This window comes from Arthrobacter sp. ISL-30 (assembly GCF_018613855.1).
In the GTDB taxonomy this organism is placed as follows: Bacteria; Actinomycetota; Actinomycetes; order Actinomycetales; family Micrococcaceae; genus Arthrobacter.
Genome location: NZ_JAGGPK010000039.1, coordinates 1 through 55,917 on the forward strand (window position 1 = coordinate 1; position 55,917 = coordinate 55,917).

The following is a 55,917-nucleotide window of genomic DNA, read 5'->3' on the forward strand; positions in this document are numbered from 1 at the left end:
TTCACAGTCATCATGTGGCCAGACTGAGCCCACCAGTTTCTCCCGGTCTGATGCACCGCTCCGACACGCCGGGAGGCTTGGAGAACCGACATCCCGGCACACACCAAGTCCACAAACTCGGTGCGTGCGCTCAGTGGATAAGACTTGACCATAGAACACTCCATCAATTCAGAGCGTTGCTACGACCATATGACTCCACCGCGCTTTTAACGACAACAATTGCGAGTCAGTTGGGTGGGTCTGGCGGGGTTTGATGTTAACTTCGGCGATGCTTGGACTTCCCGTTGACGTCGCCTTTTGTGCATAGCTTGGCCGTCATCGCACCCGAACCATGATGGAGTCCCTCATGCCTCTGCCCACGCCTGCCCGCAAACCTGCCCGAATCCTCGGTGCCGCTGCTGCCCTTGCCCTGCTTTCCTGCTCAGCCTTGGCCGGCACCGCCTTTGCGTCGCCCTCCGCCGAGGACCACAGCAACTCCGGCCAGGAATCCTTCACCTTCGGCGTGATCGGCGATGTGCCCTACGGGGCGGACCAGGTTGAGGACTTTCCGGAAATGGTGAGCGAATTGAACCAGGTTGATGAGCTGCGCTTTATCACCCACGTGGGAGACATCAAGGCCGGCTCCGCCCAGTGCACCGACGAGTACTTCGCCGCAATCAAGGCCCAGTTTGATCGCTTCGAGGCTCCGCTGGTTTACACGCCCGGCGACAATGAATGGGTGGACTGCCACCGGGTCAACAACGGTTCCTATAATCCTTTGGAGCGCCTGGACGCACTCCGCGAGCTGTTCTTTTCCGAGCCCGGAAAGACCCTCGGCGGAAACATGCCCGTGAAGTCTGAAGTGACGGCGGGGCTGCCCGAGAACGTTACGTTCACCCAGCAGCGCGTTGCCTTCTCCGTGGTCAATGTCCAGGGATCGAACAATTCGCTGCTGCCTTGGTCCGGACTAGGCCTGACGGAGCCAACAGCTGAGCAATTCGCTGAAGTCCAGGCCAGGACGGCCGTCGACGTCGCGCAACTTGAGCGGACGTTCGCGGATGCCAGGAAGTCCAACGCAAGGGCCGTCGTCGTTATGACGCAGGCCGACATGTTCGATCCCTACATGCTTTCGCAGGGGGTCACGGAAAATCCTGAACTAGTAAGCGGATTCCGGCCCATCGTGGATGCCATCGCCGAAGGCTCCAGGCAGTTCGGCGGCCAGGTGTATCTGTTCAACGGCGACAGCCACATCTACAACGACGATTCGCCCTTGGCGGAGGGATCGCCGTGGCTGAATGTCTACGGCCAGGAAAGTCTGGACAACCTGCGCCGGGTGACCGTTGAAGGGGCGGCGACCTCGAACGAATGGCTGCGCGTCAGTGTGCAGCCGAACGCTGACAGCAGCGGTGGACTCCTTAGCTGGGAGCGCGTGCCATATAGCGCCAACTGATGACCGACCCTGTCAGTTCAGGCCGAGCTCATCCTTGCCGAAGGCGAACAGGTACGGAACACCCGCCTCTGCTTCGATCTTTTCCTTGGCACCGGTGTCCCGGTCCACGATCACTGCGACGGCAACAACATTTCCGCCGGCCTTGCGAACACCCTCGACGGCGGTCAGCGCCGAGCCGCCCGTGGTGGACGTGTCCTCAAGGACAACCACGTTGCGTCCTTCAACGGAAGGGCCTTCGACTTGGCGGCCCATCCCGTACGACTTCTGCGCCTTCCGGACGACGAACGCGTCAACCGCGCGTCCGGCGTCGGCGGCTGCGTGCATGACGGCCGTACCGACGGGGTCGGCACCCATAGTGAGGCCGCCAACGCACTCAACATCCACGCCGGCGTCGTCGATGAGCTGCAGCATGACCTGGCCCACCAGCTTGGAGGCCTCGTGGTGGAGAGTGACCCGGCGAAGGTCGATGTAGTAGTCGGCTTCGGCACCGCTGGAGAGGATCACCTTGCCGCGGACCACGGCCAGATCCTTGATCAGTTCAAGCAAGCGGGCACGGGCAGTGGAGGTATCAACGGTGGAAGTCATGGTTTCCATTTTAGGGGTGCTTCCGGGGGCTCCCTTTCGCCCCGGCTACTTCAGTAGGGCAACGTCAGAAACCAGTTCAATGTGCGAGAGCATAGCGGCGGCTGCAGCATCCGGGTCCTGGGCGCGAATGGCTTCGGCAATCTTCCGGTGCGAGGCGAGCGACTGCTCCGGCCTGCCTGGCTGCCCCAGCGATTCCATCCGTGTTTCCAGGACCATCTCGGCAATGAAGGCCATCAGCTGCCCGAGCACCGAGGAGTGGGCGGCGACCGTGACGGCCTGGTGGAACAACTCATCCCCCCGGGTCCCCCGGTCTCCCTTGGCGATTTCTTCCCCCATCACGTCCAAGGCGGCATCAATTGCTTCAAGGTCCTCGTCCGTGCGGCGGGCCGCGGCAAGGGAAGCCAGCTTCACCTCAAGGGTGCTTCGGGCCTCTACGATGTCCGGAAGCCGGCTCTGGTGCTCACGGAGCCCCTTGATGACTGACGCCACGCTGGGACGGCGTGCCAGTACTGCGCCTGTTCCGTGCTGAACGTCAATAACGCCCAGCACCTCTAGCGCGACAAGCGCCTGGGCCAGGGTGGCGCGGGAAACTCCCAGCCGCTCGGCCAGGTCACGTTCAGCGGGCAGCAGGTCCCCCGGACCCAGCTTCGCGGATTCGATGTACGCCAACAGTTGTTCGACCAGCTGTTCGTAAAGCCGCGGCCGTGAAACGCGTGCCAATCCTTGCGCTGTCTTCTCCATCTGAGCCCCTTCACTTCGTCTCGGTGACTCCAACAATACATCGAAGGCGTATTGACAAACACACCCACTGTCTAAGAGGCTAGTCCAGTGAGCCAGTTACTCACGTCACACTCTTTGACCTTGGAGGACCAACGATGTCCGCTCCTGTCTTATCAATCATCATCCTGGCGGCCATGTTCCTGCTCGCCACCGTCCTCCCCCTGAACATGGGGGCCCTTGCCTTCGTTGGCGCCTTCCTGTTGGGCAGCGTCGTCCTCGGGATGTCCACCAGCGACATCCTCGCCAATTTCCCCGGCGGACTGTTCCTGACCATCGTCGGCGTCACGTATCTTTTCGCCATCGCCCAAAATAACGGCACAATCGACCTTCTGGTCCGAGGGGCCGTCAAGTTAGTGGGCAGTCGCGTGGCCCTGATTCCTTGGGTCATGTTCGCCATTACGGCGGTCATCACCGCTGTCGGCGCCCTGTCTCCCGCCGCCGTCGCCATCATTGCACCCATCGCCTTGAGCTTTGCCGGCAAGTACAAAATCAGCCCTCTGCTCATGGGCATGATGGTCATTCACGGCGCCCAGGCTGGCGGGTTCTCACCCATTGCCGTGTATGGGGTGACAGTCAATGGCATCATCGCCAAGACGGACCTCGAATTCAGCCCGACGGCGCTCTTCCTCACCAGCCTGGCGTTCAACTTCCTGATCGCAGTGGTGCTCTTCGTAGTTCTGGGTGGGCGGACGCTCATCTCGTCCCGGGTTACATCGTTCGTAGAGCAGGCAGCGGAAGCGCGCATGGCCGTGAGCGTCGCCGCCCGTGGTGGTTCCGACGTCGCTTTCAAGGGCTCCGGATCCGGTACGTCCGGGCCGAAGGATCCTGCAGGCGACGGCGTCGCCGCCACCAACGGCGTGGCCGCTAAGAGCGCCGTCGCCAGCGAGACCGTCGCCAGCGAGACCGCCGCCGCCAAGAGCCGTGCGGAACAGCTGCCGCAACTGGTAACGGTCGCCGGGCTGATCGCCCTCGCTGTTATGGCGCTGGGGTTGAAGATGGACGTCGGCTTCGTCTCCATCACTATCGCCATCGTGCTGTCCCTTGTCTCGCCCAAGGCCCAAAAGGGCGCCATCAACAAGATCAGCTGGTCTACGGTCCTGCTGATCTGCGGGATGCTCACGTTCGTGGGTGTCCTTGAGGAAGCGGGGACTATCGAGTTCGTCTCCAATGGTGTGGCCAGCCTGGGGATGCCGCTCCTGGCAGCCCTTCTCATCTGCTACATCGGGGCCGTCGTTTCCGCTTTCGCCTCCTCCACGGCGATCCTTGCGGCTCTCATCCCGCTCGCGGTGCCGTTCCTCTCGTCAGGCGAAATCGGCGCAACGGGTGTGATCTGTGCTCTGGCCGTAGCTGCCACGATCGTCGACGTCTCGCCGTTCTCCACCAATGGCGCCCTGGTCCTTGCCAACGCACCTGAAGACGTGGACAAGGACAAGTTCTACAAAAAGATCCTTGCCTACAGCGGGATCGTCATCATCGCAGGCCCGCTGCTGGGCTGGCTGGTGATGGTGGTTCCCGGCTGGCTGTAGCCGCAGCTAGTCCCGCGGCCGCTGACAGAGATTATCGAGCAACTGAAGGAGCTCAACTTCCATGAGCGCAACAAGAAGTGAACGCGGCAAAGGCCCTCTTTCCGGCCACCTGGTGGTGGACCTGAGCCGGGCATTGGCCGGCCCCCATGCCGGAATGATGCTGGCCGACCTCGGCGCACGCGTGATCAAGGTCGAGAACCCCGGAACGGGTGACGATACCCGCGGCTGGGGACCACCGTTCGTCGGACCGGAGGACGACCCGCAGGCCACCTACTTCCTGTCCTGCAACCGCAACAAGGAGTCCATCGCCCTGGACCTCAAGAGCGACGACGGGAAAGCCGTACTCCGCGGGCTGCTGGAGCGGGCCGACGTCGTGGTTGAGAACTTCCGGCCCGGCGTCATGGACCGCCTCGGTTTCTCCCCCGCGGTGATGCACAAAACCAACCCGCGCCTGGTCATCCTTTCCATCACCGGCTTCGGACACGACGGGCCTGAATCCCATCGCAGCGGTTACGACCAGATCCTCCAAGGCGAGGCGGGACTCATGTCCCTGACCGGTTCCGGACCGGACGACCCGCAGCGGGTCGGCGTCCCCATCGCGGACCTGCTCTCCGGCATGAACGGTGCCTTCGGCGTACTGGCAGCATTGATCGAGCGGGCCCGGACAGGAAAGGGCCAGCTCGTCCGGACCTCACTGCTGGCTTCGCTGATCTCCGTCCACGCCTTCCAGGGGACGCGGACCACCGTGGCTGGCGAGGTTCCTAGGGCGCAGGGGAACCATCACCCCTCGATCGCCCCTTACGGTCTTTTCCGCTGTCGCGACGGCAGCGTCCAAATCAGTGTCGGCAGCGAAAAGCTCTGGGCCGCCTTCGCCGCCGCGTTCGGGCTCCACGCCGGGGCGCCCGAATTTGCGAACAACGCGGCCAGGGTGCGGAACCGGCAAAAGGTGATCGACGCCGTCGAGGGCGCCTTCTGGAAGTACCGCGCCGGTGAGCTTCTGGAGAAACTGAACGACGCCGGCATACCCGCCGGCAAGGTCCGCACCCTTGATGAGGTGTACTCGTGGGAGCAGGTCGCTTCGCAGGGGCTAAAGGTCGACGTCGACCATCCGCTGCTGGGGAACGTCACCTTGCCGGGGCCTCCCCTGAGGTTTTTCGCGGGCGACGACTCGGCGGAGACCACGCTCACTCAGCACCACGCGCCGCCGCTGCTCGACGCCGACGGGGAGGCCATACGGGATTGGCTGGAACTGAGTATGGCCGAGGCCGCAGAGGCAGTCGCAGAAAGGGCCAGCTAGCATGCCGACACAAGAAAAAACCAGGCACCTGACAGCCGTTGAACTTCTCACAACCGTGCTGGATCCAGGCACCTTCACACGCTGGGACGCTCCTCCCGAGCAGCCGCCGCATAGCATCGACTACGCCCGCGATCTTGCCGCGGCTCGCGAGAAAAGCGGCCAGGATGAATCGGTGATCACGGGATCAGGGCTCATTCGCGGCCACCGGGTAGCCCTGATTGTCAGCGAATTCGCCTTCCTGGCGGGATCAATCGGACACGCGGCCGCGCAGAGGATCGTCCAGGCGGTGGAACGCGCCACCGCCGAAGGACTCCCATTGCTGGCTGGAACAGCGTCCGGCGGCACCCGGATGCAGGAAGGAACGCCCGCTTTCCTCTCCATGGTCAAGATCACCGGAGCCGTGCGGGCACACCGCCAGGCCGGGCTTCCCTACCTGGTGTACCTTCGCCATCCAACGACCGGTGGAGTGATGGCATCCTGGGGCTCCTTGGGGCATATCAATGTGGCAGAGCCTGGAGCCCTCCTGGGATTCCTTGGGCCCCGGGTCTATGAGGCCCTTCATGGGGAACGCTTTCCGGAAGGTGTCCAGGTGGCTGAGAACCTGTTCACAAAGGGCCTTATCGATGCCGTAGTTGAGCCTGCCGAACTGCCCAACCTCATCGACCGGGCGCTGAGGATACTCATGCCACCGACGCCAGGGCCCATTTCTCCGCCGTCGACGCTCACAGTAGGCCCGTCGTCGGCCGATGCCTGGACTTCGATCCGCATCTCCCGCAACCCGAGGAGGCCTGATCTCCGGCAGCTACTCCGCTACGGCGCCGACGACGCGTTGCCACTTAATGGAACCGGCCAGGGCGAGAAGGACCCGGGACTCCTGCTTGCCCTTGCCCGATTCGGTGGACAGTCCTGCATTGTCCTGGGTCACGCGCGGCCCTTGCGCGGCAACGGGGCAGATGGGAGCAACGGTGCAGATGGAAGCGACGGGGCCGATGGAAGCGACGGGGCCGAAATGGGACCAGCTTCCTTGCGGGAAGCCCGGCGCGGCATGCGACTCGCCGAAGAGCTGCGCCTGCCCCTGCTCACGGTGATCGACACCGCCGGAGCCGAGCTTTCCAAGGAATCGGAGGAAGGTGGGCTTGCCGGAGAGATTGCCAGGTCCCTGTACGAGCTGATCGGCCTGCGATCTCCTTCAGTATCGGTACTTCTTGGACAGGGCGCTGGCGGTGGAGCACTCGCGCTTCTTCCCGCAGACCGGACCATTGCGGCGCAGCATGCCTGGCTATCCCCGCTTCCGCCCGAAGGGGCCAGCGCCATCGTCCATCGGACACCGGATTTCGCCGCCGCCATGGCCCAGGCCCAAGGGGTCAACGTCGCCGGCCTGCATGCCAGCGGCCTGGTGGACCACGTTGTGGACGAAAGAGGCACGGTGGATGGGATCGGGGATGCCGCGCTGGAGCAGCGTGAGTTCTGCCGACGCATGGCGGGGGCCATTGAGTACGAACTCAAGTCTTTGACGTCACGGCCCGTGGAACGGCTGCTGGCGGACCGCTTCCGCAAATACCGCTCGCTCGGCGCGTGATTCCAGCGCGCCTGATTCCAGCCATTCAAGGACGGAGTCCACAATCGCAGGGACTTCGAGCGCAATGTCGACGACGAGCCCACGCTCCCCCGCCCTGAGCGGTTCCAGGGTGGCAAGCTGCGAGTCCAGGAGCGCCGGAGGCATGAAGTGTCCTGGACGCGACTTCATGCGCTCGAAGAGCAGGTCGCGGCTGCCATCCAGGTGCACGAAGAGCACCGAAGGATCCTGTTCCCGAATGATTTGCCTATAGGAGTACTTCAAGGCGGAGCAGGCAATAACGAGGTCAGAGGCGGACGCCTCCATGAATCGTCGCCCGATTTCCTGCAGCCATGGGGTCCGATCTGCATCATTCAGGGGGATCCCGGAAGACATTTTGGCTATGTTCGAGGACGGGTGGAGCGAATCGCCATCAATGAAGGCTGCGCCAATACGTTCGGCCAGGGCCTGACCGACGGTGCTTTTGCCGCAGCCGGCCACTCCCATCACCACAACATGCTGGTGGGAGTTGCCCGCTGGCTGGAGATCACCAGTCATGGACGGTCCCGTCCACGAGGCGGTTGTAGGGCAGGTAGGCCTGCTGGTACGGGAAGGCGTTGGCCGCTTCCTCGTTGAATTCAACGCCGATGCCCGGCTTGTCGCCGGGGTGCAGGTAGCCGTCCACGAACGTCATGGACTGCTCGAAGACCTCGTTGGTCTTGTCCGAGTGCTGCATATACTCCTGGATGCCATAGTTGTGGATGGCCAGGCCAACATGCAGCTGGGCGGCGAAGCCCACCGGCGAGATGTCCGTGGGGCCGTGGAAGCCGGACTTGATCTGGTACTGGGCTGCAAAGTCCATGACCTTCTTCAGCGGCGAGATGCCACCGAAGTGGGTGGATGCTGCACGGACGTAATCGATCAGCTGTTCCTTGATGATGGTCTGGTAGTCCCACACGGTGTTGAAGATTTCGCCGATCGCCAGCGGAGTTGTGGTGTGCTGACGGACCAGGCGCAGGGCTTCCTGGTTCTCGGCCGGCGTGCAGTCCTCCAGCCAGAAAAGGTCGTACGGTTCCAGGGCCTTGCCAAGCTTGGCGGCCTGGATCGGGGTCATCCGATGATGGCCGTCATGGAGCAGCGGAAGTTCCGGCCCGAACTCGTTTCGCACCGCCTCGAACACCGAGGGAAGGTGGCGCAGGTAGGCCCGGGTGTCCCAGTCCTCCTCCACAGGGAACGCACCGCGCCCCGCGGGCTCGTAGTCATACCGCTCCCCCGAAGCCTGCGCCTGGGCAGCCACGCCATAGAGCGCCTTGATCCCGGGGACGGCCGTTTGGATCCGCACCGACTTGTAGCCAAGCTCCAGGTGCTCGCGGACCGAATCGAACAGCGCGGGAATGTCCGCCCCTGAGGCGTGCCCGTAGGCTCGCAACCCATTGCGGGACGCCCCGCCCAGCAGCTGGTAGACCGGCATGCCGGCCAGCTTGCCCTTGATGTCCCATAAAGCCATGTCGACGGCGGCAATGGCCGCCATGGTGACCGGCCCGCGCCGCCAGTATGAGGACCGGTAGAGGAACTGCCAAGTGTCCTCGATCCGCTGCGGATCCTTGCCGATCAGTAGCTGCGCCACATGTTCCTTCAGGTACGCGGCGACGGCGAGCTCCCGGCCGTTCAGCGTGGCGTCACCGATGCCGGTGATACCGTCCTCGGTAGTGATCCGCAGGGTCACGAAGTTCCGGGACGGGCTGGTCACGAAGACTTCCGCGGCGATGATTTTCATGTGGTCGGGATTCCTTTCGGAAAAATGTGCTGTCAGGTTTATGGGTTGGCGGGCGTGTAGGCCCCGGTAAAGGTCCCGCAGAGGCTGCGTACGAGCGCTGTGATGCCAGGGTCCCTGGCCAGTTCGGGGCTGACGAGGCTGAGCAGTGCAGTCAACCGGCGGTCTCCGTCCTGCGAATTAGCTGAGGCGATGTCGGCCGCCAGGGGATCGTGGATGTCTGAAGTGGCGCCCACGTAATCGATCCAGGCCGCAATCATGCGGGCTGCGCCCTCGCCCGTCCGGCCGACGGCGCGCTCCGCCCGGAGCACGGGGACAGCCCGCATCCGCAGCTTGGTGGTGCCGTCCATGGCGATCTGGGACAAATGGTGGGCGATCCTTGAGTTGCTGAAGCGCTCAAGTAGAGCAGCGCGATACTCGGAGATGCGCAGCCCAGGTCCGGTTAGGTGGGCGGACGCTTCGTCCCACAAAGCTTCAACCGCGCTCAGGCAACGCCCGTCGCCCAGCGCCTCGGCGACGGTGGTGTGCCCCACAAGCCCGCCGGCATAGGCCAGCATGGAGTGCGCCCCGTTGAGCAGCCACAGCTTCCGGTTTTCGTACGGCTCGATGTCATCCACAAAGAGGGCACCGGACTCCTCCCAACGCGGACGCCCGGCTGGGAAGCCCCCGCTAAGGATCCAGTTGTGGAATGGTTCTGCCACCACTGGCGTAGTGTCCCGGTGGCCGCAGGCTTCGGCGACGGCAGCAACGTCGGCCTCTGTGGTCCGCGGCGTGATCCGGTCCACGGAGGTGCCCACAAAGCTCACGTTCTCCTTGATCCAGGCAGCCAGTCCCGGATCCCAAGCCTCAGCCATGCCGCAGACCGCAGCACGGGCAACATTCCCGTTGTCGGCCAGGTTGTCGCAGCTGACGACGGCGATCGGCCCACCTCCCACAGTCCGCCGCGCGGCGAGGCCAAGGACCAGGCGACCAAGCGGCGTCGCCGGCGTGCCGCCGTCGGGCTCCCGGAGGGATTCAATGTCAGCGGCGACGGCGGACGAAGAATTGTCCAGCGTGCCGTCACGACCGAGCCCGTACCCTGCCTCTGTGATCGTGAGGGTGACGATGGCGGTAGCCGGTGCGGCGAGCAGCTCGGCGAGGCGTCCGACGTCGGCCCCGTCCGAGGCTTCCACGATGCTGCCGATGACTTCAAAGGAGTCGCCGTCGTCGGAGCGTTCTATCAGCGTATACAGCCCGTCCTGCGCTGCGAGGGCAAGGGCGGCATCGGGCCTCCGGCCCGTGAAGGCGGCGATCCCCCACTCCGCGGCGTCCGAGGCATGCTGCGTGTACCAGGCCTGGTGGGAGCGGTGGAAGGCACCAAGACCCACATGCACAATGCGCACTGGCGCCTTTGGGAGCGCATTCGGTCCGCGGCTGAGCGCGGGGAGCTGGGCAGCGGTCACAGTTTGAACACCCGCCTCGGCGCGGCATCGACGACGTCGACGATCAGTTCGTGCGCCCGGTCTTCGCTGATGCGGTGCTCCGCGACCAGCCGGGCCAGGAAGGATGCTTCGATCCGTCGGGATGTGTCGTGCCGGGCCGGAATGGAACAGAATGCGCGGGTGTCGTCGATGAATCCCGAGGAGCGCGAAAAACCGGCTGTCTCGGTAACCGCTGACCTGAAGCGCAGCATGGCATCTGGAGCATCGAGGAACCACCAGGGCGCGCCGATGTAGACGGACGGATAGAAGCCCGCCAAGGGTGCGAGCTCCCGCGAAAACACGGTCTCATCGAGCGTGAACAGGACCAGATGGAAGTCCTTGGCGGTACCGAAGTCCTGCAGCAGCGGTCGGACGGCCTCGGTGTAGTTCACGGCGAAGGGGATGTCATGTCCGGTATCCGCACCGTAGGCCTCGAACGTGGGGCCATGATGGTTGCGGTAGGAGCCGGGATGAAGCGTCATCACGAGTCCGTCCTCCACCGACATCCTGGCCATCTGATAGATCATGTGGGCCTCAAAGACGTCCCTGTCCTCCGCGGAGGCCTTACCTGCACGCGCTCTCTCAAAGAGACGCCCGGCCTCGGCGGCGTCCAGTTTGAGCGTGGCTGGAGTTCGCACGCCGTGGTCCGCGGAAACGGCTCCGTGCTCCACGAAGTAGCGGCGCCGGCCCTCCAGCGCGGCGAGGTAGCCTGCATAGCCCGAAGCGCCGTCACCGGCTGAGGCAATCAGCCGCTCAACGTTTGCCTGCCACTGGGGGTGGGCAATGTTCAAGTACTGATCCGGGCGGAACGTGGGCAGGACACGGCCGGCAAAAGCAGGGTCGTCGGCCAGGGCTTCGTGGCTTTCGAGCGCGTCCAGGGGATCGTCCGTGGTGGCCAGGACCTCGATGTTGAATTCCTTGAACAGCTGCCGTGGCAGGAACCCGGGCTCCTCCAGCTTGGCGGAGATGGCGTCGTAGATCCGGTCCGCGTTCTCCGCGCTTGGCTCTTCGCGCAGGCCGAAGACATGCTCGAACTCCTGGCGGAGCCAATACCCGGAAGCCGTTCCCTCAAAGAGCGGCCAGGCCGTACAGAAGTTTCGCCAGATGGCGCGGGAGTCGGCATCAGCGCCGCCCAGCCCCGAAGCGCCGCCCAACCCCAGCTGATCGAGCGGGACACCGCCGGCGTGGATCACCCGCGTCACGTAGTGGTCCGGCGTGACCAGCAGGGCCGCGGGGTCGGGGAACGGGTGGTTCTGTTCGAGCACGGCCGCGTCAACATGGCCGTGCGGGGAAATGATCGGGAGGCCCTCCACTCGCGAATGGAGGGAGCGCGCTATCCGGCGTACTCCGGGATCCGCGGGGAAAAGCCGATCGGGGTGGGCTGCTATGGGCTGTGGCGTCAGCGGCTGTGGCATCAGCGCACCCCGGCGCCGGTAGCCAGGCCCGCCAGCGCCGCGGTGCGGCGGAGGTATTCAAGGTTTCCGGCAGTGCGTTCCTTGAGGGGCAGCTCAGTGGAGAAATCCTCCACAGTGACCCAACCGTCGTAGCCGAAGTCCGAGAGGGCCTGGAAGTAGTACAGTACGCTTCCTTGCCCGGACTGAAGGGGCGCCCACTCGTTGCGGTACACCGCTGCGCCCGAGGCGTCCGGCTCGTCCTCGCGAACCCACACAGCGTTCTTCACGTGGACATGCGCCAGATACTCGCCCAGCATTTCGAAGGCAGGCAGATAGTCCTCCTGGCCTTCGATCAACAGGTTGCCGAGGTCATGGATGACACCAACGTGTCGCGGATCCAGGCCTTCAAGAAGGCGCAGCGCGGATGACGCGGAAGCCGTAATGGTGCGGTGGTGAAGTTCCACCAAGGCCTTGACCCCGTGGTGGGCGGCTCGCTCGGCCACCCATTCGAAATCGCGCCGGGCGCTGTCGAACAGGACCGGAAAGGGGATCCCACTTGGTCCTTCCGAACCCCAGCCTGCTGTGCCGAGCGGCGGCGTCGTCACACGCACTTGGCCCGCGCCCAGCGCAGCCGTCGCCGCAAGCATGCGTTCGACGTCGTCGTGGTTGTCACACCGGGCGTAGCCCCCGAGGCCGGAGAATTCCAGGCCGGATTCCAGGGTGATCCGAGCAATCCTATCCAGGTTCCCTTCGAGGCCAGTCATGGGTACGGTCGCCTTGTTTCCCGCCCAGAAGCCGGATTCGGGTGCATCGGGCTGGTCTGTAACGCGCCATTCGATGCCGTCCCACCCTTGTCCAGCAAGGACGGTGACGGCCTCCTCAGGGGTCCAGTCTGGAGTGGAGGCGGTGAACACTGAGAACTTCATCGGTTTCAGACGCTTTCTGTAGCTGTGTTGCCGGTTCGGACTTCGAGGTCGTTGTACTTACCTGCCAGAACATCCTCGAACAGAACGGGCTGGTTCAGGGTGGCCGACACGTAGACGGCCCGGACAGTGGCAAGGGCGTTGACGGCGTCACTCACGGTTACCCCGGGGGCTCGGCCGTCCGCGATCGCGCTCAGGATGTCGCGGTATTGCCGCACGTGGCCCGCTGGGTAGACGGTAGGGTCCTTGGCCTCGTAGTCCTCGGCCGGATATTTGGCCTGTTCCTGCTCGGCCTGGTTTCCGCCGCCCTGCAGCCCCATGTCCGAGGTCTCACTGGAGGCGTCGGAGCTGTGGAAGTAGTCCAGGCGGTCGTTGTCGATCACGGCCGATCCTTCCGACCCCATCAGCTGCAGCCGAACGGTCAGCCCAGGGTAGGCGGCGGTGGTGGCATGCAGCACGGCGAGTCCGCCGTTTTCGAAGGTCACGGTGGCAACGGCGGTGTCCTCCACCTCGATCCGTTCATGCGCCAGGCGGCCGGTACGAGCATTGATCTCCACCGGTCGCCCCATGTACCACAGCAGCAGGTCCACGGTGTGGACGCCCTGGTTCATGAGGGCACCGCCTCCGTCCATTGACCAGGTGCCGCGCCAGTCGCCTGAGTCGTAGTAGCGCTGGCTGCGCCACCACGCCACCGATGCGATGGCGGAGGTGAGCCGACCGAATCGGCCGTTTGCGACGGCGTTGGCCACGGCGACGCTGGCCTGATCGAAGCGATGCTGGCTGATCACGGAGGCAACGACGCCGTTCCGGGCGGCAGCCTCGGCTGCTGCCTCGATTTCCTGGGCACGGCTCAGGTCCACATCCAGCGGCTTTTCGATCACGGCGTGCTTGCCCGCCGCGAGGACCTCGAGTCCCTGCTGGATGTGCAGTCCGCTGGGGGTGGCGAGAGCCACCAGGTCGATGTCCTCGGCGGCGAATGCCTCGGCGATGGTTGTGTGGATGGCTGGCCGCGGGCGTCCGCTGTCCTCGATGAATGCCGCCAGTGTTTCGGCGGCGTCCGGAATGGCGTCTATGAGCGCCACGATGGCCACATCCGGAAATTCCTGAAGCGCAACGGCGTGAGTGCGTCCAATCACGCCGCACCCGGTGATAGCGACTCTGATGGTGTCTTTGAGGTTCTCGTTCATGCTGTCTGGACTCCTGCTTCTGCCGTAACTTTTGCGAATGCCCTGGCCGCGATGCCGAAAGCGGTGGGGCCGGAGAATCCTCCGAGTCCGTGTGCACCCGCCAGATGCGGCTCGAGGGAGGCGAATCCGCTGTAGCCGTCGGCCTTGAGCGCCTCAACGGTGCGCAGCAGGTCGCCGTCGCCCTCCCCCGCCGGAACCACGTGCCCGTTAGAGAAGAGGGCATCCTTCACCTGCAGGTATTCCAGGTGCGGCCGAAGCTTTTCGTAGCCCTCGTCGAACGGCTTCACGCCTACCTGGACGAAGTTGGCCGCATCCCACGCGACCTTCAAGGCCGGGGAGTCCACTGTTTCAATGATGTCCAGCACGCGATCGGGAACGTCACCGAAGATGTCTTTTTCGTTCTCGTGCAACAGGACCACTCCGGCTTCCTCGGCGACGGCGGCCAGCGCGCGCATCCGCTCCATGACGTCGTCACGGATGCTCTCCACCGGAACTGATTCGCCGTAGTAGAAGGAGAAGATGCGGATGTATTTTGCGCCAAGCACCTTGGCAGCGTTTACAGCGCGGCGCAGCCGTTCCACCTCGTGGTCCACTGGAAGGCTGACATCGACTTTTCCGATGGGCGAAGCGATGGCCGAGACCTTCATGTCCTTCTCCGCCAGCAGTTCTTTCAACCTTGCCAGCTGCTCATCGGAGAGATCCACGATGTTGGTGCCCCACGCGCTGCGGACTTCGATGTGGTTGGCTCCGAGGGCCTGGAGCACTGCGATCTGTACCGCGGGGTCGTCGTCGATCTCATCCCCGAATCCCGACAGCAGCCAGGTGGTCTGGTTGTCCGAAACCATGTCTATTTAACTCCTCCGGCGGTCAGGCCGCCCACTAGATATCGCTGGAAAATCAGGTACAGGATGACCACGGGCGCAGCGCACACAAGGGACGCCGCCATCATCTGGCCATAGAGCGGGATGGCGCCGCCCTCTTGGGACGCACCGAAGACTTGGAGCGCGACGGCGGCCGTCTGGCTTTCCGGTCGCGTCATCACCGAGGCGAACAGGACGTCGTTCCAGCCCAGCAGGAACGCGAAGATTCCGGAAACCACGATGCCGGGCCAGCTGAGCGGCAGGATGATGCGCACCAGCACGCCTACGTTGCTGGCGCCGTCGATCCTGGCGGCTTCCTCAAGTTCACGCGGCAGCCCACGCAGGTAAGTGACCATCACCCACGTGGAAAAGGGCATTGCGAAGGTCAGGTACGTGACGAAGAGGCCCCATTGGGTACCGATCACCTGAATCCCGAGGTAGCTCGCGGCCGAGGAGAACAGGACGAAGACCGGCAGGACCATGAGTGTTCCGGGCACCGACTGCAGGGCCAGCAAGCCGCGCAGGATGGTCAGGCGCCCGCGGAATTGGTAGCGGACCAGTACATACGCGGTTGCCACCGACATTGCTGCCGAGACAACTGCCGTTGCGCCGGCAACGAGCACGCTGTTTGCCAGGCCGGTAGCCAGGCCAACGCTGGACCAGATCTTGGTGTAGTTCTCGAGGGAGAAGCTGGAAGGCAGGAACTCCCCGTTTGCGACGCCAATGTCCGAATTAACCGAGGCCAGGAAGATATAAGCCACGGGAATCAGGACCACCGCACAGAGGAAGACCAGGATGATGGCCAGCAATGGTCCGGGCAGCAGCCTGGTCACTTCGTGCTGGCGCCTGGAGCCGGGGCGGAATTCCTGGCTGGACGCGGTGCGTACGGGGGTTGCGGTGGCGCTCACTTCTTTCCTCCGGGAGTCTCGGCGTCGTCGAGCTTGACGGCACGCAGATAGACGAACAGCGGGATTGCGATCAGCACGAGCGACACGAACGCCATAGCCGCGCTTAGTCCAAATCGGAAGCTCTGGAAGCTCGTGACATACGTCAGGATCGGAAGGACCTCGACGTCGGCCGGCGCCGGAACGCCGAACAGGACGAACGGCAACGTGAAGTTGTTGATGTGGTGCAGCATGCCGATCAGGAACGCCAAGGACAGCGGCCCTTTCAAGTACGGGAACACCACATACCTGAGTTTGTTCCACCACAGCGCGCCATCCAGGGCCGACGCCTCATGGACCTCATGGTCCACCGACTGCAGTCCGGAAAGGGCCAGCAGGTAGATGAACGGCCATGATGCCCAGATCTGCACCAGGATGAGCGTCCAGTAGGTCTGCGGGCCGTTGAGCCAGAGGCCGGCGTCGATCCCTATGGTCCCCAAAGCGGAGTCAACCACGCCGTTCGGCTGGAACATTGTGCGCCAGACGGTCGCGACAACGAAGGAAGGCAGGACGTAGGGAATAAGGAACACGGAACGGATCAGGGCCCTGCCCTTGAACGCGTTCTGGGTTGCCACGGCGGCCGCGATGCCGAGGGGAAGGGTCACAACCATGGCAATTAGCGAGTAGCTGACGCTGAGCCAGACGGAACGGAGCAACGGGGAGGAAACCAGGGCCTCCACGAAGTTGTCCACTCCAATGAAGGGGGCGCTGACCCACCTCCGCAGGGTGTACTGGTCCAGGTCGAGGCCGGCCATGTAGATGCCGAGCAGGAGGGGGACCACGATGATGACCACCATCAGCAGCCCACCCGGGATCAGCATCCACAGGGGACGGTTGCGTTCACTCAGGCCTTTGCGGCGGGCCCCTGGCGGCTGCGATCCGCCAGGTGCGGCCCGGGGGACTTCGCCCTTTCGGGGCCGGGCAGTCGGTGCCGGAGTTGCTGGCTTGGAGGATCCGGAGGCGGATCCTGTCGTGGTCCTAAGATCCTTGAAGGAGTCGGTGGACATTGGATTTCCCGCCTGCTATTTCGATGCCCGGTCCAGGGACGCCTGGCCCTTGGCCTGCGCGTCCTTGAGCCTGTCCTGCAGCGCGGAATCACTCACGGAGCCGTTGGAAAGGTCCGGAATGGACTGCACTGTGACATTGAGGAGAGCAAGCTGGATGTCGCCCCATGCACCCGTGAACGGGGTGGCCTTGGACCTGGTTGCGGTGTCCGCAATGGGCTGCAGTGTCGGGCTGTCGAGCGATTTCAATGCCTCGGCGTTGGCGGGGAGGTCGCCGAAGATCTTCTGGTAGTTGAGCTGCTCTTCCTTGGAGGTGATGAGCTTGATGTAGGCGAAGGCGAGGTCCTTCTGCTTGGAGTAGTCCGCCACCACGACGTTGTCTCCGGAAAGGATGCTTGCCGCGTTCTCAGCGTCCCCCTTGGGAGAGGTCTCGCCGGGGGCCGTGGTTGGCATGGTTGCATAGGCATACTTGCCAGCAACCGAAGACTTCTCAAGCGTCGGAACGGAGCTTGAGGTAGTCATCATCAGGTAACCGGCCTTGCCGGAGGCGAAGGCTGCCACGGCGTTGCTGTTGCTCCATCCGATGGAGGCTGGGTCCACCACCTTGTCCTTGGTCAGCCAGCCGAAGTAGGTCTCGTAGGCCTTCTTCACGGCGGGATCGTCAAGCTTCAACGACTTCCCGTCCACAATCGGGTTGCCGGCCTGGACGGACATCGCCCAGATGAACTTCCAGGGATCGAAGTTGTCCTTGTAACCGGTGGCCAGGCCGAAGGTTCCCGTTGCAGGATTCGTCAGCTTTTTTGCCTGCTCCGCCAGCTCATCCCACGTGGTGGCTGGCTTCTCGATCCCCGCAGCGGCGAGGAGTTCCTTGTTGTAGGCCATGACGAACGGGCGGCTCACGAAGGGGATACCGGCCTGGTGCTCGTCATCGGGTCCCGAGATTCCAAGGGCTGCCTGGTTGAAGCGGTCCTTCCCGCCTACTTTCTTCCAGTCATCGTCGCTAAGGGTCACGAAGGCCTTGGTGGCGTACGCCGTGGGGGTGAAGGTGGTGCCGAGGCTGTACACGTCCGGCCCCTGGCCCGAGACCACGGATGTCTGGATCCGGGTCAGTTCGTCGTTTGCGGAAGCGAACGTTTCGAATTCAATGTCGGCGCCTGTTTCGGCTTTGAATTTGGCGCCAATGTCCTTGAACCACTCCTTCTGCTGCTCGGAATACTGGCTGTTGACACCCGTCAGGACACTCAACTTCTTGCCTTTGCCGTCCACAGGTCCGTCGGCGCTACCGGAGCTGCTTGCCCCGCCGCCGCAGGCGGTAAGGGCCAGGGCAGCGGCGGCCACTGCCGCAAACTTGGCTGACGATGCAAACCTCATTGTTTCCTCCTTGGATACCCAATCACCCACGGTTGGTGGTGTGCGTCACATGGGCTTTCAGGCGTCGAGTCTATTTGGGATGGAAATGGTTGGCAAGCGATTGCCAAAATTTGCCAGAAGTGATGCAATTTGAGGGAAGGGTCTTTTACGGCCAGCACCAACAACTGCCGAGGCACGTCTCCGGCCCTAGCCACGAAAGGCAATCAAATGCCTCGAGCAGCCAATCAGGATCATGGGATTTCCGCTTCTGACCCCGCGGCCAGCACGGCAGCGGGGGCAGCGGACAGGGCACCCACAATCAAGGACGTTGCCGAAGTTGCCGGTGTTGCCACGTCGACGGTATCGCGCGCCCTATCCAACCCGGATCGCGTTAACCGGAGGACCCGCGAACGTATTGAACAAGTGGCCGCACAGCTGAATTATGTGCCGAGTTCGCAGGCCCGCGGACTCAGCTCCGGACGGACGAACGCCGTCGCCTTGCTGGTGCCGGACGTGACCAACCCGTTCTATTTCGACATCATCCGCGGCACCCAGAACCAGCTCAAGGCGGCTGGCTACACGCAACTGCTGGTGGATACCGAAGAATCTGCCGAGATGGAACTTGATGCCCTCCAAAAAATGCGCAGGTCCGCGGACGGCTTCATCCTCGCAGCGTCGCGGCTAACGGATGCCCAACTCGCTGAGGTCTCGGACACCCAGCCCCTGGTGACCATTAACCGCGCGTCGTCCAACACCCCAACGGTGGTGATCGATACGCCGTCGGCCATGATCCAGGCTCTTGAACACTTGGCCTCCCTTGGTCACTCAAGGATCTGCTATGTCGGCGGACCTCCCACGTCCTGGTCCAATGCCAAGCGATGGAAGTCCTTCGAAGACGAGAGCCGTGATCGGGGCATGACCACCTTCCGCGTCGGGCCATTTGCTCCCAAGACGACGTCGGGGGCCGCCGCCGCCGATGCAGCAGCCCGTACCGGGGCAACGGCCTGCATTGTCTTCAACGACCTCCTCGCCATCGGAATGCTGCAGCGCCTGCGGGAGCGGGGCATCCGAGTGCCGGAGGACATGAGCATCGTGGGCTGCGACGACATCTTCGGCGCGGACTTCTGCAATCCGCCCTTGACCACCATTGCCTCCCCGATCGAGCAGGCCGGGCGGGTGGCGGTTTCCATGCTGCTGGCCCAGCTCAATCCGCTCCAAGGTGGATCCAGCCGACGCCTTGCAGTCATGCCCACGCATCTCACCGTGCGAGCGTCCACAGGGCCGGCCCCGACAGCGTGAAGGGCGGTGTCCGAGGATACAGTTGAGTGTTTCCGGCGCAGCTGACTAGGCTGAGTCCATGCGCGAACTCCAGGCAAAGATCATTGAGGAAATGGGCGTCCAGCCCCGGATCGATCCTGCCGAGGAGGTGCGCAAGCGCGTTGGCTTCCTAAAGGAGTATCTCAAGGCGACCGGGACCAAGGGCTTTGTCCTGGGAATCTCGGGCGGACTCGATTCCTCCCTGGCCGGGCGGCTGGCCCAGCTCGCCGTCGAGGAGCTTGAAGCAGAGGGCATCGACGCCAACTTTGTCGCCGTCCGTCTTCCTTATGGCATCCAGCACGACGAGGACGATGCACAGGCCGCCATGGACTTCATTCGCGCCAAGACCGACTGGACATTCAATATCTCAGCGGCTGTGGACGGTTTTGAGGACGAGTTCGAAAAGACCGCCGGCGCCTCCATTTCGGATTTCCATAAGGGAAACACGAAGGCGCGCGCGCGAATGACCGCCCAGTACGCCCTCGCAGGTGAGTACAACTACCTCGTGATCGGCACGGACCACGGGGCCGAGTCTGTCACCGGTTTCTTCACGAAGTACGGCGACGGCGGGGCCGACATCCTGCCGCTGTTCGGCCTGAACAAGCGCCAGAACCGTGCACTGCTGGCCGAACTCGGCGCCCCCGCACGAGTGTGGGAGAAAGTGCCGACGGCTGACCTCCTCGATGGCACTCCCGGACGCACCGACGAAGACGAGCTCGGCGTCAGCTACGACCAGATCGATGATTACCTCGAGGGCCGGGAAATCCCTGAAGGTGCGGCCCAGGTCATTGAGCAGAAGTATCTGCGCACCCGCCACAAGCGGACTGTTCCGGTTACCATCTTCGACACCTGGTGGAAATAAGGCCTCAGCGCCCGGCTGCGTAGGCGGCGATCGGAATTGCTGGAGTGCCACCCTCTATCAAGTCGGCCAACATCTCGGCCGAACCGCAGGCCATAGTCCAGCCGAGATGGCCGTGGCCGGTGTTGAAGTACAGGTTGGCGCCTCAGGACAGGAAGCCGCGCAGGAGGGAGGCTGTGCCTTCCAGGTGTTCGATGGTTGCACGCTCCGCCGCCGCGGCGTCTCCCCGAAGAATGGCGTCGGCGATTTCAGAATGCTGCTCGTTTCCATGCTCCAGATTGGTGCTGAGCAGGGGTATGCGGTCCAGCAACTCATTGAGCCTGGCACGGGTTTCCGCGACGGCACTCACCAAGCTGGCCGATCCTGACAATTCGGCAATGGCAATGTGGAACCTAGCATCGCGCGGGCGATAGCCCTCGGCAGGCGCGGAGTTCACCTCTGACAGGCAGACCTGCAAATGACGGCGGGCCGCGGCGGATAAGTCGGCCTTGGCCGCTAGCTCTGCGGCAGCGGGTTCAATGATGCTCCGGAACAGCAGCACGTCCTCGACTTCGGCGGCATCCAGCGGGCCCTTGTCTTTCTTTTGCTGCACAGCTGTGGTGGAAACATACGTTCCGCCATACCGTCCGCGCTGGACCTCAAGGTAGCCGGCGCTTTGCAATTCCCCCAGGGCGTCGCGCAAGGTGGCCCGCGAAACCCCCAACTGTTCGGCCAGCTCGCGTTCGGGGGGCAGCTTCTCGGCGGGCGCAAAGATGCCCAGCTTGATGGTCTGCAGGATGTGCTCGATCGTCTCTTCGAAGGCGTTGCCACCCCTGACGGGGCGCAGCACAGAGAAAGTGGGGCCAAACGGAGAGTCCGGCACTATCGCTTCCTCCTGTCCAAGTCGAGCCCGCAAGATCCGGGCCTGCGCTGACTACTTCATGCTACCCGGGCATGGCCGCAAAGGTCATCAAAGAAACCATTGACATAGTGGGAAACATGGCGGGATGAGATGTTTTGAGCGTAAACCCTTGACGCGGCGATGATCTCGTTTCAGACTTTGAAGCACACTTTGGACTAAAAACAGTCCTTTAGGGTCCGATAGCTTGAAACTTTGCCACAGGCATTCCTCAGACGTAAGGAACACGCATGGAAGCAGTGCGCCAGCCCATTGGCGGCGAGGACGAGTATCTGCAGCATCGGCGGCTGAAACGAGGTGCGGCGGGCTGGATCCTGCTGGCAGGCCTCGGCGTGGCCTACGTCATTTCCGGAGACTTTGCCGGCTGGAACCTGGGGCTCGCCCAAGGCGGCTGGGGCGGACTGTTGGTTGCCTTCGTATTGATGGCGGTCATGTACACGTGCATGGTCTTCGGTCTGGCGGAGCTTTCCTCCACGCTCCCGACGGCGGGTGCCGGCTATGCGTTCGCCCGTCGAGCGCTGGGACCCCTTGGAGGTTTCGCCACAGGCGTGGCCGTCCTCATCGAATACGCCGTGGCGCCGGCGGCAATCGCGACTTTTATCGGCGGTTACATAGAGGCTCTTGGCCTGTTTGGACTCACGAATTCCTGGCCGGTCTACCTCGTCACGTACGTGATCTTCGTCTGGATCCACCTCAGGGGAGTGGGCGAAGCACTGAAAATCATGTTTGCCATCACTGCCGTTGCAACAGTAGCCCTGATAGCGGCAGCCATCGGGCTCCTGCCCAAGTTCGAGCCTTCCCGGCTGTTCGACATCGTGCCGGACGGATCGGCAGGTTCCAGCGCTTTCCTTCCGATGGGAATCAGCGGCGTGCTCGCGGCACTGGTGTATGGCATCTGGTTCTTCCTGGCCGTCGAAGGCGTTCCGCTCGCTGCCGAAGAAACCTCAAACCCCAAGAAGGATATGCCGCGAGGGATCATCGTTGCCGTTGTTGTCCTGGTGGTGTTCGGCGCACTCATGCTGGTACTCGTTCCCGGCGCGGCCGGATCCCAGGCCATGAGCGAATCCGACAACCCCCTCCCAGAGGCTCTGCGCGTCGCCTACGGGGGCAACACCCTTCTGGCTGACTTCATCAATTACGCCGGACTCGCCGGCCTTGTAGCCAGCTTCTTCTCCATCATCTACGCCTATTCACGCCAACTCTTCGCGCTCTCCCGGGCGGGCTACCTGCCGCGTTGGCTCTCCCTCACGGGAGCCCGACGTACCCCCTACTGGGCACTGATCGTCCCCGGCACCATTGGCTTCCTGCTGGCAGCGGTGATCCAGGACGGGGCTTTGCTGATCAACATCGCAGTCTTCGGGGCCACCGTCTCCTATGTACTGCTCAATCTCTCCCACATCGTCCTGCGCAAGAAGGAACCAGGGCTGGAACGCGGTTATCGGACGCCGGGCGGAATCGTCACCACGTCGATCGCCCTCGCTCTGTCCGCTGTCGCAGTGGTGGCAACGTTCGTCGTCGACGTTTTTGCCGCCTCCATAACCGCCCTCATCTTTGCCGCCGCGCTCCTTTACTACTGGTTCTACAGCAGGCATCGGATTGTGGCCGGCGCTCCCGAAGAAGAATTTGCCCAACTGGCCCGGGCAGAGGCCGAACTGAAGTCCTAGGCCGAGTCCCTCCCATTTCCCAACGAAGCACCACATAGCGGAGCCATGATGAATATTCAGAGTAAACAACCGAACCAGCAGCTATCTGTAAGCAAGCTGCGGGAGCTCGTGGCAGCCGGCGAGATCGATACCGTGATCGTTGCCATCACGGACGCCCTGGGGAGGCTGCAGGGCAAGCGCTGTGGCGCACGCTCATTCCTTGAGGACGTCCTGGACCACGGCGCCGAGGGCTGCAACTATCTGCTCGCCGTCGACGTCGAGATGAAAACCGTAGACGGCTACGCCATGTCCTCCTGGGAAACCGGGTACGGCGACATGGTGATGCTTCCGGACGTCGCCACGCTTCGCCTCGTCCCGTGGCTTGAAGGCACCGCGATCGTGCAGTGCGACGTACTGTGGACTGACCGGACACCAGTTGCCGCCTCACCCCGACAGATCCTGAAGGCCCAGATCGAACGGCTCGAAAAGCTCGGCTACCGCGCCCACGCGGGGACCGAGCTGGAATTCCTCATGTTCAACGACTCCTACAGCCAGGCCTGGCACAAGAACTACACCGGCCTCACCCCTGCCACGCAGTACAACGTGGACTACTCGCTACTGGCCACGGCCCGCCTTGAACCGGTTATCCGCTCCATCCGCACCAACATGGAAGCGGCCGGACTGATAGTCGAATCATCCAAAGGCGAATGCAACCTGGGCCAGCAGGAAATCACCTTCCGCTTCGACGAGGCCCTCGCTGCATGCGACAAACACACGTTCTATAAGAACGGTGCGAAGGAAATCGCCGACCAGCACGGCAAGAGCATCACGTTCATGTCCAAGTTCAATGAGCGCGAAGGGAATTCCTGCCACATCCACTTCAGCCTCACTGATCTGGACGGCAATCCCGTCCTCGCCGGGGATGGTGAACACGGCTTCAGTCCCGTCATGGAACGCTTCGTGGCCGGACAGCTGGCGGCGCTTCGGGAACTGACATACTTCCTCGCACCCAACATCAACTCTTACAAAAGGTTCGTGGAAGGCAGCTTTGCACCCACTGCAATCGCCTGGGGACTGGACAATCGCAGCTGCGCGCTCAGGGTGGTGGGACACGGGCGGGGCCTGCGCACGGAAAACCGGGTGGGCGGCGGTGACGTGAATCCCTACCTCGCCGTTGCCGCCATGATTGCCGCCGTCATCCATGGCCTGGAAAACGAGCTGCCGCTTCCGGCGATCACCAAGGGCAACGCCTACGAATCCGATGCCAAACGCCTGCCCACCACCCTGCGGGACGCCCGCGACCTTCTGGCAGAAAGCAGCATTGCCCGGAAGGCCTTCGGCGACGACGTCGTGGATCACTACGTCCACGCGGCAGGAGTTGAACTGGCCGCTTACGACGGCGCCATCACCGACTGGGAGCGTGTTCGTGGCTTCGAACGACTCTGATACCTACCGTCCCCGGATCGCGTTGACGAGCTATTTCCAAGAGGCCTCCTGGGGCGTGTGGAACACGACGGCGGCGATTCTCCCGGGAGCGTATGTTGAGGCTGTGGTTGCGGCCGGAGGAACACCGATCCTGCTCCCGCCAAGAGGTACGGACGAATCCGTCCTGGACCTCGTGGATGGACTCATCGTAGTGGGCGGTCCCGACGTCGACCCTTCCCTCTACGGGGCAGAGCCGCACCCCAAAACCAAGTCCCAGCCTCTACGGGACCGGCACGATTCCCTGCTGACCAGCGCCGCACTTGACCGTGGGCTCCCCCTGTTCGCGATCTGTCGTGGCGCCCAGATCCTGAACGTCAACCTGGGCGGCACGCTGATCCAGCACATCCCGGACATCAACCCGACGGCCAACTACCAACCCGCTCCGGGTGTCTATGGGGCGGTGGATTTCAGAACCAGTCCGGGGAGCCTGATCCACGGTTTCCTGGGTGATTCCGCCACGGCCCCCTGTTACCACCACCAGGCCGTTGATTCACTGGGCAGGGGCCTTCGTGTCACCGCGCGATCAGCGGACGGAACCGTCCAGGCGCTGGAGAGCAACCACGGCGGCTGGGTCCTGGCAGTCCAGTTCCATCCGGAACAGAACCCCGGTGACCTACGGCTGTTCCGGGGATTCGTGGAAGCTGCGGCAGGATTCCGGGCAAACAACAACCTAACCAACACTACGAAAGCGATGTTTCCCGCATGACCACGACGGTCTTTGACGTGATCAACCCGGCCACGGAAGAAATCATCCAAACAGTTCCCCTTGCCGGGCTGGCGGAAGTAGACGCCGCCATAGCAAGGGCAGCAGCAGCCTACGAATCCTGGCGGGCAATTGCCCCGGCTGACCGTTCACTGCTGCTGCGGCGGTTCGCGGCCGCCGTCGACGCGGACCTGGAAAACCTGGCGCAGCTCGAAGTCAGGAACGCCGGGCATACGATCGTGAATGCCCGCTGGGAAGCGGGCAACGTCCGCGACGTCCTGAACTACTATTCCGCCGCCCCTGAACGGCATTTTGGAAAGCAGATTCCCGTTGCCGGCGGCGTCAACGTAACGTTCCACGAGCCATTAGGCGTGGTGGGCGTCATCGTCCCCTGGAACTTCCCCATGCCGATTGCCGGCTGGGGCTTTGCACCGGCCCTTGCCGCGGGCAACACCGTGGTGCTCAAGCCGGCCGAAGTCACTCCCCTGACAGCCCTACGACTCGGCGAGCTGGCGCTCGAAGCAGGGATTCCGGACGGCGTGTTCCAGGTGATCCCTGGCAAGGGATCCATCGTGGGCCAACGGTTTGTCACGCATCCGGCCGTGCGGAAGGTCGTGTTCACCGGCTCCACGGGGGTCGGCAAACAGATCATGGCAGGCTGTGCAGAACAGGTGAAGCGCGTGACCCTGGAGCTGGGAGGCAAGAGCGCCAACATAGTCTTCGACGACGCCGACCTCGAACTCGCCGCGGCGGCTGCCCCCGGAGGTGCCTTCGACAACGCCGGACAGGACTGCTGTGCCCGTTCGCGCATCCTGGTCCAGCGCAGCGCCTACGACCGCTTCCTGGAACTGCTGGAGCCGGCAGTCCTGGGCCTGGGCGTCGGAGATCCTGCGGACTCCACAACCGCGATGGGCCCGCTGATCTCGGCACAGCAGCTGAAAACTGTTTCCTCATTTGTGCCCGACGGCGCCCCCGTTGCCTTCCGCGGTAAGGCCCCCGAGGGGCCGGGGTTCTGGTTCCCGCCAACAGTCTTGACGCCGGATCTGGACGCCCCATCCTTCAGGGAGGAGATCTTCGGCCCGGTAGTCGCCGTCGTGCCGTTCGATGACGAAGCCGATGCGATCAGGATCGCGAACGACACCCACTACGGCCTCTCCGGTTCCATCTGGACGTCCAAAGTGGATCGGGCGCTGAGGGTGGCCCGGGCCGTCGAATCCGGCAACCTGTCCGTCAACTCGCACTCGTCGGTCCGCTACTCCACGCCGTTTGGGGGCTTCAAGCAGTCGGGTCTTGGCCGCGAACTTGGGCCGGATGCCCTGGATGCCTTCACCGAAACCAAGAACGTCTTCATCTCGACCAACCCAGCTTAGAAGGAGCAACAATGAAAGCAGTAGTTTCCAACCGCCTCGCCGGGCGCAGCGCAGTCATCACCGGCGGCGCCAGCGGCATTGGCCTGGCCACCGCTCGCCGGATGGCAGCAGAAGGCGCCAACGTTGTGATCGCCGACATCGAACCCACCTCAGGGCTGAGTGCCGCCGCCGAGGTGGGCGGCCTGTTCGTCAAGGTAGACGTCACCAGCGAAGAGGAGGTCAAAAACCTCTACGCCCAGACCAAGGAAACGTATGGCAGCGTGGACATCGCCTTCAACAACGCCGGCATCTCCCCGGCTGACGACGCCTCGATCCTGGACACCGGCATCGACGCCTGGCGCAGGGTCCAGGAAGTCAATCTGACCTCCGTCTACTACTGCTGCAAGTACGCCATCCCCTACATGCAGGAACAGGGCAAGGGATCCATCGTCAACACCGCATCCTTCGTGGCCGTCATGGGGGCGGCTACCTCGCAGATTTCCTACAGCGCCTCCAAGGGGGGCGTCCTGTCGATGAGCAGGGAGCTCGGAGTCGAGTTTGCCCGCCAGGGCATCCGCATAAATGCCCTCTGCCCGGGGCCGGTCAACACTCCCCTGTTGAAGGAACTCTTCGCCAAGGATCCGGAAAAGGCGGCGCGTCGACTGGTCCACGTTCCGCTAGGGCGGTTCGCCGAGCCCGAGGAACTCGCGGCCGCAGTCGCGTTCCTGGCCAGTGACGATGCCTCCTTCATCACGGCGTCAACTTTCCTGGTAGACGGTGGCATTTCCGGAGCCTACGTCACCCCGCTGACGTAGGGGTAATTTGTTGAAGGGGGCAGAACCGTGCTCATGGCCCTGCCCCTTGCCGCTGGATCTCCCCGCTTTTGAGGCGCGACGACGACGGTCCTGGCCGGCATTTCGGTGCCTTGCTCCGGCATCCTACGTCAAAGGTGGGGAGTTCCAGCGCGCTCAACTCCTCAGAGCAGTCGCCAGTCCGGCTGGTAATCGGGGTGCTCGGCATAGGGCAACGCGATGGCGTTCAGTGCCCGCGAAGTCCACTCTATGGCTTCCGGATTCCAGGGGGCGGCATTCGGATCCTGGCCGACCAGGCTGGCGAGGGCGGCCTGGCGCGCTTCTTCGACGACGGCGATCAATGTGCGCTTCGCCTGGCATTCGCGCAGGAGCCGCTCCTCGTACCATCGCCCCGACTTGGACACCGAGCGGTCCTTCAGCAGCTTCCTCGCCGCGGCCTCATCTTCGTCGATCCGTTCCGAGAGGAACTCCACAACGTCCATAGCCAGAGCCTACTCGCCCAAGCCCACCTCCCTCTCGCACATCAGTACGCCTATGCTCGAAACGGCTCGTAGGACCCCAAAGGGGAGCTAGGACTAGACGAACGCGGATCTTCCGGTTACGGCCCGCCCCACAATCAGGGAATTGATCTCGTAGCTCCCCTCGTAGGTGTAAAGAATTTCGGCATCGCCGAAGAGCTTGCCCATCTCAAAATCGCTGCTCACGCCATTGCCGCCCAACATCGAACGCCCCATGGCCACGGACGAACGAGCCAGCCTGGTGGTAGTGGCCTTGGCCATGGCTGCCTGGGCCATCTCCAGCTTGCCGGCCTCCTGGATCCGGGCGAGTTCCACCATGAGGGCGAGCGACGCTGTCGCGTTGCCCAGGATCTCCGAGAGCTGCTGCTGGATGAGCTGGAACCTGGCCAGTTCCTTGCCGAACTGCCGGCGTTCCAGGATGTAGGACCGCGCGACGTCGAACGCCGCCAGTTGGATGCCCGCCCCCTGCCAGCCCACCCAGGCACGCGAATCCCGCAGGAGATCGTTGGCGGCGGCGAAATCAGTAGCCCCGGGCAAGAGATTCGCCGCCGGGACCCTTACGTCGTCGAGGACGATGTCAGCGTTCTGCATGATCCGCAGGCCGATCTTGTGCGGGATCTTGGTCGCTTTGTAACCGGCCCGGTCGGTCTCGACAATGAAGCCTTTGATCCTGCCATCGGCAATATCCCGCGCCCAGACCAGCGCGAACTCGGCGATCGTCCCGGCCCCGATCCAGCGCTTGGCGCCGCTGATCACCCACTCACCGCCGTCCCGCCTCGCGGTGGTCTCCAAGCCGCCCGCGATGTCCGAGCCGTGGTCCGGCTCTGTGAGGGCGAACGCTCCAAGCTGCGTGAAGGCAGTAAGCCCTGGAAGCCAGCGCCGTTTCTGTTCTTCCGAGCCGAGCTCGTTGATCATGCCCACGATGAGTTCGTTGTGGATACCCACAAGTGCAGAGAGGGACACATCAGCCCGCGCTACTTCGACATACATAAGGCCTTTGAACAGCTTGGACGTCCCGTCGACCTGGATGCCGCCGAGGCCGTATTTGCCCATCTCGGCAAGCAGCCCAAAGGGGAACTCCTCGCGGTTCCAGTAGTCGATCGAGGCTTGCCGGATCCGTGACTGCAGGAACTCCCGCACCTCCGCGTACCGACGTCGTTCGCCTTCCGGGAGGAGGTCCACGACGTACATGAGGTCCGCGTCTGGAAACGGAAGCGCACGGTGAGCTCGATGCTGCCTGGGTACGGCGGCTGCTTGGACGGGACGCGCTTGTGGCACCGGCATGTGACTCCTTCGTCGTACGCGAACGGCGGCCGCTGGGGTACTCAAGAGGCCGCCGACACTTCCAAACCCTTGGATGTCCTAGTATATTGCAAGGTGATGGGGATCACTAGGGAGGGCACCGCCGCTTGAACAGGAAGCCCTCTGCCGTGCAGGCATGAAGGCCGAAAGGTGGACTATGGCAGTCTCCGATGAATTCCGCTCCGCCCGCGACAGGCTACTGGCCTTACGGAACGACTACCGTCAGGCACGCAAGGAATTCCAGTGGCCGCGATTCGAGTATTTCAACTTCGCACTGGACTGGTTCGACCAGATAGCCGCCGACCCCGCCAAGGGTGGCAATCCGGCACTGGTCATCGTTGAACAGGATGGCAGCGCCACACGCCGAACCTTTGCACAGCTCTCGGCGCGCTCAAATCAGGTGGCAAACTGGCTGCGCAACCAGGGAGTCCGACGCGGCGACCACATGATCCTGATGCTGGGGAACCAGGTGGAACTGTGGGAATTGATGCTGGCCGGAATGAAGCTGGGCATCGTACTCATCCCGACCACCACCCTCATGGGCCCCGCGGATCTCAGGGATCGGGTGGAGCGGGGTAAGGCCCGCTGGACCGCCGTCGGGAGCTCCAACCTTGAGAAATTCTCAGAGGTGCCCGGCCAGTACACCCTTATTGAGGTCGCCGACGGCGGCACAGTTACCTCCCCCGCCGACGGCGGCACGTCCGACGTCGCACGGCCCACCCTCCGCTACGGCGACTCGGCCGGCGCCTCGGCGGACTTCACCGCCGATGCGCCCACCAAAGCCGACGAGACCCTCCTGCTTTACTTCACTTCCGGCACCACGTCCAAGGCAAAGCTTGTGGAGCACACCCACACGTCCTATCCCGTGGGCCACTTGTCCACCATGTACTGGATCGGGGTGGAACCCGGCGACGTGCACCTCAATGTCGCCTCCCCCGGCTGGGCCAAGCACGCCTGGTCCAACGTCTTCACGCCCTGGATCGCGGAGGCATGCGTGTTCGTCTACAACTACCAGCGCTTCGACGCCAGGGCGCTGATGGAGCAGATGGACCGCGAGGGCGTCACCAGCTTCTGCGCCCCGCCCACCGTGTGGCGCATGCTCATTCAGGCGGACCTGACCCTGCTGAAGAGCCCTCCCACGAAAGTGGTCTCCGCAGGGGAACCGCTTAATGCCGAAGTGATCGGCCAAGTGGAACGCGTCTGGGGGCAGACCATCCGGGACGGCTTCGGGCAAACCGAGACCACCGTCCAGATCGCCAATACCCCGGGCCAGCCGGTCAAGACAGGCTCCATGGGCAGGCCGCTGCCTGGCTATGACGTCGTGCCGGTAGACCCGGCAACGGGGCAGGAAGGCGACGACGGCGAGCTGTGCCTGCGCCTTGATCCACCACCCGTTGGACTCATGAAGTCCTACTACGGCGACCCGGAGAAGACAGCCGAAGCATTCCGGGACGGCTACTATCACACAGGGGACATGGCCAGTCGCGACCCCCAGGGCATCGTCACCTATGTCGGACGCAGCGACGACGTCTTCAAGTCCTCCGACTACAAACTCTCGCCCTTCGAACTCGAAAGCGTCCTCATCGAGCATCCAGCCGTGGCGGAGGCCGCGGTCGTACCCTCACCCGATCCGCTCAGGCTGTCCGTGCCCAAGGCGTTCATTGTGCTGGCCGACGGCCATCAGCCGGGGCCGGAACTCGCTGAAGAAATCCTGCGTTACTGCCGGAAGAACCTCGCGCCGTTCAAGAGGATTCGTCGCCTGGAATTCTGCGAGTTGCCCAAGACGATCTCCGGCAAAATTCGGCGGGTGGAACTGCGGCACACCGAGGAACTACGGCATGGCGGGACGAGCCTTCCGGCGGGGCTTGGCATGGAATATTCCGAGTCCGATTTCCCGGATTTGAAGGACTAGGCTGACTGGAACCGAGTGTCAGGAGGCACCATGGCCAACCCACTCCCCCGCGACCCCATTGCCGACGCGCAGCGCAACTGGGAGCGTTCCGGCTGGGGAAATACCGCTGCACCCATGGCCGCAATCACCGCGATCATGCGCACCCAACAGATCCTGCTGGCCCGCATCGAGAACGTCCTGAAGCCTTTCGGGCTGACGTTCGCCCGGTATGAACTGCTCGCCCTGTTGAGCTTCGCCCGTACCGGCGCCCTTCCCATGAACAAGGCCAGCGCACTGCTCCAGGTCCACCCGACGTCAGTCACCAACGCCGTCGACCGCCTGGAGAAGTCCGGGCTGGTTGTCCGATCCCCGCACCCGACGGACGGACGCACCACGCTGGTTGAACTCACCACGGAGGGGCGCACCATGGCAAAACGTGCGACGGCGGCACTAAACAACGAGGTTTTTTCCCAGTCAGGCTTTGCCGACGATGATGTTGAACACCTGATTCGTATTTTCGGTTCATTCCGGCGCAGGGCGGGCGACTTTAACGACGTCGACGACCTCTCAACCCGGTAAAATCCGCGGAAAAATAAGTATACTGACATTATCTTCACCTATGTTCCAATCCAGCGAACAAAGGGGGAACATCATGGGAGTAGATGAGCGGGCCCCGGGATCCCAACGGCTGCGCACTGACATTCAAAAGGCGACCGTAGGCTTGGGCCTTGTTTTCCTGGTGGTCGGCATCTTCGGGTTCATCCCCGGATTCACCACCAATTATCAATCGGTGCAATTTGCGGGGCATGAGTCCGACGCCATGCTTTTGGGATATTTCCAGGTCTCGATCCTGCACAATATTGTGCATTTGCTGTTCGGCATTGCAGCAATGGTTATGTGGCGCACGCCGTCAGCGTCGCGGAATTTCCTGATCGGCGGCGGCACTATTTATTTGGTGCTGTGGCTCTATGGATTGATTTTCGGCAGCAACCTACCGGCCAACTTCATACCGGTGAATACCGCGGACAATTGGCTGCACTTCGGACTGGGCATTGTCCTCCTCGGCTTGGGCTTGATCCTCTCGCACTCCCCGCGCGGCGCAGAGCGCCCGGTCTGAACAGTACCGCCTGAACAGCACCGCCTGATCAACGCATTCAGGGACCAACTGTCAACGGAAAGCCAGGAAGGAAAGTTCTATGACTACCGATAACGGCCAGACAGAATCCGCCGGCGAAGCCGCGGAAGACACGGAAGCTACCATTCCCGACGTCGGGAGGCCGCTGGAGGGGACCGGCGAGAACGAGGGAACCAAGGAAAAGCCTTCCCGGCAGGAAGGCGGGCAGGACAGCGGCCCGGGCCCCGGCAAGGAAACGGACGACGTCGAGAAAGCCAAGCCCGATCCCGAGAGCATCGTCAACACGACACCCTCGGACTAAGCGCGAATTGGAGGGGCAGGAACAGGCCCCGGGACAGTGACGACGTACAGTGACAGACGTACGGTGACGGACACTGAACCGGGGCCTGTTTCGACATGGAACGACGTTGCGGGGGACTACTTCACGAGCCCTTGCAGGAAGTTCTTGGGGCGCTGCATTTCTCCGTGCCTTGCACCGAGGACGATCACCCAGCCGGCAAAGACCGGAATGGCCCATTGCAGGATCCTCAGCTGATTCTGCGCAGCCTTGAGTTCCTCGGACGCTCCCGGCCTGGGCTCCGTTGCACCTTCACCGCCCTCCTCTGAAAGCTTCTCAACCTTGCTCCCGAGTATCCCGGCATAGAACGTCACCGCTGCACCCGCCAGGGTGACCACGGCCTTGTAGATGCTTAGCCTGCCTACGCCCTCCTGCTTGAGGAGCCGCCCCTTGTTTTCCCACGTCACTGCCATGCCCGCAAAGATATGGGCGATGAAGGCAGCGGCCTGGAAAGGAGCCCACTTCTTCCAGCCAAGGCTGGAAAGCCGGGTCCGCTCGGCCGGGTCCCGGGCTTCCGCGGCCGCCCCATTGAGTCCGATGGCCCCCATGAGGGCACTTCCGAACCAGGCGCCGGCTGTGAGGTCGTGTATGGACCGTGCAAAGAGATTTCCTGACATGATGCTTTCCTCCTGCTGTGTACTGATGGCCGATTCATCGAAAGCAGCGGTGCCACGAAGGCAGCCGCCGCAGAGCAGCTGTCGATTTTTCAGGACAGGCGACTACAGAATAATAAGCATGCTGATTGATTTCCCGAAAGGGGCTCGGAAAAAACACAAGACAGGGCTGTCTGGCGGGAGTAATATTCTTCCAATGCATCTGATTGCCGGGGTCACGAAGCGCCAATAAGGACCGAGTCGGCCGGAGAACCAGCCTCCACGGTCATGTTGAGAGGAGACTCCGATGTCGAAGTCATTGATGCTCCTGGTACTCGCCGCCCCTGATTCAGAACAGGGAGTCTTTGGGGAGCAACACGGCGCAATCAGGGGTCAAGCGCGAGCCATAATTGAGGACATCCTGCAGGGGACAGCCCCGGAGGAACAGTATCTGCGGAGCCGGCTTGAGCGCTGTGTGGCCAGGCATCCGGGCCGGCCGGAAGAGGCCCTACTGGAACACTTGATGCAACGCGACGGCCATGTCGGGATTATCGTGGCGTGAGCGTCGGCGCCGCGACCAGCCTGCGCGACCAGCCTGGGCGTGAGCCTACATTCTGTGGTGGTCGATCAGCCATCCACCCATTTGACGGGCCCGAAGGGATGCCTCCAGGTCGCCTTCCGAGGCGGAGATGATGGAACCCTTCATGAGGATGTGCCAAGACCGCGCAAAATCTTCCGGATCCCTCAGTCCCGCTTCTTCGGCGAGGACCTGGATGTGGCCACGTATTCTCGCGAGGTAATCGATGCTCGCCCGCCCCAAGGGGTGTCCCGGGCCCATCTCCAGCAGGATGTTAATGAAGGAACAGGCCTCGAAATCGTCCCGACGGAACCAGTCCGCAAAGACGTCGAAGATGGAGAGCAGCTGTTCCGAAGGTGTCGTTGCACGCTTGCGGGCTTCCTCGATAATCAGCTCCACGGTCCAGACCTGGTCCCGCCGTTCGAGGAACGCCAGGACCACATCGTCCTTGGAGGGGAAGTGCCTGTAGAACGTAGCCTTCGCAACACCTGAGGAGGCGATCAGCTCATTAATGCCGACGTCCCGGACTCCGCGGCGGGAAAAGAGGTCGTAGGCCACGTTCAGGACACGTTCAGTGGCATCGACACGGCTGCGGCTCGGAGTGGTGGCCGGGGCGGGCTCGATATCGGAAACCGAAGAAGGCAGCTTCGGCGCCTCCAGGGTTTCTGTCGGCGCGGGCTCTATAAAGGGCTGCTCTGGGGAATTCATCGTCGCACAGTCTACACGGCAACAGACAGACCTGTCTGTCTATGCCTCTCCCTAATAAAGGAAGATGTCTATCCACTCGCGGTTATGGGCGTGCAGCAGGACCAGGAACAGGACGAAGTCAAAGAGCAAGTGCACGGAAACGATGTAGGAGAGCGACTTCGTGGCCGAGAAGATCCGCGCCTGCAGCAAGGCGAACGGAAAGATGAACAATGGGGCCCACGACCTGAACCCAAGCTCCCACAGGAAGGACGTGAACAGAACGGCCTGCAGGATATTGGCCTGCCATTCCGGGAGGTGCCTGCGCAAGAGGGTGAAGGCTGTGCAGATGAAGAACAACTCATCCCAGATGCCCAAGGCATTGGTGCCAAGGAACAGCCGGAAGATGTCTTCGGTGTCTGAGGCCGCCGGCCAGTTCCGGTAGACCTCCGTCCGAACCATATAGACGGGCAGCACCGCGTACCCCAGGACCAGCACGACCGGCAGGTACCATTTCTCGGCTTTCGTCCAGCGTTGCCCTGTCAGGACGGGAAACCGCACGGCATGGTCCTTGAACACGAAACGGGACACGAAATAGGGGAACCCCACCGCAACGATCATGGCCGTCCCCATAACCACCATGTGTTCGGTACTGATGTCCGTGGTGATCGGCACCGCCGACATCACCGCCAGGCCGACTCCAATCAGGGAAAGATCCTTGAGCAACTGCCTGTCAATGAAGCCGGCGGCCAGCAACGCCAGCACCAGCAGGGAAAATCCCAACAGCCGGTTTTCCAGGGCGAACAAGACAAAGCCGGCCCCGGATACCAGCACCGCTGGAACCAGCTTGAGCCGTTGCCTGATGATTGTTTGCGGGGATGTAGAGACACTCATGAGCTGAAGAACCTCACTTTGTTCCGTCTTCCGATCATCCATCAGGGAAGGCCACTCGGCCACCCTCTAGGAATGTTTGAAGACCGGCTCCCGCTTCTCCGCGAAGGCGGCCATGCCCTCTTTCTGGTCGTCAGAGGCAAACAAGGAGTGGAAGAGCCTGCGTTCAAAGACCACGCCGTGGGCGAGTCCCGTCTCAAAAGCCGCGTTCACGGCTTCCTTGGCAAGCATGGCCGCAGGCTTGGACTTGGAGGCGATAACCTCCGCGGCCTTCAGTGCCTCTTCGACGACGTCGGCGGCGGGCACGATCCGGGACACCAGCCCTGCCCTCTCTGCCTCCTCGGCTTCCATGGTGCGACCGGTCAGGATCAGGTCCATAGCCTTGGCCTTGCCGATTGCGCGAGTTAGCCGCTGCGAGCCACCCATGCCCGGGATGACGCCGAGATTGATTTCCGGCTGGCCAAATCGGGCGGTGTCACCGGCAATGACGATGTCGCACATCATGGCGAGCTCGCAGCCTCCTCCTAGGGCATAGCCGGAAACCGCCGCAATGAGCGGGATGCGGAGCCTGGTGAGGTCCTCCCATTGCCGGAACCAGTCGAGGGCGTACATTTCCAGGTAGCCCTTGTCCGCCATTTCCTTGATGTCCGCTCCTGCAGCGAAGGCCTTTTCGGAGCCCGTAATCACTACCGCACCAACGCCGGTATCCTGGTCCATCGCCGTCACGGCCGCGACCAATTCGGACATGGTTTGCCCATTGAGGGCATTGAGCGCCTTGGGGCGGTTGAGCGTCACGAGCCCCACCCGTCCACGCTGCTCCACCAGGATATTGCGATACTCGTCAGCCAAGCCTCTCCCCTGTCTTTATTCATGGCATTCACCGTCTGTTCAGGCTACCCGCGGTAGGCCAAACTGGCTGCATGAACACAACGACTGGAAAAACTGCCGGGAAAAAGGACCGAATCGTCATCGTCATCGTCTCCGTCATCGCAGTGCTGGTCGTGACAGCAGTGGCCGTGGTTTTCTTGCGCGGAGATCCCAAAACGCTGGAGGAGTCAACCCCCGCAGGAGTTGTCCAGCGATACAGCAGCGCGGTCATTGAGGGGGACACCGCAGCCGCGAAGTCCTATCTGACGGAGGACGCGCAGGCGCGATGCAGTGGCTACTACGGGACGATGGAGGCCTCCCGCATCGTCTTGGTCTCGACGACCGAGCGAGCCGAGTCCGCGACGGTGAAGGTCTCCATCGTCAACTCCTACTCCGGCGGACCCTTTGGACCGTCTGAAACGCAGATGGAGGACGCGTTCTCCCTGGTGAAGGTCAATGGCAGATGGATGATTGACCAGGCCCCTTATCCGCTCATGAACTGTGGTGGAACGCCGGTGAAGCGATGAGCTCGCCTTCTTCGGCAATGGTTTCCACAGCGGGTCCGGCCCAAAACGTCCTCCGCCGGCTGATCCTGTACGTGCTGTTGTTCGCGTTAGTGATAATCACGGCGATCGGGATCAGTGGGCTCCTTGAGCGCCTCCTCAGTTCCGAGTCAGTGCTTGCCACAAGCGCCGTCGGCGGCCTTGCCCGCGCCTTTGCCTTCACCTTGATCGGGGGACCGCTCGCGGGCCTGCTCTGGTGGTTCGTTTGGAAGAGGCTGGACGAGGAGGCGGAGCGAGCCGCACCCGGATGGGGCCTTTATCTTGCCGGCATGTACACGGTCTCGCTCGTCGTTGCGACTACCGGGCTGCTTGCTACCGCAACTTCCTTCATCGGGCGCTTCGAGCCGCAATGGTATTCACCTCTGTCCAGCGGACTGGTGTGGAGTGGAGTGTGGCTGTGGCACCGTTGGATGTGGCGGCACACATTCAAAAGCCCAACAAACCTTGACGATGTCCCCGCCGTCCTTGGAACGCTCTTCGGCCTGATCCTTGCTACCGGCGCTTTCATTAGCGCCTTAAGCGGTTTGCTGGACGTCGCCATCCGCGGTGATAGCAGCCTCACCCCGGGCACGGACCTGTGGTGGCAACCCGTGCTACGGTCCTTGATCTGGGCCATAGGCGGGGGCCTCATTTGGTGGTGGCACTGGTTCCGCGGGGGAGGACATCGGCTACGGACCGGCCTCATGAATGTTGCCCTCATCGTTGTGGGGGTATTCGCCGCAGGCCTGACTGCGTTAGGCGGGTTCGGCGTCGTGCTCTTTGTGCTTTTGCGGCTGGCCTTCGACAGGAGCAACAGCATCACTGGGCTGCTGGAGCCGCTCGCCCCCGCACTGGCAGCCGCCGCCGTCGGCGCCCTGGTATGGCGCTATCACCGCACTGTGGCAGCGGAACGATCCGCTGAGACAAGGCGCGCGAGCCTGCTGGTGACATCGGGAGTTAGCCTGGTGGCAGCTGCCTCCGGCGTCGGTGTCATCATCAACGCAACCCTTGCCGCAGCGGTTTCGCCGCTGGCAGGAAGCGCCACGCGTACCCTGCTCCTTGGAGGCATCAGCTCCCTCGTTGTTGGAGGTCCCGTCTGGTGGCAGGCGTGGAAGCCGATGAGGCGGCCGCAATCGGCCGAGGACATCCCTCCCGGCAGGCGTGTCTACCTCATCGTGTTCTTCGGGATCAGCGCCGTGGTTGCGCTCATCGCGCTACTGGTCATTGGGTACCGGCTTTTCGAATTCCTCCTCGGCGAGGTGTCGGAAGGCAGCATGCTGGACCGGGTCCGCGCTCCCTTCGGGCTGCTGGTGGCGGCCGGGCTCGTGGCGGGCTACCACTTCGCGGCATGGCGGCATGACCGAGCGCTCGTCGCCGCCGTCGCGCCCAGGGCCCGGACGATAGGGCATGTCACCCTGGTGACAGGTTCCAATGAGGAAGTGTTGTCCCAGGCCGTCAGTGACGCAAGCGGAGCCTACGTCACTGTTTGGAGACGTGCCGACGGCGTCGCCGCACCATCCGCCTCGGAGGCCGGTTCGGCGGCCCCTACAGGAGTCGATGGCGAGTCGGGGGTTGACGAGGAGGCGCGGGTGGACGAGGAGGCGCGACAGGCGGCGCTTCGTGAGCAGGTAACCAAGGCCCTTGAAGGCATCACAGCAGGACATGTGCTGCTTGTAGTCGACAGGGAAAATGGCCAAAGAATGCACATTGACGTGATTCCGGTGGAGACGGGCGGTGCGGTCCGATGAAACGCGGCCTCCGCCGTCGTCCGCGCGGCCCGGGCTGTCATCCTCCGGCCCGCCAGGCTACCCGCCGGACTTCTCGCGGATGTCGTTGATGATGCCGGAGAAATCCCGGGTCGCTCCGTCGCCCTCTGCGAAGGCGTCGTAGATTCGTGAGGCCAGCCTGCCCATTTCAGCCACTGCTCCGGTGCCCTCCACTGCATTCACCGCCAGCCGAAGGTCCTTGGCCATGAGGGCTCCGGCGAATCCGGGCTGGTAGTCCCTGTTGGCCGGACTCGTTGGGACAGGGCCGGGCACCGGGCAGTTCGTGGTCAGCGCCCAGCACTGCCCAGAGGCGTTGGAGGCTACGTCGAACAGCACTTGATGGCTCAGGCCAAGCTTTTCCCCGAGCACAAACGCTTCGCAAACAGCAATCATGGAAACACCGAGGATCATGTTGTTGCACACCTTGGCGGCCTGCCCTGAGCCGTGGTCCCCGCAGTGCACGATCCTCCGGCCCATCACTTCGAGCACCGGTTTCACGGTTTCAAAGTCTTCGGGCAGGGCACCCACCATAAACGTCAGCGTTCCCGCTTCGGCGCCCACCACGCCACCGGAGACTGGAGCATCCACGGAGCGGTGACCGGCCTCGAGGGCGATTTCCGCAGCCTCCCGGGCCTCGTCCACATTGATGGTGGAGCAATCCAGGAACAGCGTGTCCGGTGGTGCCTGGGACAGGAGGCCTGGCCCGCCGTCGACTCCCCGATAGGCATCCAGGACATGCCGGCCGCTGGGAAGCATCGTCAATACGACTGACGCGTCCTTGACGGCTTCGGCGGCGGAATCCACAGTGGCAATGCCGTGTTCGCGTGCGGCCTCCAGCGCAGCCGGCACGGGATCGTACGCTGCCAGGCTGTACCCGGCCTTGACCAGGTTCACCGCCATGGGACCGCCCATATGCCCCAGTCCGAGGAAGGCAATGGTACCGATGGCGGCAGGGTCGGGGGTTGGGTTTTCCGTCATTTCGTCTCCTTTGACTGCACTTTCAGCGAACCTTCCGGCCTTCAGGACACTTCAGCTGGCATCTGCCCGGATGGAGGCGAGGCCCAGTTCCCGCTCGCCCAACGGGGCGAAGAATCCCTCGACGATGTCTGTGGACACTTCCGCCAAAGACGCCGGCCGCCACCGCGGGTTGCGGTCCTTGTCCACCACCTGCGCCCGGATGCCCTCGCGGAAATCGGGACCTTCAAGGCAGCGCAGCCCTACCCGATACTCCTGGTCGAGCGCTTCCTCCAGGCTCATTCCCCGGACCCTCCGGAGGGAGGCCAGCGTAACCTTCACGGCCGTCGGCGATTTCGTCTCGATCATCCTGGCGGCGTCAGCGGCGTCGCCGCCCACGGCATGAAGCCGGGCCACGATCGTGCTTGCGTTGTCCGAGCCGTAGCAGGCGTCGATCCAATCCATGCTGGATTGAAGGGCCGACGCCGGAGGTTCTTCGGCGAAGCGCTCGACGGCGGCCTCGATCGTCCCGTCTTCGAGTGCGGCTGCGAAGTCGTCCAGCTTCCCGGACGGCACGAAGTGGTCGGCCAGGCCGAGGAAGACGGCGTCGCCGCCGTCGAGGTGGGCTCCGGTCAGGGCTGCGTGGGTCCCCGCCTCACCCGGCGAGCGCGACAGCAGCAGGGTGCCGCCGACGTCGGGCACAAAACCAATGGTGGTTTCCGGCATGCCGGTACGCGTCCGTTCCGTCACGACGCGCACCGAGCCATGAGCCGAAATCCCCACTCCCCCGCCTAGCACGAGGCCGTCCATCAACGCGATGTAGGGCTTCGGATAGCGGGCGATCAGGGCGTTCAGCCGATACTCCATCCGCCAGAACTCAGGTGTCCGGTCTCCCCCGGCGAGGATATCCGTATAGATGGCAACGATGTCGCCGCCGGCACACAGGCCGCGGTGTCCCGCTCCCCGCAGGAGGACGGCCTCCACGTCGTCATCCCCGGCCCACTCGCTGAGCTGCTCAAATATGGCGGCCACCATCCCTGCGGTGAGGGCGTTGACGGCGTTGGGCCGGTTCAGGATGGCGACGCCGAGCCTCCCCCTGCGCTCGAACAGCACCTCATCAGTGATTGCGGGGTCCCCCATTAGCTTCCTTCCGGCATGATGAAGCTGGCGCCCTGGCGAATGCCGGAGGGCCAACGCGAGGTCACCGTCTTGGTCTTGGTGTAGAAGCGGAAGGCGTCCGGGCCGTGCTGGTTCAGGTCGCCGAAGCCCGACGCCTTCCAGCCACCAAAGGTGTAGTAGGCAATGGGCACGGGGATGGGGACGTTGACCCCCACCATGCCTACTTCAACCCTGCTGGCGAAGTCGCGCGCGGAGTCGCCGTCGCGGGTGAAGATCGCGACACCGTTGCCATATTGGTGCTCGCTGCAGAGCCGGAGCGCTTCCTCGTAGTTGGCCGCCCGAATGACGCTCAGCACAGGCCCGAAGATCTCCTCCTTGTAGACCTTCATGTCCTTGGTGACGTGGTCGAACAGCGTGGGACCCAGCCAGAAGCCGCCGTCGTAACCTTCCACGGTGAGGCCGCGTCCGTCAGCCAGGAGCTCGGCGCCATCATCGAGCCCGGACTGGATGTAGCCCTCGATCCGCTCCTTGGCGGCCCCCGTCACAACGGGTCCGAAGTCCACGTCCTTGTCCAGGCTGGGGCCGACTTTCAGCTCCTTGACGCGCTTTTGCAGCCGCTCAACAAGGGCGTTGGCAGTGGCCTCGCCAACGGGCACGGCTACGGAAATTGCCATGCAGCGCTCGCCGGCGGACCCGTAGCCGGCACCGATCAGGGCGTCGGCTGCCATGTCCAGGTCGGCGTCGGGCATGATCACCATATGGTTCTTGGCGCCGCCGAAGCATTGGGCGCGCTTGCCGTGCGCCGCCGCGGTGGCGTAGATGTATTGGGCGATCGGCGTGGAACCGACAAAGCCGATGGCCTTGACGCGCGGATCCTCGAGAAGCGCATCCACTGCCTCCTTGTCCCCGTTGACCACGTTGAAGACCCCGTTGGGCACTCCGGCCTCGCTGTAAAGTTCGGCCAGGCGCAGCGGCACCGAGGGGTCGCGCTCTGAGGGCTTGAGGATGAAGGCGTTGCCGGCAGCCAGGGCGGGTCCGGACTTCCACAGTGGAATCATCGCGGGGAAATTGAAGGGGGTGATCCCAGCTACTACGCCGAGAGGCTGCCGCATGGAATGGACATCGATACCTGCTCCGGCGTCGTCGGTGAACTCGCCCTTCAGCAGGTGCGGCGCGCCGGCCGCGAATTCCACTACCTCGATGCCGCGCTGGATGTCACCCTTTGAATCCAGAAAGGTTTTGCCATGCTCCGAGGACAGCAGTTCGGCGAGCTCGTCCATGTGCTGGTTGACCAGATCGACGAACTTCAGCAGGATCCGGCCCCTGCGCTGGGGATTCATGGCGGCCCATTCGAGCTGCCCCTTCTCCGCGTTGGAAATGGCGTTGCCGACTTCTTCCCTGCCCGCCAGGGGGACGCGGGCCTGCACTTCACCGGTGCAAGGGTTGTAGACGTCGCCGAAACGGCCGGAGGTGCCTTCGATCCTTTGGCCGTCAATGTAATGGGAGAGTTCGCGCACCATGATGGAATGCTCCTTTGCATCGTGTGAATGACCTGCCGCGTAGTGTGCGGACACTGCTCAGACTGTGACCCAGGTCATCTCTGATGCCGAATATACTCGGACTTCCTACTAATTTCCAGAGGTTCGGCCAGCGGCCAGCCGGGTGCTCATCCGATGCGCTTCCTCAAGGAGAAGCCTGCCTAGGAACTCCTGCCGCTCGGGCCTGAAACGCGGCTCGATGCCTGTGAGGGACAGCGCCCAGGCTGGCTTTCCCTCCTGGTTGAACACCGCCGCCCCCATCCCCCAACTGCCCTCCAGGACCAGGCCGGGATTCACGGAATAGCCGCGCAGCCGAGTCTCCTCCAGGTTGTGCCGTACGACGTCGGCAGTATGGCCGACGGCAAACTCACCGGCATGGGCGGCCCAGCCTGACAGGAGGCTTTCCTGCTCGTCGGCAGGAAGGAAAGCCATGATGGCCATTCCTGCGGAAGCAACTCCCAGCGGAAAGCGCACACCCTCATGCAGCACGAACGACCTCACCGGAAAACTGCCTTCTTCCCTCAGGACGCACACAGTTTCATTGCCGCGCCGGATGGAGAAGAAGGCGCTCTCTCCGGTTTCCTCCGCAAGCCTCTGCAGGCTGGGCCGTGCAATATCCTCCATCGGAAAGCGCGCCGCGGCGACCGAGCCGAGGAGGAACACCTCGGGACCGAGCACCCATTTCCCCGTCGCGGAGTCGTGGTCCAACAGCCCTTCGGCCGCCAGGGATGCCAGGAGGCGATGCACCGTGGGCCTCGTCAATCCGGATTCCCGGACCAAGCCGGCGATCGACGTGCCTTCAGGTTTGCGGCCCACGAGCCGCAGCAGCTGCGCCACCCTGCCCACCACCTGGGCACCCTGGACAGCGTTTGGCTGGGCCTTTGCCGGAACTCCACGTTGTGCCATCTGCCACCCTTCACCTTCTCAAAGATAAATCATCCACAATATGGACAATAAGCCCGCCGTCGTCCACACCCTGAGCAATCATGCTTTCTCGGCCATTGATGCCATTGACCGCCACTGGAGGGGAACCAGTAGGCTTCCATTTCAGCAGAAAAAGTCCACAAAGTGGATAGCCAACCCCATAAGGAGATCCGATGGCCAAGCTCCGCGCCACCCCAGCCTCCGCGCTGCAGGACATCCTGCACGACGGCATGACCCTCGCAGTCGGAGGCTTCGGCCTCAGCGGCATTCCCGCTGACCTTATCGATGCCGTAAGGGATTCCGGGGTCAGGGACCTTACTGTCGTTTCGAACAACATGGGAGTAGACGGCAAGGGCCTCGGAGTCCTGATCGAGGCCGGCCAGGTCCGCAAGGTCGTCGCCTCCTATGTGGGCGAGAACAGGCTGTTCGCCGAGCAGTACCTTTCCGGGAGGCTCGAGGTCGAATTCACGCCGCAGGGGACGCTGGCCGAGCGCCTGCGGGCAGGCGGCGCGGGCATCCCCGCCTTCTATACCCGGACCGGCGTCGGGGCAGTCGTGGCAGAAGGGAAGCCGCACGAGGAATTCGACGGAAAGCTGTACGTCCGCGAGCGCGGCATCGTGGCCGACGTCGCGCTTGTCCACGCCCACACGGCGGACACGGACGGCAACCTGAGCTACCGCTACACAGCGCGGAACTTCAATCCAGTGGTCGCGACGGCCGGCGCGGTCACCATTGTCGAGGCCGAAGTCATCGTGGAGCCGGGAGTCCTGGACCCCAACCACGTCGTCACCCCAGGGGTTTACGTCCAACGGCTCGTGCAGGCCAGCAACCGGGTGAAGGACATCGAACAGCGCACCGTGCGTCCGCGTCGCGAAGCCGTTTCGGCCTGAATGATCGACTTCCTGATCCAACCTCCTGAGGAGAACAACCATGGCATGGACACGTGAGCAAATGGCCGCCATCGCGGCGGAAGAACTCAACGACGGCGACTACGTCAACCTCGGGATCGGCATTCCCACGCTCGTCGCCAACAACCTGCCCGAGGGCGTCCGGGTGGTGCTGCAGAGCGAGAACGGATTGCTGGGCATGGGTCCGTTTCCGTTCGAGGGCGAGGAAGACGCCGACCTAATCAATGCGGGGAAGCAGACCGTCACGGTCCTGCCCGGCGGCAGCATCTTCGACTCCGCCACTTCATTCGGCATGATCCGCGGCGGCCACGTGAAGGTGGCCATCCTCGGTGCCATGCAGGTGGCCGGCAATGGCGACCTGGCCAACTGGACCATCCCAGGAAAGATGGTCAAGGGCATGGGCGGCGCCATGGACCTCGTCGCCGGCACACCCCGTGTGGTGGTCTTGACTGAACACGTCGCCAAGGACGGCACACCCAAGATCGTGACCGAATGCACCCTCCCCCTGACGGGGCAGGGCGTGGTGGATCGAATCATCAGCGACCTCGCAGTTTTTGACCTCTACAAAGACGACGGCGGCAACCAGGGTGACGGCGGCGATCACCACCCGCGGCTGGTCCTGACACGCCTGGCTCCCGGCGTGACAATGGAAGAAATCCGGGAGAAGACCCAGGCGAGCTTTGACATCCGGCTCGAAAAAGAAGGAGTGGCAGCATGAGCCTGCGCGAACAATTCAACAAGGACGTCCTGCTGACCGGCTGGGGACACAGCCGCTTTGGCAAACTCAACGAAGAAACACTGGAATCCCTGATCGTCCAAGTGGCCACCGAGGCCCTGGCCAATGCCGGCGTCGAACCCGGACAGATCGATGAAATCTACCTTGGCCAGTTCAATTCCGGCATGATGCCCCTTGCCTTCCCGTCGTCCCTGGCCCTGCAGGTCTCGCCCGAGCTGGCCAATGTTCCGGCCACGAGGGTGGAGAACGCGTGCGCGTCGGGTTCGGCGGCCTTCCAGCAGGGCGTCAAATCCCTCCTCGCCGGCACGGCCCGGAATGTGCTGGTTATTGGGGCGGAAAAGATGACGCACGCCAGCGCCGACGTCGTAGGAGCTGCCCTGCTGGGCGCCGACCATGACATGGCCGGCAAGGCCTCCAACACCGGCTTTACCGGGCTTTTTGCCGAGGTGGCAAAACACTACGAAAAGCGTTACGGTTCCAGCCTCCCCGGAGGCGGGAAACTCGGTGACGTCCTCGGAACCATCGCCGCCAAGAACCACCGCAACGGCGTTGACAACCCCTACGCGCAGCTTCGGAAGGACCTGGGCGAGGAGTTCTGCCGCACTGTGTCGGACAAGAATCCGATGGTGGCGGACCCGCTGCGCCGCACCGACTGCTCCCCCGTGTCCGACGGCGCTGCCGCCGTCGTGCTGTCCACCTCACCCGGGTCGGCCGCCTCCACAAGCCCGGTGCGACTGGCCGGTTTCGGCCACGCCAATGACTTCTTCCCTGCCGAGAGGCGGGATCCGACGGCGTTCGCCGCCACCCGGGTGTCCTGGCAGCGCGCCCTAACGATGGCCGGCGTCGGAATCCAGGTCGTGGACTTCGCCGAAGTCCACGACTGCTTCACCATTGCCGAACTGCTGATGTACGAGGCGATGGGGCTGACGGAGCCGGGCCAGGGCGCCCGCGCCTTGGAGGAAGGCTGGGTCTTCAAGGACGGCAAGCTACCTGTCAACGTCTCCGGCGGGCTCAAGGCCAAGGGTCATCCTGTCGGCGCCACCGGCGTTTCCCAGCACGTTATTGCCGCCATGCAACTCTCGGGCACCGCCGGGGATATGCAACTGGCCAACCCGCGCACGGCCGCCGTGCAGAATATGGGCGGAGTGGGGATAGCCAACTACGTCAGCGTGTTGGAGGCCGTCTAGGGAGCCCCGCTGGAACTCCCCGCTTTTGAGGCCCGACGACGGCCGCGCCCGCATTGTGGCGCGGGTCGCCGTCGAGGATTCCCGTCAAAGGTGGGGAGTTCCAGCGCCCTAGGAGTAAGCGCCCTAGGGGTAGGTGTCCAGCCGCCTAGCCCCGGCTTCGGATCAAAGAAGCAATCTCCGCATAACCCAGCCGCTCGGCATTCTGCAGGGCAGTGCGTCCTTGGGCGTCGCGGATATTCGGATCGGCCCCCGCTTCCAGGAGGAGCCTGACCACTTCCTGCTGCCTGGGACCACCGTTGTTCAGCAGGATGGCCTCCTGGATGGCCGTCCAGCCCAGGTTGTTGACATGGTTGACGGGGACGCCGGCGGCTATGAGGATCCGCACGGTTTCCACGTGGCCGTGTTCGCTGGCAGGGATGAGCGCCGTCCCTCCGAAGCGATTCGTGCTCCTGACGTCCGCGCCATTGGCGAGGGTCAGCTGCAGGACCTCGTTGAAGCCCTCCGCCCCGGCATAGAGGAATGCCGAGTCCTGGATAGCGTCCTTGGCATTGACGTTCCCGCCCGCCGCGATCAACTCAGCCACGCGTTTCGGATCGTTGGCCTTGGCAGCGCGGATGAGTTCGGCGTCCAGTTGCATCTGGGCTTCCTGGCTGAGGGCCGGTTTGCTGGACTGGGCGCCGGTTGGCGACGCGGGTGCTGAGGTTGTTGAGGTCACCGTCGGCGGCGGGCTTCCCGACGCAGGGCTTCCCGACGCCGGGCTCCCGGGCGGCGGGCTTCCGGGCGGCGATTCCGCCGCCCGGCCACCAACGCAGCCCGAAACCGCCAGGGCAAGCGCTATCAGCAGCGCCGAAGCCGCAGCGCCTCGCCGTGGCAGTCGACGTCGCCGTTGCCGTTGCCGTCCACCACGCATCACAAATCCGAGCCTACGCCGACGCCCGTAGACCTCAAGTTACTTCGCCAGTCCGGCGATGGCCTCGGCACCTGCCGTGGCGCAGGCCTCGTCGAGCATCCCATCAGGGGCACCCCCGACGCCGATACCGGCCACAGAGACGCCGTTGACCTTCAGCGGAACACCGCCGGCCAGGAAAAGGGTTCCCGGAAGGTCGTCGATGCCCGGGCCGTTCCCGGTGACGCGCTTCGCAAGTTCGCTGGTGGGAGCCCCGAAGGCGGCGGCCGTGTAAGCCTTCTGCTTGGCCGCTTCAATGGTGTGAGCGGCTGCGTTGTCGCCGCGCAACAGCGCCTGGACGGTGCCGAAGCGGTCGACGAGCGCCACGGTGACGAACGGCAACTTGTCCGACTGGCACTTGGCCAGGGCGGCGTTCACCGCATTGCTCGAGGCGCCGGCCGTGACCCGGTTCTGCGCAACCACGCTCTCGGGTGCCGGAGCCGCATCATTCATGCGGGAAACGGCAGGTGCGGCAGGGGTTACAGCATTGGCGACGGCGGTTACGCCTCCGGTCAGCACCAGTGCACCGACAGCGGCGGCGGCGAACATCTTGCTGGACTTCTTCACGTTTACTCCTTCTGGTTCCATGACGGGTACAAATCCATGGTTCCGTGGGAGCGGAAGGAGGGCATCGGCCTGCCGGTTGGGGTGACCTCATGCTTTTCGCCAGGCGTATCAGCCAAAAGGCTGAGGGCACTGCCGGGCTTCCGGCGCCTAGCATTGTGGAGAAGACCATCACAGCAACGGGAGCCACATGCCCGCAACCACCACAGGCAGAATCGACACAGGCCGAATCGACGCCGCAGTCCACCTGGGCTTTGCTGTGCTCATGGTGGCTTCCGGAGTCCGCTATGTCCTGCGCCATAGTCCGGAGGACAACCTTTGGGTGCTGGCCCTCGCCGTCGCGGTCTGCGCGCTGTACGCGGTGATCGCCGTGCTTGCGCAGCGCAGGAAGCCCTGGGTTCCGTGGATGTTCGCGCTCGTGGCCCTGTGGGCGGTCCTGGTGATCGTCGCGCCAAGCTTCGCCTGGGGTTCGCTGGCCGTGTTCTTCCTCTGCCGCACCGCGTTCGACGGCTGGGTGGCGTATGTGGCGGGAGGAACGACGGCGGCTGCCACCGCCGTCGGGCTCTTCCGGCTCAGCGGCGGCACGGATATCGCCATGCTGCTGGGGCCCCTGGCCGCCGGTGTACTCCTGACCCTGGTCTATGACCGGATTGAGAACGACGCGTTGGTGCAGCGCCAACTTCACGAGGAAGTGGCGGAAGCACAGCAACGGCTGGCCGCCAGCGAAAGGGCTGCCGGAGTGGCGGCCGAACGCGAGCGCGTTTCCCGCGAAATCCACGACACCGTGACCCAGGGCCTTGCCAGTGGAGTCCTGCTGCTTGAGGCGGCCCATCGCTCCTGGCCCGAGCCCTCTGCGCGCGCCGACGTCGGCCGTGCCACCGCGCTCCTGCGCGAGAATCTGTCCGATACTCGTAGCCTGGTCCACGAGCTGTCCACGCCCTCGATGGATCATGCACCGCTCCCCCAGGCCTTGCTGGAAGCGGCCTCCCGTTACCTTCCGGGGGTCCGGCTGCAGGTCACCGGCGGGCCTCGGGAACTACCGCCGGATGTTCGGCATGCCCTCCTCCGCGTGGTCCAGAGTGCCGCCGCCAACATCAAGTTCCACGCCCGGGCAGAGAACGCGAGTGTCACTCTCGGTTACCTTCCGGGTGCAGTCACCCTGGACGTTTTCGACGACGGTATCGGCTTCGACCCCTCAACCGCACCTTCACCCTCGAAAGCCGGAGGCTACGGCCTGCGCGCTATGCGACAACGGGTGGAGCAGCTGGGAGGAGTATTCTCCGTTGAAAGCGCGCCGGGCGAAGGCACCGTGGTGGCTGCCTGGCTGCCCACTAATGAACGAGACGGTGAAGCAGGGGAATCCTTATGAAGACCATCAGCGTGGTCCTTGTGGATGACCACCTCGTGGTCCGCAGCGGGCTCAGGGCGCTGCTCGGCACCCAGGCGGATATTGCCGTCGTTGCGGAGGCATCGACAGGTGAGGAGGGCCTCGCGGCTGCCGCGGAGCATACTCCCGATGTGGTCATGATGGACCTGGCCATGGGGCCGGGGCTGGACGGAATCGAGGCAATCAGGAAACTCCGGCAGGCCAACCCTCGGCAGGCCGTCCTGGTATTCACCACTTACGACTCCGACGCCGACATCGTCAGGGCCGTAGACGCCGGGGCAATGGGTTATCTGTTGAAGGACGCGGCCCCGGAGGAAATCTTCTCGGCCATCAGGGGCGCTGTGGAGGGCCGAAGCGTAATGAGCGCACCGGTGGCCTCCAGGCTCTTCCAGCAGATGCGCAACCCCGAGGAGATCCTGACGCCGCGGGAGGCCGAACTGCTCAGCCTCCTGACGCAGGGCCTGAGCAACCGTGAGCTGGGCAGGCGATTGTTCATCTCCGAGGCCACCGTCAAGACGCATCTGGCCCACATCTACGCCAAGCTGGGCGTCGAAACGCGTGCGGCGGCCATAGCCACAGCCATCCGTCGCGAGGGGATGCGCTGACGCCCAAGTTCGGTAAGTTAGTGGCTGTGAAGATAGCTACCTGGAATGTGAACTCGCTGCGTGCCCGTGCCGACCGTGTTGAGGCCTGGCTACAGCGCAGCGACTGTGATGTGCTCGCCATCCAGGAGACCAAGTGCACCGACGACAACTTCCCGTGGGAACTCTTCGAACGGATGGGCTACGAAGTGGCGCACTTCGGCGTGAACCAGTGGAACGGGGTGGCGATCGTGTCGCGGGTCGGACTCGACGACGTCGAACGCACCTTCCTGCAGCAGCCGCCGTATGGCAAGGATGGCAAGGACCCGGTGCAGGAAGCACGGGCCATGGCCGCTACCTGTGGAGGGGTGAGGGTGTGGAGCCTTTACGTTCCGAATGGCCGTTCCCTGAACGATGAACACATGCCTTACAAACTGCAGTGGCTGGACATCCTGAAGAGCGAGGCCGCCAAGTGGCTCACCATCGACCCGGAGGCACAGATCGCCCTCACGGGTGACTGGAACATTGCCCCGCGGGACGAGGACGTCTGGGACATAGACTACTTCCGCAACGCGGAGCTGACCCACGTCAGCGAGCCGGAGCGCGAAGCCTTCAGGGCGTTCGAAACCGTTGGCTACACGGACGTTGTCCGCCCCTTTGCTCCGGGTCCCGGCGTTTACACCTACTGGGACTACACACAGCTTCGCTTTCCTAAGAAGGAGGGCATGCGGATCGATTTCATCCTTACCTCCCCTGCTTTGGCCTCCCGTGCGACCGGGGCCATGATCGACCGTGAGGAACGCAAGGGCAAGGGCGCTTCGGACCATGCTCCCGTCATCGTGGAGTTCGCAGACTGAGGAAGGGGTTGGTCGTCAATGAGCGGAAATCTGTATCGGGGCCAGGCGGGACTACCCTTCTCTTCCGCGCTGCGCATTTACGAACCTCTTGAAGCGTTCCCCCTGGAACAGAGGCGGCAACTCGTGGCAGCCAGCAGCAGCGGCGGCTCCCGTGCCGCCATCGAAAACGCGGAGCTGCTCGCCTCGCTCGGCAGGATAACGCGCGACGGCGGCGACCCCTTCCCCACGGGCCGCACGGATCTGGTGCGGATTACCCGGATTCCAGAGGACAGTTCCGGCGGTTCGGACTCCTCCCAGGGTTCCGACCACTCCAGCAGCTCGGACCCGAGCAGGAAAGACGACAGCGACGGCCGGCTTCTGTACTGCCCCAGCCAGCTGGTGATCCGCGCAGGGCTGGCAGCCAACGCCCTGATGGAGGGCATCCACGGTCCCTTGGCGGAGATGCTGATCCCCGTCGAGCAGCGGGACCGCCACCAGCTGCGCATTGACCGCGCCACGGCCGGGGAAGACGCGAAGCGGGTTCACACGAGGGCGTCCACGTGGGGCATTCCCTTCAGCTGGTTTTCCCTCTTCGCCGAATCGGACCGCAAGGACGTGGTGGAATCGGGCGGACGGATCCTCACGGTACGGGTGTGGACGTCGTTGATGGAAGCACTGGAGCGTGCACGCTTCGCCGTGGCTCATCTTGCCCTGGCCGCTCCAGACCTTGACATGCTGGACGACCTCACGCAGCTGACGGAGTGGCTGGAGCTGTTCCACGTGCAGTCCATGGTGGAGCTCGACTACGGCGCCGTGGCAGACAAGGTGTATCCGGACGATTCGCCGATGGACGTGCGGCTGGGGATCGAATGCCTTGCGGAAGGCGATATGACCGGAGCCGCCGCAGCCTACCGGCGGCTGGCCTCGCGCTGGATCCCGATCCGACAGCTTGCCCGGGCTTCCTGAGTGGGGGCTTGTGGCCTAGCGCGACGGCGGTGCCGTTGATTCGCGAACGATCAGGTGATGTGGTGCCAGCATTGAACGCACCGCTCCTGTAGTACCGGCAAGTTCGTCGAGAAGCATCCGCGTGCCCTGCTGGCCCTGCTCCACCGGATCCTGGGCAACAGTGGTCAGTCCCATAGCATCCGAGAACTCATGGTTGTCGATTCCGATGATCGAAAGGTCTTCGGGGACCTGCACTCCCCTGCGCCGTGCCTGAAGCATTGCGCCGATAGCCATCTCATCCGAGGCGCAGAAGATGGCCGTCGGCTTGGGCCCGGGCTTGGCCCAGAGCGTGTCAAAGCCTTCCTGACCGCTTCGCACGGTGAAATTCCCGTAGATGTCCCACTGGGCCGGCATCGAGGCCCCGGCTTTTGCCATGGTTTCCATGAAGCCTTCCACACGGAGCCGCGGCACTGTGAAGTTAAGGTCCGAATCGTCCTGGCCGTGGAGGAGGGCGACTTCGCGGTGGCCCAGTTCGATCAGGTGCGTGGTGGCCTCGGCCGCAGCAGCATAGTCATCGATACCGATGCTGGGACAGTCCTCAACAGGCCCACCCACGACGATCAACGGAATGTCGATGCGCTGGAGGTCCTCAATTTCCTCATGCGCAAGAGACATACACAGCACCAGGAGCGCATCGATCTGCTTGTAGACCATCGTCTTGCTGAAGAGGCGTTCCCGGGCGCCACGTTGTCCGCCAAGGTTAAAGAGGGAGAGGTTGTAACCCCGCTGATGGAGTTCGCGGTCCACGCCTTCAATGGACTTGAAGAAGAACCACCTGTCCACGTATGGCGCCAGGACCCCCACCGTCTTGGTGCGACCAGTGGCCAATCCTGATGCGGAGGACGACGCCACATAGCCAAGCTGGCCGGCGATGTGGAGGATCTTGTCCCGGGTGGCCGGGGAGACGCGAGGCAACCCCCTGACCGCACGGGAAACTGTGGCAGTGGACACGCCAGCAGCCGTGGCAACATCTTCGATGCTGACGCCCGTGTGGCCACCTCGCTGGGACCTACCTGTTGTTTTTGCCACAGGTGCCCCTCTCTGACCGCCTCTAATCCGCCATTTTGCTTTCCAATGACGAGAAAACAGTCTATTCTGTGCAGCCGTCGGTCACGCAGTGCTAAGGCGATCTGCGTAACCGACGGCGCATTTGGATCAGCCCTTCAGGCCTCCGGACAGCAGACCACGGACGAAGTACCTCTGCAAACCAAAGAACACCAGCAGCGGGATGATGATCGAGACGAACGCTGCCGCCGGGTTCAGGTAGTCCCTGGCACCCCGCGTACCCGAAATCTCGGCCAGACGCTGGGTGATGGGTGCAACGTCCGCCGTGCCGCCGGAGAACACCAAGGCCACGAGCAGGTCGTTCCAAACCCAGAGGAACTGGAAGATGGCCAGTGACGCCAATGCCGGTACGGAAAGAGGAAGGATGATTCGCCAGAAAATCGTGCTGTGACCAGCGCCATCCACCCTGGCCGCCTCGATGACCTCTCCCGGGATTTCCGAGATGAAATTGTGCAGCAGGAAGATACCCAGCGGAAGACCGAACATTGTGTGGGCAATCCAGAGCTGGGCGTAGGAACCGGCAGGCAGCTGCAGGACCTGTGTAAAGAGCTGCAGAAGTGGTATCAAAGCCATCTGGAGCGGGATGATCTGCAGGGCGAACACGAAGATGAAGAGAGCGTCGCGGCCCTTGAATTTGCCCCACGCGAAAATGTACGCAGCCATTGAAGCCAGCACGAGGACAAAAACGGTGACGGGGATGACGATCGCCACTGAGTTAACGAAGTACTGGGACAGGTTGGGCGACTGGGAACCCGCGGCGACCGTGACGTCCACGTAATTCTTGAACGTAAAGTCCCAGTCGATAAACGAATTCCACCAGCCGTCCGAACGCGGACCGATTTGCTTGGCTGCAGGCCGGAATGAAGTCACAAAAAGACCAAACGTAGGGATGGACCAGACTACGGCGATCAGAACAGCGGCTGCGGTTGCCCAGCGTGAGGTGAGCTTGGTCTTCACCCGTCGCATGATCGGCTGCGCGTCTGCGGCTGGATCGGATCCAGGACGCTGCCGGATGCCAGCCCTCGAGGCTTCTTTCGGTGCTGGGGTGGCGGTCATCGGATCTCCCTTTGCTTGCGAAGGACTCGTGCGTTGTACACCACGATGGGCAGCACCAACAGGAACAGCACCAGGGCCAGAGCGGCGCCGCGGCCGGGCTCGCCCGCCCGGAAGGCCTGCGTGTACATTTCGTTTGCCACCACTGAAGTGTCGTAGTTTCCGGCTGTCATTGTCCGGACGATGTCGAACACTTTCAGCGTTGCGATGGTGATGGTGGTCAGTACGACCACCAATGCCCCCCTGATTCCCGGAACGGTGACATTACGGAATTGCTGCCACGGATTGGCACCGTCCAAGCGGGCCGCCTCAATCAGTTCCGTGGGAACGCCCTTGATGGCCGCCGAGAGGACAACCATGGCAAACCCGGTCTGGATCCAGACCATGACGATGATGAGGAAGATCGTGTTTTCCGGTGCATCGAGCAGGAACTGCTTCGGCCCCAGGCCCAGCGCGTCCCGAATGTAGTTCAAGACACCAGTCTGCTCAATGCCCGGTCCACGGTAGTCGTAGACGAGCTTCCAGATAATGCCGGCGCCGACAAAGGAGATGGCCATGGGCATGAAGACCAGCGCTTTGAGAACCCTCTCCCCGCGGGCCTTGTCGATGAACACCGCGTATGCCAGGCCAAACACTGTTGACAGGAGCGGAACCAACACTGTCCAGATCACAGTGTTCCGCAGCGTAGTGACGGCCTCCGGCTGGGTGAACATCCACACGAAGTTGTCCATCCCGTTCGCCTGGCCCCTGGCATCCGTGAAAGCCAGCATTGAGGTGCGGACCGCGGGATAGACCAGGCCGACCAACATCAAGATGGCCGCAGGGGCCAGAAATCCGGCCACGGTCACTTTGTCCTTGACCGTTTTGGGAGCCCTGTCCACCAGCAGCATGATGAGGCCGATGATTGCGGCGAAAACCGCGAGGGCAATAACTACTTGTAGGAGTTTTCCTCCGAGAAATTCCATACCCACCTCCGGGGCGTGCGAGGACCTTTAAGTTCCGGGAAAGGCGCTGCCTCCCCGGCCGGACAAATCCAGCGAGGGGAGGCAGCAACTTTGGCATTAGCCCTTCGGCCAGCTTGACTCGATGCTGTCGGCAACCTGCTGTGCGGGGGTGCCGTTGATCCAAGCGACGATGCCCTTCCAGAAGGAGTTGGAACCGACTGCGCCTGGCATCAGGTCCGCACCGTCAAAACGGAACACCGTCTCGGGGTTCTGCAGCAGCTCGATGGACTGCTTGTCCAACTCAGACTGGGCATTGTTGGGATCAAGGCCCTTGTTGGCACTAATCGCACCGCCAAGCTTCACCCGGTTGTTGGCGAAGTCGGAGCTTGCCATGAAGGCCAGGTAAGCCTGGACTTCCGGGGTGTCCTTGTAGGCGCCGATCATTTCGCCACCACCTGTGATAGCCGTACCCTTCGAAGCATCCACGGGAGGTGTCATGAAAGCCCATACATCGCCGTCAGGAGCCACGTTTGTTCCAGCCGGCCAGTTGGCGGCCTGGAAGGAGGCCTGATGGTGCATGGCGCATGTGCCGTCCAGGACGGGCTGGCCTGCCTGGGCGAAGCCTGTGCTCAGGATGGAGCGGACATCACCAAAGCCACCGTTGACGTAGTCCGGGTTGAGGAGAATCTCGCCAACGTCGTTGAAGGACTCTACGATCCTGGGATCGTTGAACGGAATCTGGTGTGTTACCCACTGGTCATAGACCTCAGGACCCTGGGCACGCAGCACGACGTCCTCAATCCAGTCCGTACCCGGCCAGCCGGTAGCCTCGCCGGATTCAAAGCCGGCGCACCACGGCTTCATGGTCCCGTCGTCGGCGATCGTCCTGGTCAGGGTCATCATCTCGTCCCAGGTCTTGGGCACCTCCCAGCCCTTGTCCTGGAAGGTCTTGGGGGCGTACCAGACGTAGCCCTTGACGTTTGCAAGCATTGGAGACGCGTAGAAAGTACCGTCCACTGTGCCGTACTTCTTCCAGTCCGCGGACCAGTTCTGATCCACGAGATCAGACACCTTCTGTGGCGCGGGCTTCAGGTTTCCGGCCTTGGCCTGGTCTGCCAGGAGGCCAGGCTGCGGGAAGATCGCGACGTCGGGGGCGTTGCCGGCTTGGGCACGTACTCCGATCTGTGTCTCGAATTCCTTGCTACCTTCGTATCTGACTGTGATGCCCGTGCAGTTTTCAAACTGCGCCCAGGACTCTTCGAGACTGGTCGCTTCCGTGTCGACGATGGTCGAGTAAACGGACACGGTCTTGCCTTCGTGCTTGCCGTAGGTGTCGTATGCGGAGCAGTCCTCGGTGGCGGTGCCGCCCCCACCTCCGGTGGGTGGGGTACAGGCCGAGAGGGTAAGTGCCAGAACGCCGGCCGCTGCGGCCGGAAGAAGGTACTTTTGGTTTTTCATGCTGGAGACTCCTCGCTGAGTACAAGAAAATCGGCGGCGCGATTGATGTGGTGCCCCTCACACTAGTAACCTTGCGGTGAGGAATGCAAGCGTTTACACAGAATTGTGTCTGAAAGGAAACAGTGTGGTCTACTCGCCAATCGCGACCCCGGGATCCAATATCAACATTTGGTGGGCAAATGCCGTTGTCTATCAGGTCTATCCCCGCTCCTTCGCTGACGGAAATGGCGACGGAATGGGCGACCTGAAGGGTATTTCGGCAAAGTTGGAGTACCTTAAGAAGCTCGGAATCGACGCGGTATGGCTCTCGCCCTTCTATAAGTCTCCCCAGGCGGATGCCGGGTATGACGTGGCGGACTATCGGTCTGTGGACCCCCTTTTTGGCACACTCGACGACTTCGATGCAATGTTGCAGAAAGCTCATCGCCTGGGACTCAAGATCATCGTCGACCTCGTGCCAAACCACACTTCCGAC

55 protein-coding genes (1 of these 55 only partly in view) are annotated in these 55,917 nt (G+C 63.1%); 26 read left to right on the forward strand and 29 right to left on the reverse strand.

Features of this window, described 5'->3' with window-relative positions; translation table 11 throughout:
• Positions 1-346 precede the first annotated feature (346 nt).
• Entirely contained in the window at positions 347-1,429 is a 1,083-nt protein-coding gene (locus J7E82_RS15060; protein ID WP_214864025.1) for a hypothetical protein, read from the forward strand.
• Between the two features lie 12 nt (positions 1,430-1,441).
• Here J7E82_RS15060 and pyrE read toward each other — a convergent pair whose 3' ends face one another.
• Positions 1,442-2,014 (reverse strand): orotate phosphoribosyltransferase, encoded by a 573-nt coding sequence (gene pyrE / locus J7E82_RS15065; RefSeq protein ID WP_214864027.1) that lies wholly within the window; start codon positions 2,012-2,014, stop codon positions 1,442-1,444.
• A gap of 45 nt (positions 2,015-2,059) precedes the next feature.
• Positions 2,060-2,755 carry a FadR/GntR family transcriptional regulator gene (locus J7E82_RS15070; protein ID WP_214864029.1) on the reverse strand — a complete coding sequence of 232 codons (696 nt, stop codon included), beginning with the start codon at positions 2,753-2,755 and terminating at the stop codon, positions 2,060-2,062.
• 134 nt (positions 2,756-2,889) lie between these two features.
• On the opposite strand from J7E82_RS15070, the gene J7E82_RS15075 reads away from it, so the two are divergent.
• The 3 genes from J7E82_RS15075 (at position 2,890) to J7E82_RS15085 (ending at position 7,196) form a co-directional block, all read left to right on the forward strand.
• Entirely contained in the window at positions 2,890-4,320 is a 1,431-nt protein-coding gene (locus J7E82_RS15075; RefSeq protein WP_214864031.1) for an SLC13 family permease, read from the forward strand.
• 61 nt (positions 4,321-4,381) lie between these two features.
• Positions 4,382-5,617, forward strand: a complete 1,236-nt coding sequence (locus J7E82_RS15080; RefSeq protein WP_214864033.1) for a CaiB/BaiF CoA-transferase family protein — start codon at positions 4,382-4,384, stop codon at positions 5,615-5,617.
• Position 5,618: 1 nt separating this feature from the next.
• Positions 5,619-7,196: a carboxyl transferase domain-containing protein gene (locus J7E82_RS15085; RefSeq protein WP_214864035.1), complete on the forward strand. Its 1,578-nt coding sequence runs from the start codon at positions 5,619-5,621 to the stop codon at positions 7,194-7,196.
• On the opposite strand, the gene J7E82_RS15090 is transcribed toward J7E82_RS15085, so the two are convergent.
• Genes J7E82_RS15090 through J7E82_RS15135 form a run of 10 tightly spaced genes read right to left on the reverse strand, consistent with a single transcriptional unit; the run spans position 7,134 to position 18,089 of the window.
• Positions 7,134-7,730, reverse strand: a complete 597-nt coding sequence (locus J7E82_RS15090; protein ID WP_251041946.1) for a gluconokinase — start codon at positions 7,728-7,730, stop codon at positions 7,134-7,136. The two genes, J7E82_RS15085 and J7E82_RS15090, sit on opposite strands and share 63 nt — an antisense overlap.
• Positions 7,720-8,949: a D-mannonate dehydratase ManD gene (gene manD / locus J7E82_RS15095; protein WP_214864037.1), complete on the reverse strand. Its 1,230-nt coding sequence runs from the start codon at positions 8,947-8,949 to the stop codon at positions 7,720-7,722. The genes J7E82_RS15090 and manD overlap by 11 nt, the downstream gene beginning before the upstream one ends.
• A gap of 38 nt (positions 8,950-8,987) precedes the next feature.
• On the reverse strand, positions 8,988-10,388 hold the full coding sequence (locus J7E82_RS15100; RefSeq protein WP_214864038.1) for a mannitol dehydrogenase family protein: 1,401 nt from the start codon (positions 10,386-10,388) through the stop codon (positions 8,988-8,990).
• The gene (uxaC, locus tag J7E82_RS15105; RefSeq protein ID WP_214864040.1) at positions 10,385-11,821 is read right to left on the reverse strand and encodes a glucuronate isomerase; all 1,437 of its coding nucleotides are present in this window, start codon (positions 11,819-11,821) and stop codon (positions 10,385-10,387) included. The genes J7E82_RS15100 and uxaC overlap by 4 nt, the downstream gene beginning before the upstream one ends.
• Positions 11,821-12,726 (reverse strand): sugar phosphate isomerase/epimerase, encoded by a 906-nt coding sequence (locus tag J7E82_RS15110; protein WP_214864042.1) that lies wholly within the window; start codon positions 12,724-12,726, stop codon positions 11,821-11,823. Before J7E82_RS15110 ends, uxaC begins: the two co-directional genes overlap by 1 nt.
• Positions 12,727-12,731: 5 nt before the next feature.
• Positions 12,732-13,910 carry a Gfo/Idh/MocA family protein gene (locus tag J7E82_RS15115; RefSeq protein WP_214864044.1) on the reverse strand — a complete coding sequence of 393 codons (1,179 nt, stop codon included), beginning with the start codon at positions 13,908-13,910 and terminating at the stop codon, positions 12,732-12,734.
• On the reverse strand, positions 13,907-14,755 hold the full coding sequence (locus J7E82_RS15120; protein WP_214864046.1) for a sugar phosphate isomerase/epimerase: 849 nt from the start codon (positions 14,753-14,755) through the stop codon (positions 13,907-13,909). Before J7E82_RS15120 ends, J7E82_RS15115 begins: the two co-directional genes overlap by 4 nt.
• A gap of 2 nt (positions 14,756-14,757) precedes the next feature.
• Positions 14,758-15,678 (reverse strand): carbohydrate ABC transporter permease, encoded by a 921-nt coding sequence (locus J7E82_RS15125; RefSeq protein WP_214864048.1) that lies wholly within the window; start codon positions 15,676-15,678, stop codon positions 14,758-14,760.
• Positions 15,675-16,721: a carbohydrate ABC transporter permease gene (locus J7E82_RS15130; protein WP_214864050.1), complete on the reverse strand. Its 1,047-nt coding sequence runs from the start codon at positions 16,719-16,721 to the stop codon at positions 15,675-15,677. Before J7E82_RS15130 ends, J7E82_RS15125 begins: the two co-directional genes overlap by 4 nt.
• Positions 16,722-16,736: 15 nt before the next feature.
• The gene (locus J7E82_RS15135; RefSeq protein WP_214864053.1) at positions 16,737-18,089 is read right to left on the reverse strand and encodes an ABC transporter substrate-binding protein; all 1,353 of its coding nucleotides are present in this window, start codon (positions 18,087-18,089) and stop codon (positions 16,737-16,739) included.
• 207 nt (positions 18,090-18,296) lie between these two features.
• Between J7E82_RS15135 and J7E82_RS15140 the strand changes: the two genes are divergently transcribed.
• Complete coding sequence (locus J7E82_RS15140; RefSeq protein ID WP_214864055.1) at positions 18,297-19,367, forward strand: LacI family DNA-binding transcriptional regulator; 1,071 nt, start codon at positions 18,297-18,299, stop codon at positions 19,365-19,367.
• Positions 19,368-19,425: 58 nt separating this feature from the next.
• On the forward strand, positions 19,426-20,247 hold the full coding sequence (gene nadE, locus J7E82_RS15145) for an ammonia-dependent NAD(+) synthetase (RefSeq protein WP_214864057.1): 822 nt from the start codon (positions 19,426-19,428) through the stop codon (positions 20,245-20,247).
• Between the two features lie 142 nt (positions 20,248-20,389).
• On the opposite strand, the gene J7E82_RS15150 is transcribed toward nadE, so the two are convergent.
• Entirely contained in the window at positions 20,390-21,106 is a 717-nt protein-coding gene (locus tag J7E82_RS15150; RefSeq protein ID WP_308113866.1) for a GntR family transcriptional regulator, read from the reverse strand.
• A gap of 266 nt (positions 21,107-21,372) precedes the next feature.
• Here J7E82_RS15150 and eat point away from each other — a divergent pair, with 266 nt between their 5' ends.
• Genes eat through J7E82_RS15170 form a run of 5 tightly spaced genes read left to right on the forward strand, consistent with a single transcriptional unit; the run spans position 21,373 to position 27,137 of the window.
• Positions 21,373-22,806, forward strand: coding sequence for an ethanolamine permease (gene eat, locus J7E82_RS15155; protein WP_214864059.1), 1,434 nt, complete (start codon positions 21,373-21,375; stop codon positions 22,804-22,806).
• Between the two features lie 45 nt (positions 22,807-22,851).
• The gene (locus tag J7E82_RS20795) at positions 22,852-24,231 is read left to right on the forward strand and encodes a glutamine synthetase family protein (RefSeq protein ID WP_285289745.1); all 1,380 of its coding nucleotides are present in this window, start codon (positions 22,852-22,854) and stop codon (positions 24,229-24,231) included.
• Positions 24,212-24,976: a gamma-glutamyl-gamma-aminobutyrate hydrolase family protein gene (locus tag J7E82_RS15160; RefSeq protein WP_308113867.1), complete on the forward strand. Its 765-nt coding sequence runs from the start codon at positions 24,212-24,214 to the stop codon at positions 24,974-24,976. Before J7E82_RS20795 ends, J7E82_RS15160 begins: the two co-directional genes overlap by 20 nt.
• On the forward strand, positions 24,973-26,343 hold the full coding sequence (locus tag J7E82_RS15165; RefSeq protein WP_214864063.1) for an aldehyde dehydrogenase: 1,371 nt from the start codon (positions 24,973-24,975) through the stop codon (positions 26,341-26,343). The genes J7E82_RS15160 and J7E82_RS15165 overlap by 4 nt, the downstream gene beginning before the upstream one ends.
• Positions 26,344-26,354: 11 nt before the next feature.
• Entirely contained in the window at positions 26,355-27,137 is a 783-nt protein-coding gene (locus J7E82_RS15170) for a 3-oxoacyl-ACP reductase (protein ID WP_214864065.1), read from the forward strand.
• A 161-nt stretch (positions 27,138-27,298) separates the two neighbouring features.
• Here J7E82_RS15170 and J7E82_RS15175 read toward each other — a convergent pair whose 3' ends face one another.
• Together J7E82_RS15175 and J7E82_RS15180 are read right to left on the reverse strand one after the other, a co-directional pair.
• A complete protein-coding gene (locus tag J7E82_RS15175) occupies positions 27,299-27,616 on the reverse strand; it encodes a DUF6221 family protein (protein ID WP_214864067.1) in 318 nt (105 codons plus the stop codon).
• 93 nt (positions 27,617-27,709) lie between these two features.
• Entirely contained in the window at positions 27,710-28,843 is a 1,134-nt protein-coding gene (locus J7E82_RS15180; RefSeq protein ID WP_251041955.1) for an acyl-CoA dehydrogenase family protein, read from the reverse strand.
• Between the two features lie 268 nt (positions 28,844-29,111).
• On the opposite strand from J7E82_RS15180, the gene J7E82_RS15185 reads away from it, so the two are divergent.
• From J7E82_RS15185 to J7E82_RS15200, 4 genes are all read left to right on the forward strand, one after another.
• Positions 29,112-30,866, forward strand: coding sequence for an AMP-binding protein (locus J7E82_RS15185; RefSeq protein WP_214864072.1), 1,755 nt, complete (start codon positions 29,112-29,114; stop codon positions 30,864-30,866).
• A 30-nt stretch (positions 30,867-30,896) separates the two neighbouring features.
• Positions 30,897-31,424 (forward strand): MarR family winged helix-turn-helix transcriptional regulator, encoded by a 528-nt coding sequence (locus J7E82_RS15190; RefSeq protein ID WP_214864074.1) that lies wholly within the window; start codon positions 30,897-30,899, stop codon positions 31,422-31,424.
• A gap of 73 nt (positions 31,425-31,497) precedes the next feature.
• Positions 31,498-31,962: a DUF4383 domain-containing protein gene (locus J7E82_RS15195; protein ID WP_214864076.1), complete on the forward strand. Its 465-nt coding sequence runs from the start codon at positions 31,498-31,500 to the stop codon at positions 31,960-31,962.
• A 79-nt stretch (positions 31,963-32,041) separates the two neighbouring features.
• Entirely contained in the window at positions 32,042-32,281 is a 240-nt protein-coding gene (locus J7E82_RS15200) for a hypothetical protein (protein ID WP_214864078.1), read from the forward strand.
• A gap of 116 nt (positions 32,282-32,397) precedes the next feature.
• Here J7E82_RS15200 and J7E82_RS15205 read toward each other — a convergent pair whose 3' ends face one another.
• Complete coding sequence (locus J7E82_RS15205) at positions 32,398-32,934, reverse strand: hypothetical protein (RefSeq protein ID WP_214864080.1); 537 nt, start codon at positions 32,932-32,934, stop codon at positions 32,398-32,400.
• 283 nt (positions 32,935-33,217) lie between these two features.
• Here J7E82_RS15205 and J7E82_RS15210 point away from each other — a divergent pair, with 283 nt between their 5' ends.
• On the forward strand, positions 33,218-33,472 hold the full coding sequence (locus J7E82_RS15210; RefSeq protein ID WP_214864082.1) for a hypothetical protein: 255 nt from the start codon (positions 33,218-33,220) through the stop codon (positions 33,470-33,472).
• A 45-nt stretch (positions 33,473-33,517) separates the two neighbouring features.
• Here the strand turns inward: J7E82_RS15210 and J7E82_RS15215 are convergent, their stop codons facing one another.
• From J7E82_RS15215 to J7E82_RS15225, 3 genes are all read right to left on the reverse strand, one after another.
• On the reverse strand, positions 33,518-34,195 hold the full coding sequence (locus tag J7E82_RS15215) for a TetR/AcrR family transcriptional regulator (RefSeq protein WP_214864084.1): 678 nt from the start codon (positions 34,193-34,195) through the stop codon (positions 33,518-33,520).
• A 51-nt stretch (positions 34,196-34,246) separates the two neighbouring features.
• The gene (locus J7E82_RS15220; RefSeq protein ID WP_214864086.1) at positions 34,247-35,065 is read right to left on the reverse strand and encodes a CPBP family intramembrane metalloprotease; all 819 of its coding nucleotides are present in this window, start codon (positions 35,063-35,065) and stop codon (positions 34,247-34,249) included.
• 66 nt (positions 35,066-35,131) lie between these two features.
• A complete protein-coding gene (locus J7E82_RS15225) occupies positions 35,132-35,911 on the reverse strand; it encodes an enoyl-CoA hydratase (protein WP_214864088.1) in 780 nt (259 codons plus the stop codon).
• A gap of 71 nt (positions 35,912-35,982) precedes the next feature.
• Here J7E82_RS15225 and J7E82_RS15230 point away from each other — a divergent pair, with 71 nt between their 5' ends.
• Positions 35,983-36,456 (forward strand): hypothetical protein, encoded by a 474-nt coding sequence (locus J7E82_RS15230; RefSeq protein WP_214864090.1) that lies wholly within the window; start codon positions 35,983-35,985, stop codon positions 36,454-36,456.
• Between the two features lie 17 nt (positions 36,457-36,473).
• On the forward strand, positions 36,474-38,219 hold the full coding sequence (locus J7E82_RS15235; RefSeq protein WP_251041947.1) for a DUF5671 domain-containing protein: 1,746 nt from the start codon (positions 36,474-36,476) through the stop codon (positions 38,217-38,219).
• Between the two features lie 57 nt (positions 38,220-38,276).
• Here J7E82_RS15235 and mmsB read toward each other — a convergent pair whose 3' ends face one another.
• From mmsB to J7E82_RS15255, 4 genes are all read right to left on the reverse strand, one after another.
• Positions 38,277-39,215, reverse strand: a complete 939-nt coding sequence (mmsB, locus tag J7E82_RS15240) for a 3-hydroxyisobutyrate dehydrogenase (protein WP_214864094.1) — start codon at positions 39,213-39,215, stop codon at positions 38,277-38,279.
• 51 nt (positions 39,216-39,266) lie between these two features.
• Complete coding sequence (locus J7E82_RS15245) at positions 39,267-40,331, reverse strand: enoyl-CoA hydratase/isomerase family protein (protein ID WP_214864096.1); 1,065 nt, start codon at positions 40,329-40,331, stop codon at positions 39,267-39,269.
• Positions 40,331-41,830: a CoA-acylating methylmalonate-semialdehyde dehydrogenase gene (locus tag J7E82_RS15250; protein WP_214864098.1), complete on the reverse strand. Its 1,500-nt coding sequence runs from the start codon at positions 41,828-41,830 to the stop codon at positions 40,331-40,333. The genes J7E82_RS15245 and J7E82_RS15250 overlap by 1 nt, the downstream gene beginning before the upstream one ends.
• A gap of 108 nt (positions 41,831-41,938) precedes the next feature.
• Complete coding sequence (locus J7E82_RS15255; protein WP_214864101.1) at positions 41,939-42,754, reverse strand: IclR family transcriptional regulator; 816 nt, start codon at positions 42,752-42,754, stop codon at positions 41,939-41,941.
• A gap of 191 nt (positions 42,755-42,945) precedes the next feature.
• On the opposite strand from J7E82_RS15255, the gene J7E82_RS15260 reads away from it, so the two are divergent.
• Genes J7E82_RS15260 through J7E82_RS15270 form a run of 3 tightly spaced genes read left to right on the forward strand, consistent with a single transcriptional unit; the run spans position 42,946 to position 45,603 of the window.
• The gene (locus tag J7E82_RS15260) at positions 42,946-43,662 is read left to right on the forward strand and encodes a CoA transferase subunit A (RefSeq protein WP_214864102.1); all 717 of its coding nucleotides are present in this window, start codon (positions 42,946-42,948) and stop codon (positions 43,660-43,662) included.
• Positions 43,663-43,702: 40 nt separating this feature from the next.
• The gene (locus J7E82_RS15265) at positions 43,703-44,398 is read left to right on the forward strand and encodes a 3-oxoacid CoA-transferase subunit B (protein WP_214864104.1); all 696 of its coding nucleotides are present in this window, start codon (positions 43,703-43,705) and stop codon (positions 44,396-44,398) included.
• A complete protein-coding gene (locus J7E82_RS15270) occupies positions 44,395-45,603 on the forward strand; it encodes an acetyl-CoA acetyltransferase (RefSeq protein WP_214864106.1) in 1,209 nt (402 codons plus the stop codon). The genes J7E82_RS15265 and J7E82_RS15270 overlap by 4 nt, the downstream gene beginning before the upstream one ends.
• Before the next feature lie 145 nt (positions 45,604-45,748).
• Here the strand turns inward: J7E82_RS15270 and J7E82_RS15275 are convergent, their stop codons facing one another.
• Positions 45,749-46,318 (reverse strand): ankyrin repeat domain-containing protein, encoded by a 570-nt coding sequence (locus tag J7E82_RS15275; RefSeq protein WP_308113871.1) that lies wholly within the window; start codon positions 46,316-46,318, stop codon positions 45,749-45,751.
• A gap of 234 nt (positions 46,319-46,552) precedes the next feature.
• Complete coding sequence (locus J7E82_RS15280) at positions 46,553-47,116, reverse strand: heme-binding protein (protein WP_214864108.1); 564 nt, start codon at positions 47,114-47,116, stop codon at positions 46,553-46,555.
• Between the two features lie 187 nt (positions 47,117-47,303).
• Between J7E82_RS15280 and J7E82_RS15285 the strand changes: the two genes are divergently transcribed.
• Genes J7E82_RS15285 through J7E82_RS15300 form a run of 4 tightly spaced genes read left to right on the forward strand, consistent with a single transcriptional unit; the run spans position 47,304 to position 50,883 of the window.
• The gene (locus J7E82_RS15285; protein WP_214864110.1) at positions 47,304-48,482 is read left to right on the forward strand and encodes a sensor histidine kinase; all 1,179 of its coding nucleotides are present in this window, start codon (positions 47,304-47,306) and stop codon (positions 48,480-48,482) included.
• A complete protein-coding gene (locus tag J7E82_RS15290; protein ID WP_214864112.1) occupies positions 48,479-49,105 on the forward strand; it encodes a response regulator transcription factor in 627 nt (208 codons plus the stop codon). The genes J7E82_RS15285 and J7E82_RS15290 overlap by 4 nt, the downstream gene beginning before the upstream one ends.
• A 26-nt stretch (positions 49,106-49,131) precedes the next feature.
• On the forward strand, positions 49,132-49,938 hold the full coding sequence (locus J7E82_RS15295) for an exodeoxyribonuclease III (RefSeq protein WP_214864114.1): 807 nt from the start codon (positions 49,132-49,134) through the stop codon (positions 49,936-49,938).
• An 18-nt stretch (positions 49,939-49,956) separates the two neighbouring features.
• Positions 49,957-50,883, forward strand: a complete 927-nt coding sequence (locus J7E82_RS15300; RefSeq protein WP_214864116.1) for a hypothetical protein — start codon at positions 49,957-49,959, stop codon at positions 50,881-50,883.
• Between the two features lie 15 nt (positions 50,884-50,898).
• Here the strand turns inward: J7E82_RS15300 and J7E82_RS15305 are convergent, their stop codons facing one another.
• From J7E82_RS15305 to J7E82_RS15320, 4 genes are all read right to left on the reverse strand, one after another.
• Entirely contained in the window at positions 50,899-51,951 is a 1,053-nt protein-coding gene (locus tag J7E82_RS15305) for a LacI family DNA-binding transcriptional regulator (protein WP_214864118.1), read from the reverse strand.
• A gap of 126 nt (positions 51,952-52,077) precedes the next feature.
• Complete coding sequence (locus tag J7E82_RS15310; RefSeq protein WP_214864120.1) at positions 52,078-53,043, reverse strand: carbohydrate ABC transporter permease; 966 nt, start codon at positions 53,041-53,043, stop codon at positions 52,078-52,080.
• Complete coding sequence (locus J7E82_RS15315; protein WP_214864121.1) at positions 53,040-54,005, reverse strand: carbohydrate ABC transporter permease; 966 nt, start codon at positions 54,003-54,005, stop codon at positions 53,040-53,042. Before J7E82_RS15315 ends, J7E82_RS15310 begins: the two co-directional genes overlap by 4 nt.
• 96 nt (positions 54,006-54,101) lie before the next feature.
• Positions 54,102-55,442, reverse strand: coding sequence for an ABC transporter substrate-binding protein (locus J7E82_RS15320; RefSeq protein ID WP_214864123.1), 1,341 nt, complete (start codon positions 55,440-55,442; stop codon positions 54,102-54,104).
• A 235-nt stretch (positions 55,443-55,677) separates the two neighbouring features.
• Between J7E82_RS15320 and J7E82_RS15325 the strand changes: the two genes are divergently transcribed.
• A protein-coding gene (locus J7E82_RS15325) for a glycoside hydrolase family 13 protein (RefSeq protein WP_214864173.1) crosses the window boundary here: on the forward strand, positions 55,678-55,917 show its 5' portion. The gene runs 1,530 nt beyond the window's last position; the window shows 240 of its 1,770 coding nt (coding positions 1-240); its start codon is at positions 55,678-55,680; its stop codon lies off the right edge, out of view.

What these genes read in the sequence shown, in the direction of transcription:
- mmsB (WP_214864094.1), bottom strand. Translation starts at nt 39,215, where the DNA reads ATGACGGAAAACCCAACCCCCGACCCTGCCGCCATCGGTACCATTGCC.
- manD (WP_214864037.1), bottom strand. Translation starts at nt 8,949, where the DNA reads ATGAAAATCATCGCCGCGGAAGTCTTCGTGACCAGCCCGTCCCGGAAC.
- J7E82_RS15255 (WP_214864101.1), bottom strand. Translation starts at nt 42,754, where the DNA reads ATGGCACAACGTGGAGTTCCGGCAAAGGCCCAGCCAAACGCTGTCCAG.
- J7E82_RS15320 (WP_214864123.1), bottom strand. Translation starts at nt 55,442, where the DNA reads ATGAAAAACCAAAAGTACCTTCTTCCGGCCGCAGCGGCCGGCGTTCTG.
- J7E82_RS15180 (WP_251041955.1), bottom strand. Translation starts at nt 28,843, where the DNA reads ATGTACGTCGTGGACCTCCTCCCGGAAGGCGAACGACGTCGGTACGCG.
- J7E82_RS15170 (WP_214864065.1), top strand. Translation starts at nt 26,355, where the DNA reads ATGAAAGCAGTAGTTTCCAACCGCCTCGCCGGGCGCAGCGCAGTCATC.
- J7E82_RS15185 (WP_214864072.1), top strand. Translation starts at nt 29,112, where the DNA reads ATGGCAGTCTCCGATGAATTCCGCTCCGCCCGCGACAGGCTACTGGCC.
- J7E82_RS15120 (WP_214864046.1), bottom strand. Translation starts at nt 14,755, where the DNA reads ATGGTTTCGGACAACCAGACCACCTGGCTGCTGTCGGGATTCGGGGAT.
- J7E82_RS15175 (WP_214864067.1), bottom strand. Translation starts at nt 27,616, where the DNA reads ATGGACGTTGTGGAGTTCCTCTCGGAACGGATCGACGAAGATGAGGCC.
- J7E82_RS15070 (WP_214864029.1), bottom strand. Translation starts at nt 2,755, where the DNA reads ATGGAGAAGACAGCGCAAGGATTGGCACGCGTTTCACGGCCGCGGCTT.
- J7E82_RS15165 (WP_214864063.1), top strand. Translation starts at nt 24,973, where the DNA reads ATGACCACGACGGTCTTTGACGTGATCAACCCGGCCACGGAAGAAATC.
- uxaC (WP_214864040.1), bottom strand. Translation starts at nt 11,821, where the DNA reads ATGCCACAGCCGCTGACGCCACAGCCCATAGCAGCCCACCCCGATCGG.
- J7E82_RS15285 (WP_214864110.1), top strand. Translation starts at nt 47,304, where the DNA reads ATGCCCGCAACCACCACAGGCAGAATCGACACAGGCCGAATCGACGCC.
- J7E82_RS15205 (WP_214864080.1), bottom strand. Translation starts at nt 32,934, where the DNA reads ATGTCAGGAAATCTCTTTGCACGGTCCATACACGACCTCACAGCCGGC.
- J7E82_RS15075 (WP_214864031.1), top strand. Translation starts at nt 2,890, where the DNA reads ATGTCCGCTCCTGTCTTATCAATCATCATCCTGGCGGCCATGTTCCTG.
- J7E82_RS15265 (WP_214864104.1), top strand. Translation starts at nt 43,703, where the DNA reads ATGGCATGGACACGTGAGCAAATGGCCGCCATCGCGGCGGAAGAACTC.
- J7E82_RS15195 (WP_214864076.1), top strand. Translation starts at nt 31,498, where the DNA reads ATGGGAGTAGATGAGCGGGCCCCGGGATCCCAACGGCTGCGCACTGAC.
- nadE (WP_214864057.1), top strand. Translation starts at nt 19,426, where the DNA reads ATGCGCGAACTCCAGGCAAAGATCATTGAGGAAATGGGCGTCCAGCCC.
- J7E82_RS15220 (WP_214864086.1), bottom strand. Translation starts at nt 35,065, where the DNA reads ATGAGTGTCTCTACATCCCCGCAAACAATCATCAGGCAACGGCTCAAG.
- J7E82_RS15085 (WP_214864035.1), top strand. Translation starts at nt 5,619, where the DNA reads ATGCCGACACAAGAAAAAACCAGGCACCTGACAGCCGTTGAACTTCTC.
- J7E82_RS15250 (WP_214864098.1), bottom strand. Translation starts at nt 41,830, where the DNA reads ATGGTGCGCGAACTCTCCCATTACATTGACGGCCAAAGGATCGAAGGC.
- J7E82_RS15245 (WP_214864096.1), bottom strand. Translation starts at nt 40,331, where the DNA reads ATGGGGGACCCCGCAATCACTGATGAGGTGCTGTTCGAGCGCAGGGGG.
- J7E82_RS15130 (WP_214864050.1), bottom strand. Translation starts at nt 16,721, where the DNA reads ATGTCCACCGACTCCTTCAAGGATCTTAGGACCACGACAGGATCCGCC.
- pyrE (WP_214864027.1), bottom strand. Translation starts at nt 2,014, where the DNA reads ATGACTTCCACCGTTGATACCTCCACTGCCCGTGCCCGCTTGCTTGAA.
- J7E82_RS15230 (WP_214864090.1), top strand. Translation starts at nt 35,983, where the DNA reads ATGAACACAACGACTGGAAAAACTGCCGGGAAAAAGGACCGAATCGTC.
- J7E82_RS15270 (WP_214864106.1), top strand. Translation starts at nt 44,395, where the DNA reads ATGAGCCTGCGCGAACAATTCAACAAGGACGTCCTGCTGACCGGCTGG.
- J7E82_RS15135 (WP_214864053.1), bottom strand. Translation starts at nt 18,089, where the DNA reads ATGAGGTTTGCATCGTCAGCCAAGTTTGCGGCAGTGGCCGCCGCTGCC.
- J7E82_RS15300 (WP_214864116.1), top strand. Translation starts at nt 49,957, where the DNA reads ATGAGCGGAAATCTGTATCGGGGCCAGGCGGGACTACCCTTCTCTTCC.
- J7E82_RS15315 (WP_214864121.1), bottom strand. Translation starts at nt 54,005, where the DNA reads ATGGAATTTCTCGGAGGAAAACTCCTACAAGTAGTTATTGCCCTCGCG.
- J7E82_RS15200 (WP_214864078.1), top strand. Translation starts at nt 32,042, where the DNA reads ATGACTACCGATAACGGCCAGACAGAATCCGCCGGCGAAGCCGCGGAA.
- J7E82_RS15140 (WP_214864055.1), top strand. Translation starts at nt 18,297, where the DNA reads ATGCCTCGAGCAGCCAATCAGGATCATGGGATTTCCGCTTCTGACCCC.
- J7E82_RS15210 (WP_214864082.1), top strand. Translation starts at nt 33,218, where the DNA reads ATGTCGAAGTCATTGATGCTCCTGGTACTCGCCGCCCCTGATTCAGAA.
- J7E82_RS15235 (WP_251041947.1), top strand. Translation starts at nt 36,474, where the DNA reads ATGGTTTCCACAGCGGGTCCGGCCCAAAACGTCCTCCGCCGGCTGATC.
- J7E82_RS15115 (WP_214864044.1), bottom strand. Translation starts at nt 13,910, where the DNA reads ATGAACGAGAACCTCAAAGACACCATCAGAGTCGCTATCACCGGGTGC.
- J7E82_RS15260 (WP_214864102.1), top strand. Translation starts at nt 42,946, where the DNA reads ATGGCCAAGCTCCGCGCCACCCCAGCCTCCGCGCTGCAGGACATCCTG.
- J7E82_RS15290 (WP_214864112.1), top strand. Translation starts at nt 48,479, where the DNA reads ATGAAGACCATCAGCGTGGTCCTTGTGGATGACCACCTCGTGGTCCGC.
- J7E82_RS15215 (WP_214864084.1), bottom strand. Translation starts at nt 34,195, where the DNA reads ATGAATTCCCCAGAGCAGCCCTTTATAGAGCCCGCGCCGACAGAAACC.
- J7E82_RS15110 (WP_214864042.1), bottom strand. Translation starts at nt 12,726, where the DNA reads ATGAAGTTCTCAGTGTTCACCGCCTCCACTCCAGACTGGACCCCTGAG.
- eat (WP_214864059.1), top strand. Translation starts at nt 21,373, where the DNA reads ATGGAAGCAGTGCGCCAGCCCATTGGCGGCGAGGACGAGTATCTGCAG.
- J7E82_RS15080 (WP_214864033.1), top strand. Translation starts at nt 4,382, where the DNA reads ATGAGCGCAACAAGAAGTGAACGCGGCAAAGGCCCTCTTTCCGGCCAC.
- J7E82_RS15060 (WP_214864025.1), top strand. Translation starts at nt 347, where the DNA reads ATGCCTCTGCCCACGCCTGCCCGCAAACCTGCCCGAATCCTCGGTGCC.
- J7E82_RS15310 (WP_214864120.1), bottom strand. Translation starts at nt 53,043, where the DNA reads ATGACCGCCACCCCAGCACCGAAAGAAGCCTCGAGGGCTGGCATCCGG.
- J7E82_RS15090 (WP_251041946.1), bottom strand. Translation starts at nt 7,730, where the DNA reads ATGACTGGTGATCTCCAGCCAGCGGGCAACTCCCACCAGCATGTTGTG.
- J7E82_RS15190 (WP_214864074.1), top strand. Translation starts at nt 30,897, where the DNA reads ATGGCCAACCCACTCCCCCGCGACCCCATTGCCGACGCGCAGCGCAAC.
- J7E82_RS20795 (WP_285289745.1), top strand. Translation starts at nt 22,852, where the DNA reads ATGATGAATATTCAGAGTAAACAACCGAACCAGCAGCTATCTGTAAGC.